We start from the raw sequence: 56027 nt of genomic DNA on the forward strand, positions 1-56027 counted from the left end.
AGCCACCACATCGCCGCCGTCAGCGGCCACCCGCCGGCCCGCGTCACGCCGGACACCGCCCTCGCCGACCTCGGCCTCGACTCGCTGATGGCCGTCCGCGTCCGTACGGCCGTGGAGCGCGAGTTCCGCATCGAGCTGCCCCTGCGCGACCTGCTCGGCGCCGCCACCGTCGCCGAGGCCGCCGCCCGCGTCGAGCGGGCCCTTCCCCAGTCGGCCGGTGGTGTGTGGCCGCGTCCCCTGCGCGCCACCGGCTCCCGTCCTCCCCTGTTCCTCGTGCACGCGGCCGGGGGACCGACCACCGTGTACCGCCCGCTCACCGAGCGACTCGGCGCCGACCAGCCGGTGTTCGGGCTCGACCGGGTCGAGCAGGCCGGCACGGTGGTGGACAAGGCACGGCGGTACGTCGAGGCCATCGCCGCCGCACACCCCGACGGGCCCGTCCTGCTGGGCGGCTGGTCCTTCGGCGGCTTCGTCGCCCAGGAGGCCGCCCGGCGGCTCGCCGAGGCGGGGCGGGACGTACGGCTGCTGGTGCTCATCGACTCCGTACGCCCGCTCGTCGCTCCCGGCCCGGCGCCGGCGGACCGTGTCCGGGCGCACTTCGAGGGCTTCGCTGCCCACGTGGCCGACGCCTACGGGGTCCGGCTGGAGCTGCCGTACGACGACCTCGTGGCCATGGACGACGAAGAGCACCGTATCGACGCCGTGCTGAAGGCGCTCAGCGCGGCCGCCGAGGTGCCGGCCGCCGCGTTGGAGCACCAGCGCGCCTCCTACCTGGACCTGAGGACCGGCGAGGCGCACCGCCCCGGCCGGTACGACGGCCGCGTGGTCCTCTACCGGGCGACCGACCCCGCCCCGCACACCGTGCGCGACCCCGCCTACGAGCGGGACGACGAGGCGCTGGGCTGGGACGAGGTGTGCCCGGAGCTGGAGGTCGTCCGGGTGGCCGGACACCATCTGGCGCTGCTCGACCCGCCGTACGTCGACGAGATCGCCGCCCACCTAGGGCCCGTCCTGAGTTCCCCGTCCCCCTGATCCGGAACCCCGAGGAGCCGCCATGCCCCGCCGCACCACCGGAGTCGACAGAGCCACCGGAGTATCCCGGCGCACCGCCGTCAAGGCCACGGCCGCCGCCGGTCTTGCCGTCCTGTTCGGCGCCGCCACCGGCACGACCCGCGCCCGGGCGGCCACCCGGCTGGGCCCGCGCACCCTGGACCTCGCCGTGCCCTCGGCCGCCCTGGGCCGCAGTGCGCCGGTGCGGCTGATCCTGCCGTCCGGCTTCGACGCGGCCGCCGGGCGGACGTACCCCGTGCTGTATCTGCTGCACGGCGCCCACGACGACTACACGTCCTGGACCCGGGAGACGGACATCGAGTCCTTCACCGAGGGCCGGGACTTGATCGTGGCGATGCCGGACGCGGGACCCACGGGCATCCCCAGCGCCTGGCGCGACGGCGTGGACTACGAGAAGTTCCAGGTCGAGGAGGTTCCGGCGCTGCTCGCGCGGGACTACCGGGCCTCCGGCGTACGGGCCGTCGCGGGCGTGTCGACGGGCGGCTACGGGGCGATGGCGCACGCGGCCCGGCACCCGGGCGCCTTCACCGCCGCCGCCTCCTACAGCGGTGTCCTGGACACCACCGCGCCCGGCGTGCCGACCATCGTGGACGCGATCGTCGCCCGCGAGGGCCTGTCCCCGGTCTCGCTGTGGGGCAACCCGCTCCTCAACCTGCTCACCTGGCAGGACTTCAACCCGCGCGCCCGCGCCGCCGGACTGCGCGGCACGGCCCTGTACGTCTCGCAGGGCAGCGGACTGGTCGGCGGCATCGGCGACTGGCTGCCCGAGGCGCTGGAGAGCGCCCTGTGGCCCTCGGCCCGCGGCTTCGCCGCCGCGCTCGCGCGCAAGGGCATCCCGGCCACCACTCATTTCTACCCGGGAGGGGGACACGACTGGGCGTACTGGAAGGGGGAGTTCGCCGCGTCGTGGCCGATCCTCGCCGGTGCTCTGGGCGTGCCGGAGTGATGTCCGCACCGTGGGGGCACGGAACGGAGCGGCGGGGACGTCCGTCCAACCCAGGACGTCCCACTCGTCCCACGGGCACCAGCGCGCGGGCGAGTCGCTTCCGGGCGAAAGGAGTGTCCCCGATGGCTGTCCCCACCCCGCACGAGGTGCCGGAGGCCCGCGGGGCCGTGCCCGTGCCGCCCGGGCTGGTGGAGCTGCTGCGCGCCCGGCTGGAGCATGTGGCCGACGAGGTGGAGGCGGAGGTCCGCAGCCGGGTCCCCGAGTACGCGAGGCCCGGAGACGGCACCCACCGCGAGCGGCTGCGGGACGGGGTGGTGCAGGCGCTCACCCTGTTCGTCGACCACATCGCCGACCCGCGCGACAACGGGGAGTCGATCGCGGCGACGTACTACGAACTCGGGCGCTATGTGGCCCTGGAGGGCCGCGGGCTGGAGCCGCTGCAGTCCGCGTTGCGCGTCGGCGGCATGCACGCCTGGCGGCTGATGGGCCGCACCGCGAAGGAGCTGGTGCTGGACTCGACGGTCGTGGCCGCGCTGGGCGAGCTCGCCTTCCGCACGGTGCACGAGGTCGCGGAGGCGGCCGCCGCCGGCTATGCGGAGGCCCGACTGAGCGGCACGGACGAGGTGGAGCGCCGCCGCAGACGGCTCCTTGGCCTGCTCCTCGGCGACGGCCCGGTGGCTCTGGAGGCCGTGCAGGACCTGGCGCACCGGGCCCGCTGGCCGGTACCGCGGCAGGTCGCCGTCGTCGCGCTCGCGGCCGCTTCCGAACAGCGCGAGGAGGAGCGGCCGTTGTCGATGGCGGGGGAGCTGGTGGACATGGAGTCCCGGCCGCCCCGCATGCTGGTGCCCGACCCCGACGGCTCGGGACGCTGGGCGGGCCGCGGTCTCGCGCTCGCGCTGCGTGGCCGGCCCGCCGCGATCGGCCCGACGGTTCCGCTCACCGAGGCCGCGCGGTCGCTGCGCTGGGCCACCCGGGCGCTTGGCCTGATGGGGCGTGGCGTCCTGCCCCGGCAGGGTGTGGTGCGGTGCGCCGACCACCTGTCGACCCTCCTGCTGCACGCCGACGAGCCGCTGCTCGCCGAACTCCGCGCCACCGCTCTGGCCCCGCTCGACGAGGTCTCGGCCGGGCAGCGCGCCCGGCTCGCCGAGACGCTGCTGGCCTGGCTGCTCAGCGGCAGCAACGTGCCCGACGTGGCCGCCCGGCTGCACGTCCACCCGCAGACGGTCCGCTACCGCCTGCGCCAACTGGACAAGCTGTTCGGCGACACCCTGCACGATCCGGGGACCCGCCTCGACCTCGTGCTCGCCCTGCGCGCGGAATCCATTCATTTGACTACTCATTGAGCTCATTGACTACTCATTGAGCGAAGAAAAAGCCGCGGCTTTTCTTTCTTCCGTCCATAACACCCGGCAGAGCCGGGCGAATACCTTCGGGGCCTCCTATCCCGCAGGCGCGTCATGCGCTCCCCCACATGGAGGACGGCCCATGCGTATTCGTTCGTGTCTCGCCGCGCTCTCGCTGCTCGGCGGGGTCTCGGTCGCCACCCTCACGGCGCCCTCGGCGTCGGCCGCACCCTGCTCGGACATCGAGGTCGTCGCTGCTCGCGGCACCTTCGAGCCGGGCACCCTCGGCTTCATCGTCGGCGATCCGGTGTACTCCGCACTCCAGAAGAAACTGACCGGCAAAAGCCTTTCCAGCTACAAGGTGAATTACCCGGCGGACCTTTCCCCCACCTCCGCCGCCCAGGGAAACGCGGACCTGGTGAATCACGTCAATGGGCAGGCATCCGCGTGCCCGAGCCAGCGGTTCATTCTCGTGGGCTATTCACAGGGCGCGAACGTCGTCGACAACTCGATCGGCATCAGCAGCGCCGGCGCGGTGGTCGGCAGCCCCATCGTGGCCACCCTGCCGGCCTCGGTCGAGCCGAAGGTCGCCGCGGTGCTGCTGTTCGGCAATCCGATCCGGGCCCTCGGCAAGAGCGTCACCGGCGTCTACCAGAGCCGCACGATCGACTTCTGCGCCAAGGGCGACCCGATCTGCGAGAGCGGCGGGAACGACGTGGGCGCGCACCTCGGCTACTCGGCCGACGCGGACGCGGCCGCCACGTTCGCGGCGGGCAAGGTCTGAGCCGTCGTACGGCACACGAAGGGCGGCCCGGGGAGGCTCGGCTTCCCGGGCCGTCCTTCCTGCGCGCACGGCTATCGCGGGCCCCCGGCGAACCGCGCGAGGCTGGTGGAGACCGGCTCGGGCCGGCCGTCGTTCTGCGTCGGCGCCGCGGTCAGCACGTCGAGGTGCTGGTAGCCGTCGGCGACCACGGGGTTCAGGTCGGCCGGGACGCGGCCGGCCAGCAGCCCGTCGCCCGCGAGGACGGTCAGGGTGGGGTTGGCGGTGAGCCCGTCCGGATGCACGACGAGCCGCTTGACCTGCGGTGAGGTGGCCAGCTCCAGATCGGTGACCAGCTTGGTCGGGAAGTACTGCTCGGTGAAGTCCAGCGGCTGCTCGGCCAGGCTCCGGGCCAGCTCCTGGATGTCGGTGACCTCCTTGCCCGCGTCGGTGAAGGGCGTGCCGTCGGCCGACCGGTACCCGGGGTCGTCGGCGGCGCCGACACGGTCGTAATTGCGCCAGGTGTACAGGGGCCCGGCGGGCCGGTCCGGGATGGCCTTGTACTCGGTGCCGAACAGCCCCGGCTGCTCCTGACCACCGTTGGCGACGGGGAAGTTCTTGTCGGCGACCGGCCCGCCGTCGAAGAACCCGACGCTGCTCTGCAGGAAGGCGAGCGGTACGGAGTGGTCGTCCAGCAGGGCGCCCAGTACGGCCTCGTTGGTGAGCCGGAAGTCCTTCACGCCGGGGGAGCCGGTGAGGAAGGCGGCGGTGTCCTTGGAGAACAGGAAGCGGTTGGTGGCCTCGATGTTGAGGTTGGACGGCAGATAGCGGGGCAGGTCGGCCTCGGCTCCGGGGTTCCGTACGGCGCCCATGCCGGCGATGGCGAGCAGCGTCATGGTCTCGGGGTTGAGCAGGACCGGCGCGGACAGCGACCGCGGCAGCACTCCGCTGTCGAGGCCGGCCTGTACGACGCCGTAACCGAGGCCGATGTCCGGCAGGTTGGTGTCGTCGGGGAGGCTGCCGCTGAGGTCGGCGAGCGAGGTGGAGACGGTGGTGTCGAGGGCGAAGTAGCCGGCGCACTGGTTGTACCCGGCGTCGGCCGTGGTCGCCGGGTCGCCGTCGAAGTCGGCGGTGGCGAAGTACCCGGTGACGACGCCGCCCAGCGAGTGCCCGCCGCACAGCACCTTGCGCCCCCGCAGCGCCTGGTCGGGCAACTCGGCGGTGAGCAGGTCGTACTGGTCCCGGACGGTCTGCTCGATGCCGAGCCGCGCCATCCACCCCAGCTTGTCGTTGTCGGCGTAGCCCTCGAAGGTCCGGCCGTCGACCTGCTTGCCCCGGTAGTAGTAGTCGACGGCCGTGTGCTGGTCGCCGGAGGCGATGCCGGTGCGGTCCTCAAGGCAGTTGGAGCGGCGGTCCAGCGCCCAGAACTCGATGTGCCGGCCCTGCGCGGCGGCCGCCGCCACCGTGTTGCGGGCGACGCTGTCGAACGCCCCGGCACCCTCCAGGATGCCCGGCTGGGCGACGAGGATCCGGTCCGCGTCGGCGGAGGCGGCCGGCCCGTCGGCGGCGCGGTAGCGCAGATACGACAGCCAGTCGCACGCGGCCGGGCGGGCCCCCGCCGCCTCGGGCAACGGCACCTTCACCCGCACCACGGACTCGCGCACCCCGGCGACCGCCGACCCCACCGCGACCGGCGTCTCGGCCCGCGTCCCGGTCCGGTTCTCGTCCGCCCGGGCACCGGGGGCCGCCGCCGTGAGCGTCCCCGCGGTCAACAGCACCGCCAGCGCGGCCGCGCGCCACGTCCTCTCCCTGCTGCTTTCCCTGCTGCGAATCGTGTCCATGCCACGGACGCTAGGTTCCGGGACCCGGCCCGCTCAGCCGGTGCTGACAGGAACTCAGATTTCCGGTACGGCCTTGTCACCGGCGGACAGTGCCGCGGCACGGCGCTACAGCTTGCGCAGGCTCAGCCGCTGCACCTTGTGGTCCGGGCCCTTGCGGAGGATCAGGGTGGCGCGGCCGCGGGTGGGGGCGATGTTCTCCACCAGGTTGGGCTTGTTGATGGTGCGCCAGAGGGTGCGGGCGTAGTCGAGGGCCTCGTCCTCGGAGACCTGGGTGTACTTGCGGAAGTAGGAGTTCGGGTTCTGGAAGGCGGTCTGGCGCAGCTTCTTGAAGCGGTTGAGGTACCAGCGCTCGATGTCCTCGGCGCTCGCGTCGACGTACACGCTGAAGTCGAAGTAGTCGGCGAGCCCGACCCGGGTGCGGCCGTCCTTGCCGGGGAGGGCGGGCTGGAGGACGTTGAGGCCCTCGACGATCAGGATGTCGGGCCGGCGGACCGTGAGCCGCTGGTCTGGGACGATGTCGTAGATCAGGTGGGAGTAGACGGGGGCGCTGACCTCGTCCTTGCCCGCCTTGATGTCGGCGACGAAGCGGGTGAGCGCGCGGCGGTCGTAGGACTCGGGGAAGCCTTTGCGCGACATCAGGCCGCGGGCCTGGAGCTCCTTGGTGGGCAGCAGGAAGCCGTCGGTGGTGACCAGCTCGACGTGCGGGTGCTCGGGCCAGCGGGAGAGCAGGGCCTGCAGAAGCCGGGCGACCGTGGACTTTCCGACGGCGACCGAGCCGGCGACGCCTATGACGAACGGGGTGCCGGACTGGGAGCCCTGTTCGCCGAGGAAGGTGTTCAGCGCGCCTCTGAGGCCGTCGGTGGCGCCGACGTAGAGGTTGAGCAGGCGGGACAGCGGGAGGTAGATGTCCCGCACCTCGTCGAGGTCGATGACGTCGCCGAGGCCGCGCAGCTTCTCGACCTCCTCCGCGGTGAGCGGCAGCGGGGTCTTGTCGCGCAGCGCGCTCCACTCCGAGCGGGTGAGGTCGACGTAGGGAGTCGCCTCCGGCCGCTGCCGGTGGGCGCTCCGGGGCATCGAGGAGACCGGAGAGATCACAGTCCATTGTTACGGCAGGACGAACGGACGGTGAGGTGGGATCCGTCACGCGGTCGCGTTCGGGAGAAACCCGGGCAAGTCGGGGAATGTCAGTGGCGTGCGTCACAGTTGTGGGGAGAGGTGGGCCGGGCCGGTCCACGAACGCCGAGGGGTGAGCAGGGCAACCAGGGGCGACTAGGGGTGACCCATGACGACGTATGCGATAGAGGCGGAAGGCCTGGTCAAGCGGTTCAAGGAGACCGAGGCGCTGGCCGGGGTCGATCTGGGGGCCCGCAAGGGCACGGTGCTGGGGCTGCTGGGCCCCAACGGCGCGGGGAAGACGACCGCGGTACGGATCTTCGCGACGCTGCTGCGGCCCGACGGGGGCAGGGCCCACGTGGCCGGTCACGACGTGGTGCGGGACGCCGGTGTCGTACGGGCCATGGTGGGGCTGACCGGGCAGTACGCGGCGGTGGACGAGAACCTGACCGGCACCGAGAACCTGCTGCTCATCGGGCGTCTGCTGGGGCTGCCCCGGCGGGCGGCGAAGGCGCGCGCGGCCGAGCTGCTTGAGCGCTTCCAGCTCGCGGACGCGGCCGGGCGGGCCACGAAGACGTACTCCGGCGGTATGCGCAGGCGCCTGGACCTCGCGGCCAGCCTGGTCGGCCGGCCCAGCATCCTCTTCCTCGACGAGCCCACCACCGGCCTTGACCCGCACAGCCGCGGGGAGCTGTGGGACCTGCTGCGGGGCCTGGTCGCGGACGGTGCGACGGCCCTGCTGACCACGCAGTATCTGAACGAGGCCGATGTGCTCGCCGACGACATCGTAGTGATCGACAAGGGCCGGGTGATCGCCGAGGGCACACCCGACCAACTGAAGTCGCAGGTCGGCGGGCAGGTGCTGGAGCTGCGTCCGGTGCTGGCCGAGGATCTTGTGCGGGTGCACGCGCTCGTGACCGAGGCGGCGGGCCCGCAGACCCAGATCGAGGGCGAGACGATCACCGCGCCGGTGAAGGACCCCGAGCTGATGCCGGCCGTCGTGCGCACGCTGGACCGGGAGGGCATCGCGGTGGGCGAGCTGGCGCTGCGCCGCTCCTCGCTGGACGAGGTGTTCCTGGCCCTGACCGGGCACCGGGCCGAGCCCGGCGAACCGGAGGGGGACGGTGGGGCGGCCGTACGGGACGGCGAGGGTGAGCTGGAGAGGGCGGTGAGCCGGTCATGACCGCCACGACCGCAACGACGATCACGGCGCCGATCACCAAGTCGGGGCGGGTGCGACCGCTGGACGGACTGCGGCAGACGTTCACGATGGCCTGGCGCAGTCTGGTGGCGGTGAAGCACAACCCTCTCGAACTGGTCGACTACAGCATCACGCCGATCATGTTCGTGTTCCTCTTCACGTATGTGCTGGGCGGGCAGATGGCCGGCTCGCCCGAGGCGTACCTGAAATACGCCCTGCCCGGGATCATCGTCCAGAACACCCTGTTCATGACGATGTACACGGCCATGGCCCTGAACACCGACCTCACCAAGGGCGTCTTCGACCGCCTGCGCAGCCTGCCGATCGCCCGCTCGGCCCCCCTCATCGGCCGCATCACGGCGGACCTCGCCAAGCACGTCTGGGCCCTGCTCCTGATGATCGGGCTCGGCCTGCTGCTCGGCTTCCGGATCACCGGCGGGCTGGACGGCTTCCTGCTCGGAACGCTGCTGGTGGTGCTCTTCGCGGCGGCCGTGTCGTGGTGCGCGGTGCTGATCGGGATGCTGGCCGGGGATGCGGAGAAGGTACAGGCCTTCGCCTTCACCCTCATCTTTCCGATCACCTTCACCAGCAGCGCGTTCGTTCGGGTGGAGACCATGCCCGGGTGGCTCCAGGCGTGGAGTGACGTCAACCCGGTCAGTCACCTGTCCGACGCGTTCCGGGGAATGCTGCTGGGCGGGCCGGTGGCGGAGCCGGTGATGTGGTCGTTGGTGTGGGCTGCGGGGATCGCGCTGGTGTTCTATCCGCTGGCCATGAGGGCTTACCGGGCAAAGACGTGAGGGGCGGCTGCCCGGGGGACGGCGCTGCGGGGCTCGTCCCCCGGGCCCGTGGCCGTTCAGTGACCGTGCGACCCGTCGTCGTGCCCGTCGTCCGAGGGTTCGTCGTGCCCGGAGGAGACGGCCGGCGACGCCTTCGGTGTCTGCGAGGCGCCGTCCGAGCCCGTCTCCCGGGGCTCGGCGCCGCTCTCCTCGTGGGGGTCGCTCTCGTGGGCGTCGCCGTCCTCGTGCCCGTCGTCACCGTGCGGGGTCGACTCCTGCGCATGGCCGTGGCTGTGGGCCATCGCCCCCTGGACCGCGGGCATCGTCACGCCCATCACCGCCGCGCCGGCCGCGCCGACCAGCAGGACGGCGCGCAGCGAGGAGACGAAGCCGCGGGCCGTGCGTCGCCGTACGTGCCACAGGGCCACCAGGCAGACGACCGCCTCGAAAGCTGTGGCGGTGATACCGACTCGCGTGATGTCCTCGGGCACCCCGGCGCCGGGACCCACCGGGAATCCCTCCGTCCGGCTGACCACCCAGGTGGCGATGACGCCCGCGTTGGCCACCAGACCGAGCACCATGACGACCCGGCCGGACGGCCGCAGGACGGCCACCGCCCAGCCGGTCTGGAGGGCGCCTACGGCGTAGAAGAAGATCCCGGCGGGCCACCACTGGGCATAGTGGTCCGTGGCCGACGCGAAGTGGATCGCGGCCGCACCCAGTGAGGAGAACGCCGCGACGACCCGGCCGGCGCCGATGTCCGCCAATATCCGTGATTCGGTTCGCCTTCTGTTACCCATACCTGAATTTCCGTCCGTTCTGCGTGAATTCATGGAGAGAGACGCGAATCGAGTTCGCGTCTAGATCCGCAGCACGGACAGAGCGGTCAGGGACGGTTTGGCAGGAGACCGGGACGGCGCTGTGGCGCACGGCGACAGAAGAGCACCGTGCGGGTCGCTCTGCACAGTGCCGGAGTCGGTCGCGGACGGGCTGGGGAGATGCGGCCCGCCATGGGAGGTCATCGGACAGGCGGTGTCGGCATGGCCGTCCCCGAACGGAGCCACGCCGGTTACCCGCGCCCCGGCGGAGGACTCGGCCGCGGTCGGTGTGCCGGGGTGGTCGCCGGAGTGGTCACCGGAGTGGTGAGCCATGGCCGCCAACGCTTCCTGGGGATGATGCGGCAGGTGCGTGGCCGCTCCGGTGAACCCGTGGGCCAGAGCGAGTACGGGCATGGCGACGAGCACCAGCCAGCGCACCACCGCCCCACCGCACATCGTGAGGACTCCCTTCGCTCCTCTCGGTGGCGGCCCACCGTATCCCACCCGGATTTCGATCACACAGGTGTCACATTCGGGTAGCGGTCGACACATCAAATGATCAACTGTGTGGTTCTCGCGCATAAGGTGCGCCGAAGCGCGAACGCATCCGTGTGAAGCGCCACAGAGCACTGAAGAGAAAGAGCACTCACCGTGAGACCGAGACCCACCGCCGTCCGCCGCACTGCCCTCGCCGCCTCCGCCGCCGCCCTCGCCCTGTTCGCCACCGCCTGTGGCGGCGACCAGGCCGACGACGCGGCCGAGGAGAAGGGCGGCGCGACCGCCTCCGCCTCCGCCGCCCCGGCCACCACCGCGGCCGCCAAGGCGCTGACCGCCGCGGAGTTGGAGAAGGCCGCGCTCACGCAGGCGGACGTCAAGAGCGGCAAGGTCGCCGAGAAGGTGCCGGCGCAGGACGACATCGCGCAGGACAAGGTGAAGGCGGACGACGAGGCCTGTGCTCCGCTCGCGTACCTCCAGTCCGGAACGTATGCCGGTGAGCCGGCGGCGACGGTGAAGCGGGCGTGGCAGGGCGAGGCGAAGAAGCCCGCCGCGGGCGCCAGTGCCGAGGACACCATGCTCGCCGCCATCGACCTGGAGAAGGTCGTCCTGACGCTGGCCTCCTACGAGGGCGGCGGCGCCGAGCAGGTGATGAAGGACCTGAACGCGGCCGCCGGGAAGTGCGCCGGTGGCTTCTCCTACACCGCGGGCGGCACGAAGAACGAGGTCCTGAAGGTGACCACGACGCAGGCGCCCGAGGGGGCGGACGAGGCGATCGCCCTGACGCTGTCCCTGTCCGCCGAGGAGGGCGTGAAGGCGCCGATGAAGAGCGTCGTCGTCCGCAAGGGCGCCACCGTCGCCTACGTCCCGGCCGTCAACCTCGCTTCGGCCGCCAGCGGCAAGGACTTCGACTTCCCGGCGGAGATTGTCGAGGCGCAACTCGGCAAGCTCGGTTGATCCGCGGATCCTTCTGATCAGTTCCCACCGGGGCCTTCGTACCCTGGTGGGAATTTCCGATTTCGGGTACGCGGCGCGAGGTTCGGGCCGGATCAGGGTGGCGCTTCGGCCGTAGGCTGCGCCTCATGTGCGGAATCGTGGGACAACAGGTCCAGGAACGACGTCGGTAGCAAACCCCGGTACTTCTCTCCCACCAGCCGCATGTCCGGTCGGCAGCCATCGCCAAAGGCGAGGCCAGGGGATCCTGTCCGTGCTGGAGGTGCGTGGCATCCCTGTACCTTCAGAAGGGGCCTGAGCGTTGGCCGCCGCGGGGCATTGCTCGGCCTGAGCGGGAGCCCTCCCGTGCCCACGGTCGCAGCTTCTCCGGGTTGCGGACCGCCCAGATCCGGGTGACGCGTCCGTTGGAGACGTCGAACGAGGCCACGGTCATGACGACACCGGCACGCTGGGCCACCAGGCCCGGCACGCCGTTGACCGAGCGCTCCAGGAGTTCGAGCCCCGGAGCCTTGTCGGCAATGGCGACCATGTACTGGGCGATGTGCGCGCCGCCCTCGATCGGGCGCAGGACTGTGCCGACCATGCCGCCGCCGTCGGCGGTCATCACGGCGGCCGGGTCGAGGAGACCGACGAGAGCTGCGATGTCCTTGGCCTCCCACGCCTCTTTGACGTGCCTCACCACGTCGGCCCGGCCGGTCGCCGTCATCGGAGCGCGCACGACGCTCACCCGCCGTCGGGCGGAGGCCGCCAGCTGCTTGCAGGCCGTAGGGGACCGGTCGAGAACGTCGGCTATCTCGGCGAACGGGTACCGGAACACGTCGTGCAGGACGAACGCCACCCGCTCCGCGGGCGTCATCGACTCCAGGACGACGAGGAAGGCCATGGCCACAGACTCGTCCAGGACGATCTGGTCGGCGGGGTCCGCAGGGCCGGTGGGGTCGGCGCCGCCCGCGTGGTTCCACTCGGTGTGGTCGGGCAGTGGCTCGGGCAGCCACGCGCCGACATAGCGTTCGCGGCGTGCCCGCGCCGATCCGAGCAGGTCCAGACAGATGCGGCTGGTCACCGTCGTCAGCCATGCACCGGGGGACAGGATTTCCTCCCGCCGGCTTCGTGACAGCCCGTACCAGCGTGCGTAGGCATCCTGTACGGCGTCCTCGGCCTCGGTCACCGAACCCAGCAACCGGTAAGCGACATTGATCAGTTGGCGTCGCTCGTCGGCTATGTCATCCGCGCTGGTCCCGACAGTCCCCATGCTTGCGACCGCCCCCTCGCCTTACCTTTCGCAGGCCCGTGTCGTCGGGCTGGTGAGACCTTATCGATCTACTGCCCCGAAGGGCGGAAGAGGGGACAGTGACATGGCCACTCAGGTGACGGCGACGGCGAACGCACAGCGCGGCTCCTCGTTCCTGCGGATCGCGATCGCGCTGCAGACCCTGACCATCTTCCTTCAGGCGGTCTCCGCCGGACTGCTGCTGACCTCGTCCTACGGAGAGACGCTGCACAGTGTCGGAGCCCGTGTGATGTACGGGGCGTCGATGCTGTACGTGCTCGCGGCGGTACTGGCGTGGAAGCCGGGCGGCGGCTCGCCCCGGCCTGTCTGGCACGCGTCGGGCTTCCTCGTACTCGCCTCGGTCCAGGTGGTGCTCGGCATCGCACACGTCCCGTCCGTCCATCTCCCCCTGGGTGTCTTGATGTTCGGTCTGAGTGTGCTGGCGCTGGCCCGGCGCTGAGGTCGGATCGGATTTCTCAGCCCCGCACATCCCGCCAAGCCTCCGGAATCCCCTCCGCCACATCGTGCGCCACCACCGGCGCCCCATCCGAGAAGGCGGCCGGGGTCGCATCGATCGACGGATGGGTCGGTCGAGGCGTCGGCACACGAGCTGGGTCCTGTCCGGACGGTGACCTACAAGGGCTTCGCTGGGACCAGCCGCTGTGCGTAAAGATCCTTGAAGCCCCTGTTGCCAGAGCCAGTGGGCTTCGTACCCCCGTGGGAATTTCCGAATTCGGGCACGCTGCGGCCCTTTCGGGCGCCGTTTCGGTCGTAGGCTGCCGCGCATGTGCGGAATCGTGGGATACGTGGGGTCGCAGTCGGCGCTCGAGATTGTCACGGCCGGGCTGAAGCGGCTGGAGTACCGGGGGTACGACTCGGCTGGGGTTGCCGTCCTGGCGGATGGCGGGCTGGCGGCCGCGAAGAAGGCGGGCAAGCTCGTCAATCTGGAGAAGGAGCTGACCGAGCGGCCCCTGCCGACGGGCACCACCGGGATCGGGCATACGCGGTGGGCCACGCATGGGGGACCGACCGATGCCAATGCCCATCCGCATCTCGACAACGCCGGGCGGGTCGCCGTCGTGCACAACGGGATCATCGAGAACTTCGCCGGGCTGCGGGCCGAGTTGGAGGAGCGGGAGCATGAGCTGGCCTCCGAGACCGACACCGAGGTTGTCGCTCACCTGCTGGCCGAGGAGTTCTCCGTCTGCGCCGATCTCGCCGAGGCCATGCGGCTGGTGTGCCGGCGGCTGGAGGGGGCCTTCACGCTGGTCGCGGTGCATGCGGACGAGCCCGACGTGGTGGTGGGGGCGCGGCGGAACTCGCCGCTCGTGGTGGGTGTCGGAGAGGGCGAGGCCTTTCTCGCCTCGGACGTCGCCGCGTTCATCGACCACACGCGGTCGGCGATCGAGCTGGGGCAGGACCAGGTCGTGGAGCTGCGGCGGGAAGGGGTGACCGTCACCGGGTTCGACGGGCGGCCGGCGGATGTGCGGTCGTATCGCGTGGACTGGGATGCCGCCGCCGCAGAGAAGGGCGGCTACGACTACTTCATGCTCAAGGAGATCGCCGAGCAGCCCAAGGCGGTCGCCGACACGTTGCTGGGGCGCATCGACGCCGCCGGCTCACTGACGCTCGACGAGGTCCGGATCAGCGCCTCCGAACTGAGGGAGGTCGACAAGGTCGTCATCGTCGCCTGCGGTACGGCCTTTCACGCCGGGCTGATCGCCAAGTACGCCATCGAGCACTGGACGCGGATTCCGTGCGAGGTGGAGCTGGCGAGCGAGTTCCGGTACCGGGATCCGATTCTCGATCAGCAGACCCTCGTCATCGCGATCTCCCAGTCCGGTGAGACCATGGACACGCTCATGGCGCTGCGGCACGCCCGTGAGCAGGGGGCCCGGGTGCTGGCGATCTGCAACACGAACGGGTCGACCATTCCGCGGGAGTCGGATGCGGTGCTGTACACGCATGCCGGGCCGGAGGTGGCGGTCGCCTCGACCAAGGCCTTCCTGACGCAGTTGGTCGCCTGCTATCTGGTCGCCCTCTATCTGGGGCAGGTGCGGGGCACCAAGTGGGGTGACGAGATCGGGGCGGTCATCCGGGATCTGTCGCGGATCTCGTGCGAGGTCGAGCGGGTGCTGGAGACCATGGAGCCGGTACGGGAGCTGGCGCGGAGCCTGGCCGGCAAGAACACGGTGCTCTTCCTCGGTCGGCATGTCGGGTATCCGGTTGCCCTTGAGGGCGCGCTCAAGCTCAAGGAACTCGCCTATATGCACGCCGAGGGGTTTGCGGCGGGGGAGCTGAAGCATGGGCCGATCGCTCTGATCGAGGACGATCTGCCGGTGGTTGTTGTGGTGCCTTCGCCTCGGGGGCGGTCCGTTCTGCACGACAAGATCGTGTCCAACATGCAGGAGATCCGGGCGCGGGGGGCGCGGACCATCGTGATCGCGGAGGAGGGGGATGAGGCGGTGGTGCTGTACGCGGATCACCTGATCCGGATTCCGGCCACGCCGACCCTGCTTCAGCCGCTTGTGGCCACGGTGCCGCTTCAGGTCTTCGCGTGCGAGCTGGCCACCGCCCGGGGGAACGAGGTGGATCAGCCGCGGAACCTCGCGAAGTCGGTGACGGTGGAGTAGTCGTCGCCCCTTACGCCGTCGAGGAAGGCTGCGAAGGCTCCGGCTGGGAAGGTGAGGGTTGCCCTGGCCGGGGTCTTTGAGTCGCGTACGGCGATGTGGGTGGGGGAGTTTGCGATCTCCACGCAGTTGTTGCCATCGTCCGGACCTGAGTAGGACGACTTTCGCCAGTTGTCCATGGGATGCCTCACAGCTCCTTCGCCAGGCGGTTGATGAAATCACGCGACCGTTCAGGGTCCAGTGATACCGCTTCTACCTTACGGAAACGCGTTCGAAAGACATTGAGCTGTGCTTCGGAGTCGATGAAGGCTGAGCCATGGGGTACGTCGCGTACCACCGTGTCGAGTTTGGGAACGGTGCCGCCTGCGTACGACATGGTGTCGGCGGCCCTGGAGAAGCCGTCCAGGTCGAAGGGGATCACGCGCAAGGTGATGTTGTCTGCTTCGGAGAGTTCCAGGAGCTTGGTGAGTTGAGCTCGGGAGGCCGCGCGGTCGCTGACCCTGATGCGCAGAGCCGACTCGTGGATCACCAACTTGTACGGGCGGGTGATTTGCTGACGCCTCATTCGGTGGCGGACGCGCAACTCAAGCTCATCGTGGGTAAGTTCGGGGACTCTCCCGGAGAAGACGGCGCGGGCGTACTCCTCGGTTTGCAGCAAGCCCGGAACGTAGAGGATCGCCACCTCATGCAGGGACGTGGCGTAGTGGTCCAGTTCGGCGAGATCCAGGAATGAAGTCGGCAGCAGGCCGCGGTACTCCTCCCACCAGCCGCGCGCTCGGTCCGTAGCCATGACGACCAGCGCGTTGACGAACTCCTCATCCGTGCATGCGTAGTGGGACGCGAGGCGACGCAGGCGCTGTTCGCTCACCCCCGTGGCTCCGGATTCGATTTGGCTGATCTGGACTCGATTCAAACCAAGGAGCCTCGCTGCCTCGACGGCGTTGAGTCCTGCCGCCTCGCGAAGCCTCCGTAGCTCCACCCCCAACCGCACCTGACGCGCAGTCGGTTCGCGCCTCTGGACCATCAGTTGCTCCTTGGTTCAACGCCGCTGCCAGTACGGCTCGTTCGGGGTCAGATTACGCGATCAACTTGCCTTGGATTACACGTAACCCATACCGTCAGTGATGCGACGTACACGCTGCGGAAGCGCACCGCTCCGTCCTGCCATGACGGCTGCGGCACTGCCACCGCAACTCCCCACCAACCCGAACGGAGTTCACCCATGCCCGAAACCGAACCCCTGGGAGTACACGCTCTACATCCCGAACGACGTCCGAGCCGTCACCGTCTCCCGCCGTACCCTCCGGCTCATCCTCACCATGCACGGCCTCATCAACCTCGCGGACACCGCCGAACTCCTCGCGACCGAACTGGTCGCCAACGCCGTACGCCATACCAAGGGGCCGGCGGCGCTGCGGGTGCGCTGGGCGGGTGGGGTGCTGAGGATCGGGGCGTGGGATGCGGATCCGGAACCGCCGGAGCCGCCAATGGAGTTGGAGCGGCTCGGGGAGGCGGAGGAGGGGCGGGGGCTGGCGCTGGTCCGGGCCTGTTCCGATCTGTGGGGCTGGCAGCCGCTGACCAGGAACGGCAACCGGGGCAAGTACGTCTGGTGCGAGCTGACCTCGGCAGCGTGAACGTTTACTCGCCGCTCGAAAGAGTGAACGTATCCGAACCGTCTGGATCTTCAGCCCATCACGCCATCAAGGTTGCACACATGGTCACATCAGCTCACGAGGGCATGCACCGCATCTTTCAGGAGCGGCCCGAGATCCTGGCTCCCGTCTTCGGGGTCCTGGGCGTCCCCTTATCCGCGAAGGCGACCGTGGATGCCGTCACCACCGACGTCACGGAGACGCGGCCGCTGGAACGTCGCATCGACACCGTGCTGCGCATCGGCCCGTCCGACGGCGAGGACTTTCTGCTCGCCGTCGAGGCACAGTCGGGCAAGGTCGAAGGCAAGGAGTGGAGTTGGGCGTACTACATCGGCTACCTCCAGGCGAAGTACAAGCTGCCCGTACTGCTTCTCGTCGTCTGTCAGAACAGGGCCACAGCCAAGTGGGCGGCCGGTCCCTTCGACTGCGGCACGCGCGGCTGGACGGCTCTGCGGACGTATCCACTGGTCGCCGGGCCGGACAACCTGCCGGTGATCACCGACGCCCGGACTGCGGCGAAGAACCTCCCGCTGGCAGTGCTCTCCGCCCTGGCACACGCCCGCAGCCGCGACGGCGACGCCATACTGGAGGCCATCAGCACAGCCCTTCAGGAACTCCTGGATACCGATCCTGCCACCGCCAAGTACTTCTTCGACTTCCTCGAAGTCACCTTGGGTAAGACTCCAGCCGGAGAGAAATGGAAGGCAATCATGTCGACGTTCGTCAGCTACTTCCCCGGTCGGGGGACGGTTCGTGAGACGGCCTACCTGGAGGGCAAGGTCGAAGACCGCGCCTTGATGATCCTGCGCGCGCTGGAGAAGCGCGGCATCGCCGTCCCCGAGGAGATGCGGGAGCGCGTCACCTCGTGCACTGACCTCGACACCCTCACTGCCTGGTTCGACCGTTCCTTGACGGTCGCGACGGCCGAGGACCTGTTCGCCGAGGACCCGGGTCTTCCGGGTGCCGGTTCTGAAGAGGCCTGAGCATTGGCCGATCGGCAAGAGGGGCAGCCGGACGACTCGCCGGAGCTGTTCAACCTCCTCCGGCTTGCTACGGCCTGCCTCGCACTGGGCATCTTCCCGGACGAGGTCGATGAGGTGGCTGGTGGCTACCGGTCAGGGCTGCACGACCTCAGACGGCAGGGGCTTCTCCGCCTTGAGGACCTGACTCAGGTCTACTCAAGAGATCCGGAGCATGTCGAGCGCTGGGCCGCCGGCTTTGCCGCGGGGTATCTCTCGGCATGGGCCGCGGCGGTACTGCGTGTCCTGGACAGGCGCGATGTCGTCGACATCCACGTCCTCCGGGCTCTCGACCTGCGTCCCGACGTGGATCTGCTCACCCGCTTCCTGAACCGGGCCGCGGGGCGCCGGGTGGATCGTGGAGTGCCCGGGTGAGCATCGTCGGGGTCGGTGTCGACAACAGCGACCCCGCGTTCACTCACTCCTCCGCACATCCCGCCAAGCCCCCGCAATCCCCTCCGCCACATCATGCGCCCCCACCGGCGCCCCATCCGCCGCGAACCTCGCCGACAGCCCGTGCAGATACGCCGCCACGCTCGCCGCGTCCACCGGCGAAAGGCCCGCCGCCAGCAGGGATCCCGCGAGCCCCGACAGCACGTCCCCGCTGCCCGCCGTCGCCAGCCACCCCGTTCCCGTCGGATTCACCCGCACGGCGCCCGCGCCCCCGGCCTGTGCCACCAGCGTCGTCGAACCCTTCAACAGCACCGCCGCCGCATACCGCCCCGCCAACTCCCGCACCGAGGCCAGCCGCGCCCCCTCGACCTCCTCCCGGGAGACACCGAGCAGCGCCGCCGCCTCCCCGGCGTGTGGGGTCATCAGGGTCGGTGCCGTACGGCCGCGTACCGCATCCGCGTTCGCCAGCCGCAGGCCGTCCGCGTCGAGCAGCACCGGTACGTCCGTCGCCAGCACCTCCGCCACCGTCGCCGCGTCGTCCCCGGCGCCCGGGCCGACCACCCAGGCCTGCACGCGGCCCGCCTTCTTCGGTCCCCGGTCCGACACCAGCGTCTCGGGGAACCGGGCGATCACCGCGTCCCCGGCCGGGCCTACGTACCGTACGGCTCCCGCGCCGCCTCGCAGCGCCCCCGCGACCGCGAGTACCGCCGCGCCCGGGTACCGCCCCGACCCCGCCGCGATACCCACGACCCCTCGCCGGTACTTGTCCGTCTCCGCGGCCGGCAGCGGCAACAGCGCCGCCACGTCCGCGTGTTGGAGCGCTTCCAACTCCACCGCGTCCGCCGGCAGCGCCAGTCCGATGTCCACCAGGCGCACCACACCGGCGTACTCCCGCGCCGGATCGATCAGCAACCCCGGCTTGTGCGTGCCGAAGGTGACCGTCAGGTCCGCCCGCACCGCCGCGCCGCGCACCTCGCCCGTGTCGACGTCCACGCCGCTCGGGAGGTCCACGGCGACGACCGCGGCCCTGGAGCGGGCGGCCGCGTCCGCCAAGGGTGCCGCCTCCGGCCGCAGGCCGCCCTTGCCGCCGATGCCGACGATGCCGTCCACGATCAGGTCCGCGCGCTCGATCGGCTCTTCGGCGGCGCCCGCAGAAGTCGTACGGCCGCCCGCGCGGCGTAGTGCCGCCAGGCCCCCGGCGTGTGCCCGCTCCGGTGACAGCAGTACCGCCGTGACTCCGGCTCCGCGCCTCGCCAGCCGGGCGCCGGCGTACAGGGCGTCGCCGCCGTTGTCGCCGCTGCCGATCAGCAGCACGACCCGGCTGCCGTACACCCGGCCCAGCAGATCCGCGCAGGCCGCGGCGAGTCCGGCCGCCGCCCGCTGCATCAGCGCGCCGTCCGGGAGCCGTGCCATCAGCTCCCGTTCTGCCGCCCTTACCGTCTCCACGCTGTACGCAGTCCGCATGCGTTCGAGTCTCCCGTACGTCGCCGAGCGCGTCGCATCCATTGACGCTTTGCCGTGCCTTTGCCAAACTCCCGGCCCCCACAGGATGAATCGATTCAGTCGAATTGGTTCGACGAGAGGACCCCCCATGGGACGAAGAGCCTCCTTCCTCGCCACCGTCGGTACCACCGCCCTCCTCACCGCCGTCGGCACCCTGACCGTGCCCGTGCCGCAGGCCGCTGCCGCCGCCTGCGGCGAAGGCTCGTACCAGGCCGAAGCCGTTCTCAACGGCAGCACCTGGACCGCCCGGCGCGGCAGCAGCACCGTCTACACGGGCAGCGACATGCGGGCCGCCGTGCAGGCCGCCGTCGGCAGTCTGACCTCCGGGCGTACCGCCAAGGAGCGGGTGGTGGTGCGGGGTTCGGGGTCGATGTCCGCCGGGTCGCGCATCTCCCTGCCCAGCTTCACCGTGCTCGACGTCTGCGGCACCATCAACGTCACCGGCAGCGGCTCCGGCGACCAGGCGCCCGTCTACTCGCGCGGCACCCGCGACGTCGAGGTCCAGCATCTGAACGTCACCGGCGCCCCGCTGTACGGGATCTTCATGCGCAACGTCCAGAACGTCGTCCTCGGGCAGATCGACATGCGGCTCTCCCGCGGCCTCGGCGTGCGGATCGACAACCGCGGGAACACCAGCGAGTGGACGCGCAACGTCCGGATCGACAGCGTCCACGTCTCCGGCGCCTCCAGCCACGCCGTGGAGACGTACGGCGTCGACGGCATCACCATCGGGACCGTGACCGCGCGCAACGTCGGCGAGTCGGGGCTGCTGCTCAACCAGACCATCAACGCCACCGTCGGCAAGGTGGACGCGGAGAACGCGGGGACGGGCACGGGGTACGCCGCCTTCCGCATGGCCAACCGCAACGGGCGGGTCGGGAGTTCCTACCCGGTCAACATCCGGGTCGGTGAGGTCGTCGCGCGCGGGGGCGGGCGCGGGGTGTTCTGTGTGTCGGAGAGCGGCGGGGCCGTCATCGACCGGGTCTCGCTGTCCAACACCGGCAACAACTCGGTCCTGATCGAGAACTGCTACAACGTCAACCTCGCCGCCCAGAGCGGCACCATCACCGGCGGTGGCGAGCTTCGGCTGGCGGCTCGCTCCGAGTTTCCGAACAACCGGGACATCACCGTGCAGAACCTGACCGTGACCAACTCGGCCATCAGGGAGAGCCCCTGCGGTGAGAACACGACCTTCCGGAACATCACGCGGGTGAACACCAGTCAGTCGATCTGCTGACGCGAGCCCGGACCGCACGCGTGGCGGAGGCTCAGCCCTCCGCCACCACCACCGCCGACGCCACCCCGGCGTCATGGCTCAGCGAGACATGCCAGGACCGTACGCCCAGTTCGGCCGCCCGCGCCGCCACCGTCCCCGTCACCCGCAGACGCGGCCGGCCGCTGTCCTCGACGTAGACCTCGGCGTCCGTCCAGAGCAGACCCGCCGGTGCGCCGAGCGCCTTGGCCAGGGCCTCCTTCGCCGCGAAACGGGCCGCGAGCGAGGCGACGCCCCGGCGCTCGCCGCCGGGCAGCAGCAACTCGCTCTCCACGAAGAGCCGTTCGGCCAGCCCGGGTGTGCGTTGCAGCGCCGCCTCGAATCTGTCGATCTCGGCCACGTCGATGCCGACCCCGATGATGCTCATGCCGAGCACCCTATGGGGCCCCGGAAAGTGGTTCGCAATGGTCCTCGAATGAGTGACCGCGCCGCGCGGCGCCCCCGCGCGGGCGGGCCCTCACGCTTCCCTGTGCGCATGATCAGCAGTCGTATCGCAGGCCGGAGCGTCGCCGTGCTGCTCGCCGGGGCGGTCCTGCTGCCCCTCGGCAGCGCCTCGGCGGACTCCGGGGAACCCGTGGACCCCGTGCCCCCGGCCGTAGATCCCGTGCCCTCGGCCGTAGATCCCGTGCCCTCGGCCGTGGATCCCGCGCCCCCGGCCGAGGACCTAGCGTCCCCGGCCGTAGATCCCGTGCCCCCGGCCGAGGACCCCGCACCCCCGACCGACGGACCGCAGTCCGCCGGACTCGTGCCGGGGGTTCCTCTGAACCTGCTTCCGCTCTCGCAGATGGACACCCCCGACCAGGCGCTGGCGCCGAAGGTGTACACGCCCAGCGAGACGGAGGAGGCCGTCGAGCCGCGGGACGCGCCGAAGGAGTCGTACGACGTCGTGGAGTACGTCGATCCCCTGGACTCCTTCGGGGACGTGACGTGCAGCGAGGAGACGGGGGTCCGGCAGCGGGAGGTCGAGCGGTGGCTGAAGCTGCCGGTGGACGGGGAGCAGTCCGCCGCCGACTGCCGGGCCATCCGCGCCTTTCAGAAGAAGCACCGGATCAAGCCCGCCATCGGTTACGCCGGGCCCACGACGTGGGCCACCATGCAACTGGTCTCCGCCCGCGACAACCCCAACGCCGGCAAGAAGTGCCCGGTGCGGACGTACCGGGTCGCCTGTGTCGACCTCGACCGGCAGCTCGTCTGGGTGCAGAACGGCAAGGACGTCGTGTTCGGGCCGGTGCCCATCCGCAGCGGACGGGAGGGGTACGGGACGCGGAACGGCTGGCACAAGGTCTACTGGCGGCACAAGAACCACGTGTCGACGCTGTACAAGAGCCCCATGCCGTACTCCCAGTTCTTCAGCGGGGGCCAGGCCTTCCACGGCGTCTACAGCAGCATCTTCACCCCGGTCGGCTCGCACGGCTGCGTCAATATGGGCCTGAAGGACGCCCGGAAGCTGTGGAAGGTGCTGAAGACGGGCGACCGGGTGTACGTGTGGGGGCACCGCCTGGAGAAGTAGCGCGCACGCCGCCCGCGGTCGTGGCTCCTGCGCGGCGGCGCTGTCGGACCCCTCTGAGACACTGGGGGCGCGATGACAGAGACAACAGCCCTGCGGACCGCGCCGCTGCGAGCCCGCGCCGAGATCGATCTGGCCGCCCTGCGGGCCAATGTGCGCACCCTGCGCGCCCTCGCGCCGGGCGCGGCCTTCATGGCCGTCGTGAAGTCGGAGGCGTACGGCCACGGGGCGGTGCCGTGCGCCCGCGCGGCCGTCGAGGCGGGCGCGACCTGGCTGGGCACGGCCACACCCGAGGAGGCCCTCGCGCTGCGCGCCGCCGGCGGGTTCGACGACGTCCGGATCATGTGCTGGCTGTGGACGCCGGGCGGGCCCTGGCGGGAGGCCGTCGAGGCCGGCCTGGACGTGTCGGTCGGCGGGATGTGGGCGCTGCGCGAGGTCACCGAGGCCGCCCGGCAGGCCGGCACCCCCGCGCGCGTGCAGCTCAAGGCCGACACCGGGCTCGGGCGGGGCGGCTGCCAGCCGGGCGAGGACTGGGCCGGGCTGGTGCGGGAGGCCCTGCGCGCCGAGGCCGACGGGCTGCTGCGGATCACCGGGCTCTGGTCGCACTTCGCCTGCGCCGACGAGCCGGGGCATCCGTCCATCGCCGCCCAGCTGTCCCGCTTCCGGGAGATGGTCGCGTACGCCGAGGCACGGGGCGCGCGACCCGAGGTGCGGCACCTGGCCAACTCGCCCGCCACGCTCACCCTCCCCGAGAGCCACTTCGACCTCGTCCGCCCAGGGATCGCCATGTACGGCATCTCGCCCAGCCCCGAGCTGGGCAGCCCGGCCGACTTCGGCCTGCGGCCCGTGATGACGCTCTCGGCGTCCCTCGCGCTGGTCAAGCAGGTGCCGGGCGGCCATGGCGTCAGCTACGGCCACGGCTATGTCACCCCGGGCGAGACCACCCTCGGCCTCGTCCCCCTCGGCTACGCCGACGGCATCCCGCGGCACGCATCGGGGGCCGGCCCCGTGCTGGTCGGCGGCAAGTGGCGGACGGTCGCCGGGCGGATCGCGATGGACCAGTTCGTCGTCGACCTGGGCGGGGACGAGCCGGAGCCCGGTGCCGAGGCCGTGCTGTTCGGGCCCGGCGACCGCGGTGAGCCCACCGCCGAGGACTGGGCGCAGGCGGCGGGGACCATCGCGTACGAAATCGTCACCCGGATCGGAACGCGCGTTCCGCGCGTCTATAGAAACGTGGACGTGGACGCGGGCGTGGATGCGGCCATGTGACGGGCACGCGTGACGTGTCGACGCGATGGGTCGATGTGATGCGTCTTCGTGATGCGGCTATGTGACGCGGGCAATGTGATGCGTCTGTCCGAATGCGGTTATGTGAATGAGGAACGAGACGGGTAACCCGTAGCGGGGCGCGGCCCCGCACCATCGGCACACCGGGATCACCCAGCGAAGAGGAGCGGTACGTGAGCGAGAGCAGCGTGGAGGCCGTCGCGGCCGTCGCCTCCGCCACGGGGGCGGCCGCGAACTGGCGCAGGGCGACCGGTATCGCCGGTGCGGCGATAGGCGTGATCGCGGCGGGCGCGGCCGCGGGCGTCGCCATAGAGCGGATGACGGTGGGCCGCGGCATGCGGCAGAAGGCCCGCCTCGCCCTGGACTCGGCGGGCCCGTACGGCTCGCTGCGCGGCACCCCCGGCAAGGCGTACTCCGACGACGGCACCGAGCTGTACTACGAGGTCGACGACATCGACCCCGAGGCCGCGCCCGCCCTCACCCCGCGCCGGCGACGGCTCTTCGGGCGCAAGGCCCCGGCCCCCGTCACCGTCGTCTTCAGCCATGGCTACTGCCTGAGCCAGGACTCCTGGCACTTCCAGCGCGCCGCGCTCCGGGGCGTCGTGCGCACCGTGCACTGGGACCAGCGCAGCCACGGCCGCTCCGGGCGGGGCGTCGCCCAGACGGAGGAAGGCAAGCACGTCGACATCGAGCAGCTCGGGCGCGATCTGAAGGCCGTCATCGACGCGGCCGCGCCCGAGGGGCCGCTCGTGCTGGTCGGTCACTCCATGGGCGGTATGACGGTCATGGCGCTGGCCGACCAGTATCCCGAGCTGATCCGCGACCGGGTCGTCGCCACCGCCTTCGTCGGTACGTCGTCCGGGAAGCTCGGCGAGGTCAACTTCGGGCTGCCCGTCGCGGGGGTGAACGCGGTGCGGCGGGTGCTGCCGGGCGTGCTCAAGGTGCTGGGCCAGCGGGCCGAGCTGGTGGAGAAGGGGCGCCGGGCCACCGCCGACCTGTTCGCCGGGATCATCAAGCGGTACTCGTTCTCGTCCCGGGACGTCGACCCGGCCGTCGCCCGGTTCGCCGAGCGGATGATCGAGGGCACGCCGATCGACGTGGTCGCCGAGTTCTACCCGGCCTTCGCCGACCACGACAAGACCGAGGCGCTTGCGCTTTTCGAGGACATGCCGGTGCTCGTCCTGGCCGGCGTGGGCGACCTCGTCACCCCCAGCGAGCACAGCGAGGCCATCGCCGACCTGCTGCCGGACGCCGAGCTGGTGCTGGTGCCGGACGCCGGGCACCTGGTGATGCTGGAGCACCCGGAAGTGGTCACCGACCGTCTGGCCGACCTGCTCACCCGCGCGGGTGCCGTGCCCGCAGGGGCTACGGTTATTGGCTATGGAAGCAGCACCGCACAACCCGGGTGACCCCATGACCGTCGACCTGACCATCACCTCTCCCGAACAGATGCGGGAGCTCGGCCGCCGTCTCGCCAAGCTGCTGCGCGCCGGCGACCTCGTGATGCTCAGCGGGGAGCTCGGCGCCGGCAAGACGACGCTGACGCGCGGGCTCGGCGAGGGGCTGGGGGTGCGGGGCGCGGTCACCTCCCCGACCTTCGTGATCGCCCGCGTGCACCCGTCCCTCGGCGACGGCCCGCCGCTCGTCCACGTCGACGCCTACCGGCTGTCCGGCGGCCTGGACGAGATGGAGGACCTGGACCTCGATGTCTCGCTGCCCGAGTCGGTGATCGTCGTGGAGTGGGGCGAGGGCAAGGTCGAGGAGCTGACGGAGGAGCGGCTCCAGGTCGTGATCCACCGGGCGGTCGGGGACACGACGGACGAGGTACGGCATGTGACGGTGACCGGCCTCGGGGAGCGCTGGGCGACGGCGGACCTGAGCGTGCTGTCGGCCTGAGCCGGACGAACATCTCCGTCTGAGGCAGTGCTGGGACGAGCATCCCCGCCTGAGCTGGACGAGCATCCCCGCCTGAGTCGGGCGAACATCCTCGCCTGAGCCGGACCAGCATCCCCGCCTGAGGTCGGCGAGCATTCCGACAAGGCGTCGGCAAGATGTTGCGTTCGCGGTCTTGCGCGTGGTCACATGGTACCCAGTCCGTAGTTAGGTGTACCTAACTACGTCCGCCCCCGGCTCCCAGGAGGCGTCCATGTCGGCATCGGAGAACCCGGAGAACTCGGAGAACTCGGAGAACCCGGCGAACACCGCCCCGCAGCGGCCCCAGGCGGTCGCCGGGGTGTCCATGCGTGATCTGCTGGCGGCCGGCGCCGCCGCGAACGTGATCTCCACCCCGCCACGCGCGCCGGAGACCGCGCAGCCGCTGCACAGGCAGCGCGAGGCCGCGTAGCGCTCCGCGGGACGTGCCGCGATGGGCCGCCGTTCGACCGCGGCGCCGTCGTGGCTGGTCGCGCCGACGCGGCGGAGCCGCACATCGACACAGCCCCGCGCCTCTTCAGGGCGTTGCTGAGCCGTCTATTCAGCGGATCACCACGACCGACCGGCCGATCGTCGCGAAGTCCCACATCGCGTCGCCGTCCGGGCGGGACTCGCGGATGCCGCCCGTGCGCATGCTCGGGGCGGGGTTCGGCGTCGCGCCCTTGGCGGGGGCGCTGAAGCCGACGGTGACACCGTCCACGGTGGCGAAGCGGACGACGTGCTCGACGGGCATGCCGTCGGTGCCGGTGACCGCGTTGGAGCGGGAGGTGACCGCGTACGCGCCGGGCGGCGGGTCCACCGATCCGGGGGTGACGCGGAACGTCCGCTTGACCTCGCCGGCCTCGTCGACCAGCCACACCCGGTCGTCGTCCACGGAGTACACGACCCGCTGCCCGGTGCCGGACCCGGCCGGCAGCGCGTCGGGGTCCTTGCGGTCGCGCGGCGCCTTGGACGCACTCACCTCGGACGAGCGGTCGGCGCGCTGCCTGGCCAGGTCGGCCGGGACGGTCGCCGAGGCCTGGAAGGCGAGGAAGCCGACGGTCGCGAGGGCGGCCGTGGTCAGCCCCACCACAAAACCGGAGCTGCTGCCTGCCACCGTCGCCCACCTCAGCGTTCGCGTCATGTGCCGTGATCGTCGAATGTCGTGATCAAGGCCGACCGTAGCAGCCGCCGGACGCCCGACCGGGGCGGCGCTTCCCGGGGCGCGGGCGCCGTAGGCTGTTTGCGTGCTCTTGCTCGCTCTGGATACCGCCACCCCCGCCGTCACCGTCGCGCTGCACGACGGCACGGACGTCATCGCCTCGTCGACCCAGGTGGACGCGCGCCGTCACGGCGAGCTGCTGCTGCCGGCCGTCGACCGCGTCCTCACCGAGGCCGGTGTGAAGCTCGACGCCGTCACCGGCATCGTCGTAGGCATCGGACCCGGCCCCTACACCGGGCTGCGCGTCGGCCTGATGACCGCCGACACCTTCGCCCTCGCCCTCGGCGTCCCCGTGCACGGCCTGTGCACGCTGGACGCACTCGCCTACGCAGCCGACATCGAGAAGGGCCCGTTCGTCGTGGCGACCGACGCCCGGCGCAAGGAGGTCTACTGGGCGCGGTACGCCGACTCCCGCACCCGGCTGACCGACCCGGCCGTCGACCGGCCCGCCGACATCGCCGACCAGGTCGCCGGAGTGCCGGCCGTGGGCGCGGGCGCGCTGCTCTACCCCGACGCCTTCCCGCACGCCCACGAGCCCGAGCATGTGTCGGCGGCGGCGCTCGCGGGGCTGGCCGCCGAGAAGCTGGCCGCCGGCGCGGAACTCCCCGCGCCCCGGCCGCTGTACCTGCGCCGCCCCGACGCCCAGGTCCCCAAGAACTACAAGGTGGTCACCCCCAAGTGACACAGGTGCAAGCGGTGCTGCGCGAGCTGCGCTGGTGGGACATCGACGCCGTGCTGGAGCTGGAGAAAGACCTCTTCCCCGAGGACGCCTGGTCCCGGGGCATGTTCTGGTCCGAGCTGGCCCACTCCCGGGGGCCCGAGGCGACCCGCCGCTATGTCGTGGCCGAGGACGGCGGGCGGATCGTCGGCTACGCCGGCCTCGCCGCCTCGGGAGACCTGGCCGACATCCAGACCATCGCCGTCGCCCGCGACCACTGGGGCACCGGACTCGGCGGCCGGCTCCTGACCGAACTGCTGCGCGCCGCCACCGACTTCGAGTGCGCCGAAGTGATGCTGGAGTGCCGCGTGGACAACGTCCGCGCGCAGAAGCTGTACGAGCGCTTCGGCTTCGAGGCCATCGGCTTCCGGCGCGGCTACTACCAGCCGGGGAACGTGGACGCCCTGGTGATGCGACTGACCGCCCCTGAGAACTCCGTACAAGGAACCGAGATCAATGGCTGACTCGCGGGACGTTCCCCTCGTCCTCGGTATCGAGACCTCCTGTGACGAGACCGGCGTCGGCATCGTCCGCGGCACCACGCTGCTCGCCGACGCCGTCGCCTCCAGCGTCGACGAGCACGCCCGCTTCGGCGGTGTGGTGCCGGAGGTCGCCTCCCGGGCGCACCTGGAGGCGATGGTGCCGACCATCGAACGCGCGCTGAAGGAGGCCGGGGTGAGCGCCCGCGACCTCGACGGCATCGCGGTGACCGCCGGTCCGGGCCTCGCGGGCGCGCTGCTGGTCGGCGTGTCGGCGGCGAAGGCATACGCCTACGCGCTGGGCAAGCCGCTCTACGGCGTCAACCACCTCGCCTCCCACATCTGCGTGGACCAGCTCGAACACGGCGCGCTGCCAGAGCCGACGATGGCGCTGCTGGTGAGCGGCGGCCACTCCTCGCTCCTGCTCTCGTCGGACATCACCTCCGACGTCCGTCCGATGGGCGCGACCATCGACGACGCGGCGGGCGAGGCCTTCGACAAGATCGCCCGGGTGCTGAACCTGGGCTTCCCCGGCGGTCCGGTCATCGACCGGTACGCGAAGGAGGGCGACGCGGAGGCGATCGCGTTCCCGCGCGGGCTGACGGGGCCGCGCGATCCGGCGTACGACTTCTCCTTCTCCGGCCTGAAGACGGCGGTGGCCCGCTGGATCGAGGCCAAGCGGGCGGCGGGGGAGGAAGTGCCGGTGCGTGACGTGGCGGCTTCCTTCCAGGAGGCGGTCGTGGATGTGCTGACCCGCAAGGCGGTGCGCGCCTGCAAGGACGAGGGCGTCGACCACCTGATGATCGGCGGCGGCGTGGCGGCGAACTCCCGGCTGCGGGAGCTGGCGCGGCACCGCTGCGAGGCGGCCGGCATCCAACTCCGAGTGCCGCGGCCCAAGCTGTGCACGGACAACGGGGCGATGGTGGCGGCGCTGGGCGCGGAGATGGTGGCGCGGGGCCGGTCGGCGTCTGGCTGGGACCTGTCGGCGGACTCCTCACTGCCGGTGACGGACCCTCATGTGCCGGGCAACCACGACCATGTGCACGAGGTCAGCAAGGAGAACCTGTACTCGTGACGGTCGCGTTGATGTGGGAGGCGCGGGCGGTTCCCGGACGGGGGGAGGAACTGCTCGCGTGGGCCCGGGCGCAGGAGCTGGCGGTACGGCCGCTGCGGCGGGAGACGTTGCGGGCGCCGCAGGACCGGGTGCTCGTCATCACGTGGTGGGACGCAGGGCTCGACGCCGAGCTGCCGGAGCTTCCCGAGCCGGAGGGGGAGTTGGTGACCCGGGCGGTGCATCGGTGGCGGTTCGAGTCGGTGGGGCTCGAGCCGGCGGACGAGGTGTGAGTCGAGGACGTCACCTCGACACCTCCGCCTCGCACCGCAGCTTCCGGTCCGGCCCCAGCTCCCGTACCGGCCCGGTGAGGTTCAGCCGTGCCGTATGCCGTACGTCCGCACTGGACGTCCCCAGCCGCAGCTCCAGAACCCCCGGTTCCACGATCCGGCGCCCCGACCGGTCGGTGAACCCCGACAGGTCCGCGTGGAAGCGGAAGGTCACCCGCCGCGCCTCGCCCGCCTCCAGCTCCACCCGCTGGTAGCCGATCAACCGCACATCGGGCCGGGTCACCGACGCCACCGGATCGTGCAGATAGAGCTGCACGACCTCCGCCCCGGCCCGATCACCCGTGTTCCGGACCGTCACCGACACGTCGTACGACCCGTCCGTGCCGATCTCCGCCGCCGGAGCCGTGGGGTTCTCCCACGCGAACGACGTGTACGACCCCCCGTGCCCGAACGCGTACAACGGCGTCGGATCCAGATTGCTGACCTCCCCCGCCAGCCCCAACGGCGGCTGCAGATACGTCCACGGCTGCCCCCCGGCCACCCGCGGCACACTCACCGGCAACCGCCCCGACGGGTTCACGCGGCCCGACAGCACTCCCGCCACCGCCGGGCCGCCCTCCTCCCCGGGGAAGAACGCCTGGACCACCGCCGCGAGCCGCCCGTGCCAGCGGCCCAGGGCGTAGGGGCGGCCGGTGAGCAGGACCAGCACCACCGGGACGCCGGTCGCCACCAGCGCGTCCAGCAGCTCCGCCTGGACGCCGGGCAGCCGCAGATCCGTCACGTCGCAGCCCTCGCCCGACGTCCCCCGGCCGAACAGCCCCGCCCGGTCGCCCAGTACCGCCAGGCACACGTCCGCCTCCGACGTGCGGGCCACCGCCTCCTCGAAGCCGGCCGTGTCCGGGTCCGAGACTCCGCAGCCCTCGGCGAAGGTCACCTTGGCGTCGGGGAGTTCGACGCGCAGCGACTCCAGGACCGTGGGGATCTCGATGCCCATCGGTACCTCGGGGTGGTGCGTGAGGACGTGGGACGGGAAGGAGTAGCAGCCGAGCATGGCCAGGGCGTCCGCCGCGCGGGGGCCGACGACCGCGATACGGGTGTCGGGGGGCAGGGGCAGGACGCCGTCCGGGTTGTCCAGCAGGACCACGGACTCCTCGGCCAGGCGGCGGGCCAGCGCGCGGTTCGCGGGGGAGTCCAGGTCGATGGGCGTGGTCGGCGGCTCCGGAGTCCAGTTCTCGTCCAGCAGGCCCAGCTCGCACTTCTGGAGCAGGACCCTGCGGGCCGCGCGGTCCACCAGCTCCTCCGGTACCTCACCTGCCCGTACCGCCTCCAGCAGCGGCTCTCCGTAGCACTTCAGCGTCGGCAGCTCCACGTCGAGACCGGCGGCCAGCGCCGCGTGCGCGGCCTCGGCGGGGGTGCCGGCGACGCGGTGCAGGGTCTGCAGGAAGTCGACGCCGAAGTAGTCGGCCACGACCGTTCCCGTGAAGCCCCACTGCTCGCGCAGGAGTTCGGTGAGCAGGGCCGGGTCGGCGGAGGCCGGCACGCCGTCCGTCTCGTTGTACGCCGCCATCACCGACCGCGCCCCGCCCTCGCGCAGCGCCATCTCGAACGGCGGGAGCGTGATGTCCGCGAACTCCCGTACGCCCGCCCGCACCGGCGCGAGGTTGCGTGCGCCCGCCGACGACGCGTATCCGGCGAAGTGCTTGAGGGTGGCGACGACTCCGGCCGACTCCAGGCCCCGGACGTAGGCCGTGGCGATCGTGCCGGTCAGGTACGGGTCCTCGCCGACGGTCTCCTCGACCCGGCCCCAGCGCGGATCGCGTACGACGTCCAGGACCGGTGCCAGGCCCTGGTGGACGCCGACCGAGCGCAGGTCCTCGCCGATGCGGCGGGCCATCTCCTCGACCAGCGGGGGATCGAAGGTGGCCCCCCACGCCAGTGGGACCGGGTAGGCCGTGGCCTGCCAGGCCGTGAAGCCGGCCAGGCACTCCTCGTGGGCCACCGCGGGGATGCCGAAGCGGCCCGCCTCGGTGATGCGGCGCTGGGCGCGGGCCAGTGCGCGCGCGCCCAGCGCCGGGTCCACGGGGGCGGTGCCGAAGGAACGGGTGAGCTGACCCAGACCGTGGGTGATCAGCTCGGCGAAGTCGTAGTCGGCGGTCATGTCGTGCTGGTGCGGGGCGACTCCCTCACCGTCCGTGGCGGCGCCCACCCACACGCCGTACAACTGGGCGGTCTTCTCCTGAAGGGTCATCCGGGAGAGGAGGTCGTCGACGCGGGCGGCGGCGGGCAGGGCGGGGTCGCGCCAGGGGGCGGTGGTCATGAAACTCCTGTCGGGGCGATGGCCCACTCGCGAATGTTTCGTTGTTCACCTCGAATGTTCCGGGAACCTAGGGCCGGTGAGAAGGGTTCGTCAAGAGGTCGCGCAGGGATACGATCGCCGCCATGACAGCCCGTGAGCCCGCTGAAACCCGGACGCCAAAGTCGGAAACCCGGACGACACAGTCGGAGAACCGGTCGGCGACGTCGCAGACCCGCACGACCGCCACGACGGCGGCGCCGACGACCGGCCGGTCCGCGCAGACCGCGACCCTCGCCGAGATCGCCCGCGAGGCCGGCGTCTCCGCGCCGACTGTTTCGAAGGTCCTCAACGGACGCGCCGACGTCGCCCCGGCCACCCGCGCCCGCGTCGAGGAGCTGCTGCGCGCCCACGGCTACCGCCGACGGCGTGCCGAGGCCAGCCGCTCGCCGCTGATCGACCTGGTCTTCCACGAGCTGGAGAGCGCGTGGGCGATGGAGGTCATCCGGGGGGTGGAGAACGTCGCCCGGGACGCCGGGCTGAGCGTGGTGCTCAGCGAGAGCGCGGGACGGCTGACCCCGGGGCGGACCTGGGCCGACCAGGTCGCCGCCCGCCGCCCGCACGGCGTGGTCCTCGTCCTCTCCGGCCTCGACGAGTCCCAGCGCGCCCTGCTGACCAGCCGGTCGATCCCGTTCGTGGTCATGGACCCGGCGGGCGACCCGGGCGCCGACGTGCCGTCCATCGGCGCGACCAACTGGCAGGGCGGGCTCGCCGCCACCCGGCACCTGGTCGAGCTGGGCCACCGCAGGATCGGCGCGATCACCGGACCGTCCCGGATGATGTGCAGCCGCGCCCGCGTCGACGGCTACCGCGCCGCCCTGGAGACCGCCGGGCTCCCCGTCGACTCCGACCTCGTGCGGCCCGGCGACTTCCACCACGAGACCGGCTACCGGCAGGGCCTGGAGCTGCTGCGCCGCCCGGACCGGCCCACCGCCGTCTTCGCCGGCAACGACCTGCAGGCGCTCGGGCTGTACGAGGCCGCGCGCGAGCTGGGGCTGCGGATCCCGGAGGACCTGAGCGTGGTCGGCTTCGACGATCTGCCGGTCGCGCGCTGGGTGGGGCCGCCGCTGACGACCGTACGGCAGCCGCTGACGGAGATGGCGGAGGCGGCGGCGAAGCTGGTCCTGGACCTGGCGCGGGAGGAGGGGACACCGGCGGCCACACGGGTGGAGCTGGCCACGAGCCTGGTGGTGCGCAGCAGCACGGCGGAGCCTCCGGCGGTTTAGCGGGGTGCCGCGCACTGCCACCGAAGCTGATCGGTTGTTAGGCCGAAACTTTCGAACCCTCGTGCTGTCCCTGGGCTGAGAAGTCTGAGATTTTCCGAAGAAAAGCCGTTCCGGTGTTCCTGCCCGTAATAATTCGGACTTACGTTCCTTCCCGTGACGGGACGAGACGAGAACGGGGACGAGGGCAGACGGACGGGCCGGCGGTCGGCAGCGCTGAAGACCGCCGGCCTCGTCCTGGCGGGCGCCCTGGTGCTGGGCGTGGGCGCGGCCGGCTGGGCCTTATGGCATCTGAACGCCAACATCAAGAGCGTCGACATCGACAACGCGCTCGGCGACGACCGCCCCCCGAAGGAGGTCCCGGCCCCGTCGCCGTCGGCCTCCTCGTCCCCGCTGCCCACTCAGTCCCTGAACATCCTGGTCCTGGGCTCCGACTCGCGCAGCGGCGAGGAGAACCAGGAGCTCGGCGGCGGCAGCAGCACCGGCGCCCGCTCGGACACGGCGATGGTGGTCCACGTCGACGCCGGCCGCACCGGGGCGACGATCGTCAGCATCCCGCGCGACACCCTCGTCACCCGCCCGTCCTGCCCGCTGCCGTCGGGCGGTTCGACACGGGTGGCGTACGGCACGATGTTCAACAGCGCGTACGCCGTCGGCGGCCCGGTCTGCGCGGTGAAGACGGTCGAGTCGCTCACGGACATCCGCATGGACCACTACCTCGAGATCGACTTCTCGGGCTTCGCGAAGCTGGTGGACGCGCTGGGCGGCGTCACCGTCACGACGGACGAGGACATCGACGACGAGGACAGCCACCTCCGCCTCGCGGCCGGCACCCACCACCTGGACGGCGAGCAGGCCCTGGCCCTGGCCCGCACCCGGCACGGCATAGGCGACGGCAGCGACCTCGGCCGCATAGGCCTGCAACACAGGCTGGTGAAGGCCCTGCTGGACCAGATCTCCGCCACCAGCCTCCTCACCGACCCCGCCCGGCTCTACCGCGTGGCCGACGCGGTGACGAGCAGCCTCACCACCGACACGGGCCTGGACTCCCTGAGCGAGCTGATGTCGCTCGGACAGAGCCTGCAGGGCCTGTCGTCGGACACGGCGAAGACGGTGACCATGCCGGTGCTGCCGGCCCCGTCGGACCGCAACCGGGTGGTGGCCCAGGAGCCCGAGGCGCGGGAGCTGTGGGAGTCACTGCGCTGACGGGCAGGTCGGCGCCGACCGGAGAGAACTCTCCGAAGGAATTCGAAGAAATCCGGGGAGCGTGTCGATGCGGGTGTCTCCCGTTCGACGCAGGGGTGAGAGGCCGGGAAGGACCGGTCACCGAACCCGAGGAGTCACCATGCCGCGCTACCTCTCCATGATCCGTGTCGACGAGTCCGCCGCCGCCAAGGGACCCAGCGACGAGCTGATGCAGCGGATGGGCGAGCTGATCGAGGAGATGACGAAGGCGGGCGTCCTGCTCGACACCGCCGGGCTGACCCCGACCGCCCAGGGCACCCGGGTGCACTACGAGGGCGGACGGATTTCCGTGACCGACGGGCCGTTCACCGAGGCCAAGGAGGTCATCGGCGGATACGCGCTCATGCAGTGCAAGGACCGGGCCGAGGCGATCGAGTGGACCAAGCGGTTCCTGAAGATCCACGAGGAGCACTGGACCATGACCTGCGAGCTGCGGGAGGTCGTGGAGGGCTGAGCGGCCTTCTTTGGCACCGTCGCCGCACGGGGTGTCTGATGGTGGGCTGTGGAACCGCAGCCCCAGCCCGCCGCAGACCCCGGCCGCGCCGCCCTGGCCGCCACCGTCGAGACCGTCTTCCGCATCGAGTCCCCGCGCGTCATCGCCACCGTCACCCGCATGGTCCGCGACGTCGGCATCGCCGAGGAACTCGCACAGGACGCGCTGGTCGCAGCCCTGGAGCAGTGGCCGCGCGACGGCGTCCCGGACAACCCCGGCGCCTGGCTCATGGCCGCCGCCAAGCACCGTGCCGTGGACCTGATCCGCCGCCGCGAGAACTACGCCCGCAAGCTCGCCGAGATCGGCCGCGACCTGGAGACGACGGCACCCCCTGAGGAGCCCTCCGACCCCGACGACATCGACGACGACCTGCTCCGCCTGGTCTTCACCACCTGCCACCCGGTGCTCTCGCCGCAGGCCCGCATCGCGCTCACCCTGCGCCTGCTCGGCGGCCTGAGCACACCGGAGATCGCCCGTGCGTTCCTGGTGCCGGAGGCGACCGTCGCCCAGCGCATCGTCCGCGCCAAGCGCACGCTCGCCGCCAGGAACGTCGCCTTCGAGGTCCCGTACGGCCCCGACCGCGAGGCCCGCCTCGGCTCGGTCCTCGACGTCATCTACCTGATCTTCAACGAGGGTTACGCCGCCACGGCCGGCGACGACCTGCTGCGCCCGGCCCTGTGCGAGGACGCGCTGCGCCTGGCCCGCGTGCTGTCGGGACTGATGCCGAAGGAGCCGGAGGTGCACGGCCTGACGGCCCTGCTGGAGTTCCAGGCCTCCCGCACGGCGGCCCGCACCGGCCCGTCCGGCGAACCGGTCCTCCTCAAGGACCAGAACCGCAGCCGCTGGAACCGCATGCTCATCGCCCGCGGCATCACGGCCCTGTCCCGCGCCGACGCCACGGCCACGGGCGCCCCCGGCCCGTACGCCCTCCAGGCCGCGATCGCCGCCTGCCACGCGCACGCGTACACGTACGAGGAGACCGACTGGAAGGCCATCGCGACGCTGTACGGCCTCCTGGCCGCCCGGTCCCCCTCCCCGGTGGTCGAGCTGAACCGCGCGGTCGCCGTGTCGATGGCCGAGGGCCCGGGGCCGGCCCTGGAGATCGTCGACGCGATCGCCGCCGAACCGGCCCTGCGGGACTACCACTTGCTGCCGAGCGTGCGCGGCGACCTGCTGCTGCGCCTCGGCCGTACGGCGCAGGCGCGCGCGGAGTTCGAGCGGGCGGCGGCGCTGACCCGCAACGAGCGGGAGCGGGAGCTGCTGCTGAAGCGGGCGGCGGCGGCCGAGGGGGCGTGACTACGCGGGCCGCCCGACCAGCATCGTCGGCGCCCCCGCCACCCGGGTCAGAAACACCGTCGCCGAGCCCGGCCCCTGCGGCTTGACCTTCCTGCGCAGCTCCTCCGGCTCGACGGCGGAGCCCCGTTTCTTGACGGTGAGGACACCCACCTCCCGCTCCCGCAGCAGCGCCTTCAGCTTCTTGACGTTGAAGGGGAGTTGGTCGGTGATCTCGTAGGCCGTCGCGTACTCCGTCGCCCGCAGCTCGTCCGCCGTGACGTACGCGATCGTCGCGTCGATCAGCCCGCCGTCCAGCCGGTCGGCGACCTCGGCGACCAGATGGGCGCGGATGACGGCGCCGTCGGGCTCGTACAAGTACCGCCCGACGGGCCGGACCTGCGGGTCGGGGAGGCCGCGCGAGAGCAGTGAGCGCGGGCCAGGCAGCAGGGTGGCCCGCACCGCGCCGGGATCGGTGCCGAACCACAGCACCGCCTCCTTCACGTCCCCGCCGTCCGAGATCCACTCGGCCTCGGCGTCGTCCGGGATCGCCTCGTGGGGGATCCCGGGCGCGATCTTCAGCGCGGCGCGCGGCGCCTTGCGGGCGGCCTCCACGGCCCACGACAGCGGCGGCGAGTACGCCTCGGGATCGAAGATCCTGCCGCGGCCGCCCCGCCGGGCGGGATCGACGAACACGGCGTCGCAGCCGGCGGTGTCCACCTCGGTGACATCCGCCTCCCGCACCTCGACGAGGTCGGCGAGCCCGAGGCCCGCCATGTTCGCCCGCGCCACCGCCGCGGTCACCGGATCCCGGTCCACCGCCAGCACCCGGATCCCGGCCCGCGCCAACGCGATCGCGTCGCCCCCGATCCCGCAGCACAGGTCGGCGACCGAGGTGACGCCCAGATCCCGCAGGCGCTCCGCCCGGTACGTCGCGACACTCGCCCGCGTCGACTGCTCCACCCCGTGCGGCGTGAAGAACATCCGCCCCGCGTCCGCCGCCCCGAACTTCGCCGCCGCCCGCTGCCGCAGCCGCGCCTGCCCGAGCGCCGCCGACACCAGCTCGGCGGGGTGCTCGCGGCGCAGCCTGGTGGCGACGGCCAGCTCGTCGGCGGGGTCGGTGTCCCGGACGGCGTCGAGGAGGGCGCGGCCCTCGGGGGTGCGGAGGGAGGTCAGGGAGCCGAGGTCGTCGTTCACCGGGTCATTGTCGGCCAGTCGGTGGATGGTTCGCCTGCTGCGGCGGTGTCGGCCCGGCTTCGGGGCGGTGGCCTGCCAGGATCCGGCTCCATGCGACTAGTAGTACAAAATGACAAAATGATCGGAAATGGGGCGGCGGCAGTGCGGTATCGCCGGCGCACCGTCCTGCGTGCGCGCGTTCACGGCGTCCTCACCGTGCTCGCCGTCGCGGCCATCGCCTCCGGCTGCGCGCAGGGCGGAGTGGCCGGCTCCGGGCCCGGCGGCGCGACCGAGGCCGAGGGCCCCACCCCCGGCCGTCACCCCCTCAAGGCACCGCCCCCGGGCGTCACCCCGGAACCACCGGCCAGGAAGTTCCGCTCCGCCCACGAGGCCCGCGCCGCCCGGATCGCCGCCGCCAGACGCTGGCGCCTGGACGGCGTACCGCTCACACCCCCGCCACCCCCGGCCAAGAAGCCGCAGATCACCACCCGCAAGGGCTTCGAGGTCGCCGGCCACCGGGAACTCGGCCTGCCCCCCGTCTTCACGACCATCCCGACCAGACAGCGGGTCGTCTTCCTCACCATCGACGACGGCGCCGAGAAGGACCCGGCGTTCCTGCGGATGATGGACGACCTGCAGGTGCCCTACACCGCCTTCCTCAGCAACTACCTGATCAAGGAGGACTACGGCTACTTCGGGCGGATGCAGCGCGGCGGCGTGGTCCTGAACAACCACACCCTCCACCACCCCTACCTCCCGGCCCTGTCCTACCGCCGCCAGCAGATCGAGATCTGCGGCATGCAGGAGGTCATCGAGGAGCGCTACGGCAAACGCCCGCTGCTGTTCCGCCCGCCCTTCGGCAACTACAACCGGGACACCCTGCGTGCCGCGAAGTCCTGCGGCATCAAGTACGTCCCGCTGTGGAACGAGGAGGTCTTCGTCGACCGCTGGGACTACCGCGAGTGGGACCGGAAGATCCGACCGGGTGACATCGTGCTCACTCATTTCCGGGGCCGGGACGACTGGAAGGGCACAATGCCCGACATGATCCGCCGGTTCCTGAACAAGGTGACGGCCGAGGGGTACGCGGTGGCCCGGCTGGAGGACTACCTGTGAGGTCGGCGCCCGGGGCGCGGGCGCTGGCGGCCACGGCCCTGGCGTCCGCCCTGCTCGCCGGGTGCGCCGGTCCGCCCGACCCGCGCGGCGGACCGGGCGGGCATGCGGCGCGCTCGGCGAAGAACCCGACGCACACCTCCCAGCCGTACCGCCACTGGGGCCTGACCGACCCGCTGCCCGCGCCGCCGTCCCCGCCGGCCCGCAGGCCGGCGCGCCCGGCCGGCACTCCGCTGCCGGTCGTGCACCGCGTCCCCACCCGCGACAAGGTCGTCTTCCTCACCTACGACGACGGCGCCGAGAAGGACCCCCGCTTCGTCGACATGGTCCGAGAGCTACGGCTGCCCGTCAGCATGTTCCTCACGGACAGCGTCGTCGGCCCGGGCTACGGCCACTTCGCGCGGCTGCGCGCGGTCGGCGCGTCGATCCAGAACCACACCCTCGACCACGCCGCCCTGCGCGGTCTGCCGTACGCCGGCCAGCGCGCCGAGATCTGCGGCCAGCAGAGCAAACTCCGCGCCCGTTTCGGCGTACGCCCCCGCCTCTTCCGCCCGCCCTACGGCACGTACGACACCACCACGCTCCGCGCCGCGGCCCACTGCGGCGTGACGGCGGTCGTGCTGTGGCGGGCGGCGGTGGAGGGCGACGGCGAACTGACGTACGCGAAGGGCCCCCGCCGACTGCGCGCCGGCGACATCATCTCCGTCCCGTCGAGCGAGCCGACCGGACTGAGCCTGCGGGAGCGGACGACGAGGTTGCTTCGGGAGATCCAGGGGCGGGGGCTGACGGTGGGCCGGTTGGAGGATTACGTCTGAGGGGAATTTCCGGCGCGGGCCGGCTCGGCGAGCGCAGCGGACGCGCAGTGAATTAGCAGTCCGCTTGACCGAGTGCTAATCGCGGTCATAGTCTCGGCTCTGGCACTCGGCAGATGAGAGTGCCAACCACGCGACGGGCAGGTCCGGCACCCGCGACGACGGATCGACCTGGTCGCCACCTCAGACAGTTAACCCCGTGAGATCTCCGAAGGGGGAGGTCGGATCGTGACGACCGCCAGCTCCAAGGTTGCCATCAAGCCGCTCGAGGACCGCATCGTGGTCCAGCCGCTGGACGCCGAGCAGACCACGGCCTCTGGCCTGGTCATCCCGGACACCGCCAAGGAGAAGCCCCAGGAGGGCGTCGTCCTGGCCGTGGGCCCGGGCCGCTTCGAGAACGGCGAGCGCCTGCCGCTCGACGTCAAGACCGGCGACATCGTGCTGTACAGCAAGTACGGCGGCACCGAGGTGAAGTACAACGGCGAGGAGTACCTCGTCCTCTCGGCTCGCGACGTGCTCGCGATCATCGAGAAGTAAGACCACCTCAGAGTTTTTGAGCTGCGCCCCTGGCCCCCGCGACCAGTCAAAGAAGCCGGGCGCCCGGGGCGCAGTGTCTTTTTGAACCCACAGATTCCGAGAGGGCTCCCGCTGTCATGGCGAAGATCCTGAAGTTCGACGAGGACGCCCGTCGCGCCCTCGAGCGCGGCGTCAACAAGCTGGCCGACACGGTCAAGGTGACGATCGGCCCCAAGGGCCGCAACGTCGTCATCGACAAGAAGTTCGGCGCGCCCACCATCACCAACGACGGCGTCACCATCGCCCGCGAGGTCGAGGTCGAGGACCCGTACGAGAACCTCGGCGCCCAGCTGGTGAAGGAGGTGGCGACCAAGACCAACGACATCGCGGGTGACGGTACGACCACCGCCACCGTGCTCGCCCAGGCGCTGGTCCGCGAGGGCCTGAAGAACGTCGCCGCGGGCGCCTCCCCGGCCGCGCTCAAGAAGGGCATCGACGCCGCCGTCGCGGCCGTCTCCGAGGACCTGCTGGCCTCCGCCCGCCCGATCGACGAGAAGTCCGACATCGCCGCCGTGGCCGCGCTGTCCGCCCAGGACCAGCAGGTCGGCGAGCTGATCGCCGAGGCGATGGACAAGGTCGGCAAGGACGGTGTCATCACCGTCGAGGAGTCCAACACCTTCGGTCTGGAGCTGGACTTCACCGAGGGCATGGCCTTCGACAAGGGCTACCTGTCGCCGTACATGGTGTCCGACCAGGAGCGTATGGAAGCCGTCCTCGACGACCCGTACATCCTCATCAACCAGGGCAAGATCTCCTCCATCCAGGACCTGCTGCCGCTGCTCGAGAAGGTCATCCAGGCCGGCTCCTCCAAGCCGCTGCTGATCATCGCCGAGGACGTCGAGGGCGAGGCCCTGTCGACCCTGGTCGTCAACAAGATCCGCGGCACCTTCAACGCGGTCGCGGTCAAGGCCCCCGGCTTCGGCGACCGCCGCAAGGCGATGCTGCAGGACATGGCGGTCCTCACCGGCGCCACGGTCATCTCCGAGGAGGTCGGCCTCAAGCTCGACCAGGCCGGTCTGGACGTGCTGGGCACCGCCCGCCGCGTCACGGTCACCAAGGACGACACGACCATCGTCGACGGCGCCGGCAAGGCCGACGACGTCCAGGGCCGCGTCGCCCAGATCAAGGCCGAGATCGAGAACACCGACTCCGACTGGGACCGGGAGAAGCTCCAGGAGCGCCTGGCGAAGCTGGCCGGCGGCGTGTGCGTGATCAAGGTCGGCGCCGCCACCGAGGTGGAGCTGAAGGAGAAGAAGCACCGTCTGGAGGACGCCATCTCCGCGACCCGCGCCGCGGTCGAGGAGGGCATCGTCTCCGGTGGTGGCTCCGCGCTCGTCCACGCGGTGAAGGTCCTGGAGGGCAACCTCGGCAAGTCCGGCGACGAGGCCACGGGTGTCGCGGTCGTCCGCCGCGCCGCCGTCGAGCCGCTGCGCTGGATCGCCGAGAACGCCGGCCTCGAGGGCTACGTGATCGTCTCCAAGGTGGCCGAGCTCGACAAGGGCAACGGCTACAACGCCGCGACCGGCGAGTACGGCGACCTGGTCAAGGCCGGCGTCATCGACCCGGTCAAGGTCACCCGCTCCGCCCTGGAGAACGCCGCCTCCATCGCCTCCCTGCTGCTCACGACCGAGACCCTGGTCGTCGAGAAGAAGGAAGAGGAGGAGCCGGCGGCCGCCGGTGGCCACGGCCACGGGCACGCCCACTGACGTACGTCAGCACTGAGGCCCGGCACCCTTGGGGTGCCGGGCCTTCGCCGTTGCCGCCGGGCTACCGCTCCAGCCCCTCCAGGGCCCCGAGCTGAGCCATCAGCCCGAGCCGGTCGTACTGCCACCACCCCTCGGCGATCTTCCCCTCCGGGATGAACCGATGGATGGTCGTCCCGGTCATGGAGACCTTCTTGCCGGTGGCGGCGATCCCGAGGAAGTCGCCCTTGTGCGTCCCGTTCCACGTCCACCGGGTGCACACCCGGTCACCCTGGGCGACCTGGTCCTCGATCGTGAACGAGAAGTCGAACGCGCTGCGCCACATCTCGGCCTCGCGCCTGATCGCGTCCATGCCGATGGCGTCCTGCGGGTTGGACGGATCGTGGTCGTGGTAGTCCTCCACGAGCAGATCGTTGAGCGGCGGCAGCTCGCCCTTGCCGCCCAGCGTCTCGAAGAACCTGCGCGCGGAGGCGTCGTACAACTGCTCGTCCCGCATCACGTCCAGGTCCGTGAACGTCGGTGTCTCGTCGCAGAGCGCGACCATCTCCTGGAAGATCCGGTCGGTCTCGGGGAGATGGGAGTTGCGCATCGCCTCCTCGTACGACGGGAACTCCACGATCTCGATGAAGTGCGACGCGTCGGACCGATCGCTCCCGATGATGTCGTGCGTCGCCGTCCGCTTCCCCTTGGTCTGCTCGACCCACCTGTCCATCAGCCGGTTCATCTCGTCGAAACGGCTGGTCCTGCAATCGATGAGCTGCACGAAGGTCATGGGGCACCTCCCGACGCCCGAGTCCGATACGACCGACATGCAAGATTTTATGGCGTTCGGACTGCTTGTTCCTCCGCTCGGCTCACTGCGGCCCGTACTTCCGCCCCGTCCTCGAGCTGATCCCACCGAGCATCCCCCGAGGCATCAACTTCGCCGCCCCCAGCAGCACCTTGTACCGAGGGTCCGGAATCGACACCACCTTCCCCCGCGCCAGATCCCCGAGCGCCGCCGCCACCAGCTTGTCGGCGTCCAGCCACATCCACCCCGGAATGTTGTCCGTCCCCATCCCGGCCCGCTCATGGAACTCGGTCCGCACGAACCCGGGGCACAGCGCCATCAGCCGCACCCCGCTCCCGGCCAGATCCCGCGCCGCCCCCTGCGTGAACTGCACGACCCACGCCTTGGACGCGCCGTACGTCCCGCGCGGCACGAAGGCGGCGACCGACGCCACGTTGACGACACCCCCGCGCCCCCGCTCCCGCATCGCCTCCACAGCCGCCGACGTCAGGCGCAGCACCGCCTCGCAGTGCACCTTGAGCATCTTCAGCTCGTCGGCCATGGAGACATCGAGATAACGGCCCTTGTTGCCGAAGCCGGCGTTGTTGATCAGCAGGTCGACGGGGTTCCGGCGCTCGCCCAGGCGGGCGGCGACCGACTCGATGCCGGTGTCCTGAGCGAGGTCCGCGGTCAGCACCTCGGCCTCGATGCCGTGCCGGTCGTGCAGCTCGGTCGCCTGCTCGCGCAGCCGCTTGGTGTCCCGGGCCACCAGGACGAGGTCGTGCCCGTCGGCGGCCAGCCGCCGTGCGAACGCGGCGCCGATCCCCGCGGTCGATCCCGTAATCAATGCCGTTGTCATGGCGCAAGATTAGTGACCCGGACCGGATGCTTCCGCTCCCCGCTCAGCCGTGCCGGTGCCCCGACGCCCGCTGCCCCTTGTCGACCACCACGAACTGGCCCATCATTCCTTCGTCCTCGTGGTACAGCAGATGACAGTGATACATGTACGGCGACTCCGGATCCGCGGGCCCGGTGAAGTGCAGCGCCAGCTTCACGGTCGTCCCGTGCGGCACGAACACCGTGTCCTTCGGACCGCGCAGCGCGGCCGGCGGCGCCTGACCGTCCACCTCCAGCACCCGGAACTGCACATCGTGCACATGGAAGTTGTGCGGCATGCCGTTGCCGTTGCGGACCGTCCACACCTCCGTCGTCCCCCGCGTGACCGTCTCGTCGACGCGGCCCATGTCCATCGCCCGCCCGTTGATACCGGACCGCTTCAGATCGAAGTGCCGCCCACGCACCGCATCCGTGCCGTCCGGCGTCTCCGACTCGCCCAGCGCGGCCGGTATCGCGGGTGAAGGGCGCAGCGCTTCGGCCGCCCGCAGCTCCAGCACGTCGAAGGAGTCGTCGCCGCCGCCGAACCGCCGCTGCCAGCCGTCCCCGTAGTTGTCCTGCGGGAAGCTGCGCAGCATCACGCGCTCACCCGCCCGCATCTGCACGACGATCTCGGCGCGCTCACCCGGTGACAGTTGGACACGGTCCATGGACTCCGGCCGCTCCAGCAGACCCCCGTCCGTGGCTATCAGGGAGAAGGCGCGGTCGTCCGGGAAACCGAAGGCGTACGTCCGTGCGGTCGAGGCGTTGAGCAGCCGCAGCCGTATGAGCTCGTCGCCGACCTCCCGGTAGGGGCGCAGCGTGCCGTTGACCATCGTCCGGTCGCCGAGGAAACCCACGTTCTGCATCATCCTGCGGCCGCCGTCGAGCTTCGCGCCGTCGAAGCGCACGTCCTGCACGATGACGGGAAGGTCGTCGACGCCGTACCGCTTCGGCAGGGCGAGTTCCCCGGACTTCTCGTCGTCGAGGATGAACATGCCGGCCAGGCCCTTGCGCACATGCCGTTCGGTCGCACCGTGCGGGTGCGGATGGTACCAGAGCGTCGCGGCCGGCTGGTCCACGGTCCAGTGCGGGGTCCAGGTGCCGCCGGCGGCGATCATCTGGTGCGGGCCGCCGTCCACCCGCGCGGGCAGGTGCATGCCGTGCCAGTGCACGCCGGATGCCTCGTCCAGTCCGTTCGCTATGCGCACGCGGACCTTCTCGCCGCGCGTCGCACGGAGCGTCGGGCCGAGATAGGAGCCGTTGAACCCCCATGTCGGGGTCTTCACCCCGTCCTCGAACTCCGTCTCACCCGCGCGCATCCGCAGGTCGAAGACGCGCGTGCCGTCCTCGTCGACGGTCGACTCGGCCAGCGGCGGTATCGCCAGGGCGTTGTCGAACGACGCCTTGCCGACCGTGCTGACGTCGGCGCCGGTCCACAGCCAGGCGAACAGGCCGCCGACGGCCAGCGCGACGACGGTGACGACGGAGCCGAGAACGATGAGGACACGCTTGACGCGAGACATGCTTCGAGCGTCCTCGCCCGCCGCCCGCCGAACATCCGGGTCGTCCCCCGGCCCACCCCGAGCCAACCCCCGCCGCTCTCACGGGGTTTCCCCCTAGGAGCCGTGCGGCGCCCGGCCGGCCGGCCTCGGGGCCGGAGCTGTCGTACCGTCAGGCGCCGTGCTGCGCCACATACTTCCGCGCCGTCTCCAGCGACTCGGGGTGCAGCGCCTCGCCCGCCGCCAGCAACCGCGGCAGCAGCTCGCGGTGCGTCGTCACCGCCCGGAACTGAAGCGCCACCGTGACGTCGTGGTCCGGCCGGTGGATGATCTCCAGCGCGTCCCCCGCCTTGATCTCGCCCGGCTCGATCACCCGCAGATACGCGCCCGGCGCACCCTTCGCCGTGAACCGCTTCACCCACTGCTTCTCACCCACATGGCCCTGGAAGGTGAGACAGGGAATCCGGCCGGACGTCACCTCCACAACCACCGCCGAGCCGATCCGCCAGCGCTCGCCGATCAGCGCGCCGGAGACGTCCAGCCCGGATGTCGTGAGGTTCTCGCCGAAGCCGCCGTTCGCCAGCGGGCGCCCCAGCTCGCGCTCCCAGTCGTCGAGGTCCTCCCGCGCCACCGCGTACACGGCCTGGTCGTCCCCGCCGTGATGGCGCAGGCTACACACCTCGTCCCCGGCCACGCCGCTCCCACCGGTCCCCTTGGGCCCGGGCGCCGCCAGCCGCACCGGCCCCTCCACCGGCTGCTTGTCGATGCCGGTCACGCCCTCCGGGTGGTCCGTGTACGGCACATGCTTACGGCGGCCCAGGTTCACAGACAGAAGCTTCATGAAGGCACGGTAGGCGACCAGCAGTCAAAGCGTCCATGCGTTATCCCGCGGCATACCCAAGGCTCCCTTATGCTCTAGCTGTGATCGAGGCCCGTCATCTCCGCGTGCTGCGCGCCGTCGCCGCCACCGGCTCCTTCTCCGCGGCGGGGCGCGAGCTGGGCTGCACCCAGCCCGCCGTGAGCCAGCAGATGAAGGCCCTGGAGGCGTCCGTCGGCACACCCCTGCTGGTCCGCAGCGGGCGCGAGATGCGGCTGACTCAGGCCGGCGAGGCCCTGGTGCGGCACGCCGCCGGAATCCTGGCCGGACTCACCGCCGCCGAAGAGGAGGTCGCCGCCATCGCCGGCCTGCGCGCCGGACGCGTACGCCTCGTCTCCTTCCCCAGTGGCAGCTCCGCCCTCGTCCCGACCGCCCTCGCCGCCCTGCGCGCCGCGCACCCCGGCACCCGCGTCTCCCTGGAGGAGGCCGAGCCGCCGAAGTCCGTCGAGCTGCTGCGCGAGGGCGACTGCGATGTGGCGCTCGCCTTCCGGTACGAGGGCGCCGCCCAGGAGGGGGAGTGGGACGACCTCGTCGTCCGTCCCCTGCTGACGGACCGTCTCGTCGGACTCGTACCGGAACGGCACCGGCTCGCGCGCGCGGGGTCCGTCGCCATCGGGGAGCTCGCGGCCGAGCCGTGGATCGCCGGGTGCCCGCGCTGCCGGGGACAGTTGGTCGAGGTGTGCGAGGGCGCCGGCTTCACCCCCCGTATCGACTTCGCCACCGACGACTATCCGGCGGTCGTCGGCCTGGTGGGCGCCGGCCTGGGCGTGGCGGTCCTGCCCCAGCTCGCCGTCGAGTCCGTACGGCCACGGGGCGCGCGCATGCTGACGCTGGAACCGGCCGTCCGCCGGGAGATCGTCGCGCTCACCCTGCCCGACCTCGCGCAGGTCCCGGCCGTCGCGGCGACGCTGGAGCAACTGGCACGGGCCGCCGCCCGCTAAGGCAGAAGGAAGGGCACGCGCGCGCGTGCCCTGATTGCAGAAACGTTCCTTCAGGTGTTCGGACCGGCCTCGCCGCTGGTCGTCGATGCCGACACCAGCCGGTTGCGTGCCCGCCCCATGAGCTCCTCGCGCTCGTCCTCGGTCAAGCCGCCCCAGACGCCGTACGGTTCGCGTACCGCCAGCGCGTGCGCCGCGCACTGCGCGCGCACGGGGCACCTCATGCAGACCTCCTTGGCCGAGTTCTCTCGAGCGCTCCGAGCCGCACCGCGCTCGCCCTCCGGATGAAAGAAGAGCGAGCTGTCCACCCCGCGGCAGGCAGCCAGCAGCTGCCAGTCCCACAGGTCCGCGTTCGGTCCGGGAAGGCGGGAGAAATCTGCCATTGCGTGACCCCTTGCAGCCGTTCTGGGCGGATACGGTGTCTACGACCGTACATCTACGATCTAAGGAGATGAAAATATGACTCATTGCGAATCTAGCCCCAAACGCCAAGAAACAGGAAGAAAAAGGGCTGAATGGGGCACGGGTTGTGATGAAACATTGAGGGTCCGCCGTGCATGTCTGCCCCGTGTCCGTCCCCTCACGTAGAGTGCCGAAGACGGCACATGCCCCCGTAACTCTTTCGAGTGACCGTCGTTGAGAGGGCGGAGGCGGTTGAAGCAACAAGCGCTCGGGCACGCGTCCGAGACGGTCGACCGCACAGGTGACGATTTCGTACCAGCCTGGAGGCTCAAGGTGACGTGCATCAGCTGCGGAGGGCGGCCATGACATCCGTCCTCGTCTGCGACGACTCCCCGCTTGCCCGAGAGGCGCTTCGCCGCGCGGTCGCGACCGTGCCCGGCGTCGAGCGCGTGACGACGGCGGCCAACGGCGAGGAAGTCCTCCGCCGCTGGGGCGCCGACCGCTCGGACCTGATCCTGATGGACGTACGCATGCCCGGACTGGGCGGCGTCGAGACCGTGCGGCGGCTGCTGTCCGCCGACCCCGGTGCGCGCATCATCATGCTCACGGTCGCCGAGGACCTGGACGGGGTCGCTCTCGCGGTGGCCGCCGGTGCGCGTGGGTATCTGCACAAGGACGCGTCGCGCGCGGAGTTGCGGGCGACCGTCACGCAGGCCCTCGCCGATCCGACCTGGCGGCTCGCCCCGCGGCGGCTGCGGTCCGCCGAGATGGGCGCGGCGCCGACGCTCACGGCGCGCGAGATCCAGGTGCTCGAGGGCATGAGCCACGGGCGCTCGAACGCCGAGATCGGGCGTGAGCTGTTTCTCTCCGAGGACACGGTCAAGACGCATGCGCGGCGGCTGTTCAAGAAGCTCGGTGCTTCGGACCGGGCGCATGCGGTGGCGCTCGGGTTCCGGTGGGGTCTGGTTCGTTAAGCGCCCCACCGTGGGTGTCGTGTTGTGTCGTCCGGCGGCCGAGGGTTTGTCGTGGCTGGTCGCGCCCACGCGGCGGTAGCCGCAGATCGATGCTGCCCCGCGCCCCTTAAGGGGCGCGGCTGCGGGGCCGGTCAATCGGGCCTGACGGTGCCCGCTGCTCGTTTCGGCGCGGATGCCGCATCCTTGAGGTGTGGAGTCTCTCGGGGACGAGTCGGTCGAGCGGAAGGGGAGGGCGCAGGGGATGAGTTCCGGCGCACCTGCTCATAACGCTTCGGTGCACAACATCGGGCGCGATGCCACGGACCGTACGGGCGCAGGGCACCATGGACCGATGCGCGACGACGAGGCGGCCAAAGCCGCAGGGGCGATCGGTGCACTCGTCCATCGCGCCGTGGACGGCGACGAGCAGGCCACGCACGATCTGCTCGCGCATGTCCACCCCCTGGCCCTGCGCTACTGCCGCACGAGACTGTCCCGCCTTCCTGGCGACGCCCGCCACTTCGTCGAGGACCTCGCCCAGGAGGTCTGCGTCGCCGTCCTGCTCGCGCTGCCGCGCTACCGGGACACCGGGCGCCCCTTCGAGGCGTTCGTCTTCGCCATCGCCGCGCACAAGGTCGCGGACCTGCAGCGGGCGGCGATGCGGCACCCCGGATCCACGGCCGTGCCCTCGGACGAGATGCCCGAGCGCCCGGACGACTCCCTCGGCCCGGAGGAGCGGGCACTGCTCAGCAGCGACGCCGAGTGGGCCAAGAAGCTGCTGGCCAACCTGCCCGAGAACCAGCGGGAGCTGCTGCTGCTGAGGATCGCGGTCGGCTTGACGGCCGAGGAGACGGGACAGATGTTGGGAATGTCACCCGGAGCGGTCCGGGTGGCCCAGCACAGGGCGCTGAGCAGGCTGCGCGCACTGGCCGAGCAGTAGCGCTCCCTTGTGTGCGCCCCTGAATGAACAGGCTTCTCCTCGGTTCCGTACGAACATACGAAGCCCGCAGCCGTACCGAACCGTGGAATGTGACACCCGTGCTTCCCGTTAGCATGGACATCCGCACCGATCAAGGCCATTTGGGGAAGGTGTCATGACTGCCAACGTCGACGGAGTGCCCGGCAAATTCGCAACCCTCGGGCTGACCTACGACGACGTGCTGCTGCTGCCGGGCCCGTCGGACATGGCACCCGACGAGATCGACACCGCCTCGTACGTCTCCAAGAACGTGCGGGTCAACATCCCGCTGCTGTCCGCCGCCATGGACAAGGTCACCGAGTCGCGCATGGCGATCGCGATGGCCCGCCAGGGCGGCGTCGGCGTACTGCACCGCAATCTCTCCATCGAGGACCAGGCCAACCAGGTCGACCTGGTGAAGCGCTCCGAGTCCGGCATGGTGGCCAACCCGATCACCATCCACCCGGACGCCACGCTCGCCGAGGCCGACGCGATGTGCGGCAAGTTCCGCATCAGCGGCATCCCGGTCACCGACCCCGCGGGCAAGCTGCTCGGCATCGTCACCAACCGTGACATGGCCTTCGAGAGCGACCGCAGCCGCCGGGTGCGCGAGGTCATGACGCCGATGCCGCTGGTCACCGGCAAGGTCGGCATCTCCGGCGTCGAGGCCATGGAGCTGCTGCGCAAGCACAAGATCGAGAAGCTGCCGCTGGTCGACGACCAGGGCATCCTCAAGGGCCTGATCACGGTCAAGGACTTCGTCAAGGCGGAGAAGTACCCGAACGCCGCCAAGGACGCCGAGGGCCGCCTGCTCGTCGGCGCCGCGGTGGGCGTCGCCGGTGACGCCTTCGAGCGCGCCCAGGCGCTCATCGAGGCCGGCGTCGACTTCATCGTCGTGGACACCGCGCACGGCCACTCCCGCCTGGTCGGCGACATGGTCGCCAAGATCAAGTCCAACTCGTCCGGCGTCGACGTCATCGGCGGCAACATCGCCACGAAGGACGGCGCCCAGGCGCTCATCGACTCCGGCGTGGACGGCATCAAGGTCGGCGTCGGCCCCGGCTCCATCTGTACGACCCGGGTCGTGGCCGGCATCGGCGTGCCGCAGGTCACCGCCATCTACGAGGCATCGCTCGCCGCCAGGACGGCCGGCATCCCGGTCATCGGCGACGGCGGCCTGCAGTACTCCGGCGACATCGCCAAGGCCCTGGTCGCGGGCGCCGACACCGTGATGCTGGGCTCGCTGCTCGCGGGCTGCGAGGAGTCCCCGGGCGAGCTGCTGTTCATCAACGGCAAGCAGTTCAAGTCGTACCGCGGCATGGGCTCGCTCGGCGCCATGCAGACCCGCGGTGACCGCAAGTCGTTCTCCAAGGACCGCTACTTCCAGGAGGGCGTCGCCTCCGACGAGCAGCTCGTCCCCGAGGGCATCGAGGGCCAGGTGCCCTATCGTGGCCCGCTGCACTCGGTCGTCCACCAGCTCGTCGGCGGCCTGCGCCAGTCGATGTTCTACGTCGGCGGCAGGACGGTTCCCGACCTCCAGGACAAGGGCCGCTTCGTACGGATCACGTCGGCGGGCCTGAAGGAGAGCCACCCGCACGACATCCAGATGACGGTCGAGGCGCCGAACTACAGCCGTAGCAAGTAGGCACCAGGCTTCCCGAGGGCGGCCCCGGAACCTCCAGGGCCGCCCTTGTCGTACCCGTCGGCGATACTGGAAGACGCTGCAACGCATCAGGGAAAGGCCACAGACGTGACTGAGATCGAGATCGGGCGCGGCAAGCGCGGCCGCCGGGCGTACGCCTTCGACGACATCGCCGTCGTCCCCAGCCGCCGTACGCGGGACCCGAAGGAGGTCTCCATCGCCTGGCAGATCGACGCCTACCGCTTCGAGCTGCCCTTCCTGGCCGCCCCCATGGACTCGGTCGTCTCCCCGGCCACCGCGATCCGCATCGGCGAGCTCGGCGGCCTCGGCGTGCTGAACCTCGAGGGCCTGTGGACGCGGTACGAGGACCCGCAGCCGCTGCTCGACGAGATCGCCGAGCTGCCCACCGAGGCCGCCACGCGCCGCCTCCAGGAGATCTACGCCGCTCCGATCAAGGAGGAGCTGATCGGCGCGCGCATCAAGGAGGTGCGCGACTCGGGCGTGGTCACGGCCGCCGCGCTCTCCCCGCAGCGCACGGCGCAGTTCTCCAAGGCGGTCGTCGACGCGGGTGTGGACATCTTCGTCATCCGCGGCACCACGGTCTCGGCGGAGCACGTCTCGTCCTCGCACGAGCCGCTGAACCTGAAGCAGTTCATCTACGAACTCGACGTCCCGGTGATCGTCGGCGGCTGCGCCACGTACACGGCGGCCCTGCACCTGATGCGGACCGGTGCCGCGGGCGTGCTCGTCGGCTTCGGCGGCGGCGCGGCGCACACCACGCGCAACGTGCTGGGCATCCGGGTCCCGATGGCCACGGCGGTCGCGGACGTGGCCGCCGCCCGCCGCGACTACATGGACGAGTCCGGCGGCCGGTATGTGCATGTGATCGCGGACGGTGGCGTGGGCTGGTCCGGCGACCTCCCCAAGGCGATCGCCTGCGGTGCGGACGCCGTGATGATGGGCTCGCCGCTCGCACGTGCCACGGACGCGCCGGGCAAGGGCTACCACTGGGGCATGGAGGCGGTGAACGAGGAGCTGCCGCGCGGCAAGAAGGTGCACCTGGGGACGGTCGGCACGGTCGAGGAGGTGCTGACGGGGCCGTCGCACACACCGGACGGCTCGATGAACTTCTTCGGGGCGCTGCGGCGGGCCATGGCGACGACCGGGTACAGCGAGCTGAAGGAGTTCCAGCGGGTGGAGGTCGCGGTGGCGGACTCGCAGCACACGCGGTAGCCGGTACGGCTACGCCAGATACGTCAGGGAAGGGCCGGTCACTCCGGGTGGGGTGACCGGCCCTTTTGTGTGCCCAAGTGGGGCTGGGTGGGGGCGCGTTGCGGGGGAGGGGGCGCGTGGTTGTGTTTGGGGCGAATGTGGGCTGAACGGGCGAAGGGGGGCGGTAGTGTCGGTGATCGGCGCCCCAAGCTCTCTGGGGCGCCCCCTTCCAAGGAGATGTTCCGGACCCCGGCCCTCGGGGCCCGGCCCGAGCTCCAAACGGACCGCCTACCGGGCATATGGGCGGCATCGTGGAAGGGGGCGCGCCCATGGGCCGTCACCGCAAGCCCACCCGCTGGGATCGCACTTGGCTTCGGCTGGTGAAGTTCCGGAGGAGGTGCATCTTGTGGATTTACGGCCGCTGAGCGGCCACCCCTAAGAGACGTAGGGGTGGACACTCTGCTTAACGGCTAGGAGCCCGCTGCAGTGCCCTCTGCGGTGGGCTCCACCTTTTCAGTGGCGAGCGGCCACCCCTATGAGAACTAGGGGTGGACACTCCGTGAATCGCCCGGGAGCCTCCGCAGTACTGCATTACCGGCTGCATTGGCCCCACCTGCTTCCCACGGTACCGGCGCCGAATGCTCCACGCCACCAACCCCGGCATTTCACGCACCCCACGCGCCCCCCTTCACAACCGATGCGCCGCCCCCGTAGGCGCAGCCCCCCGCGTATCCAGCAAAAGCTGCGCCTTAACCGACAGCCCCTGCAAGTCATACGTCCGATGCTGCTGAAGCAGAATCGTCAGGTCGGCCTCCGCCACGGCCTCGTACAGTGCGTCCGCGCGCGGTACCGGACGGTCCAGGACGTTCCACGACGGGACGTACGGGTCGTGGTAGCTGATGGAGGCGCCCAGTTGCAGCAGGCGGACCGCGACCTCCTCGGCGGGTGTGGACTGCTGGTCGGCGAGGTCGGGCTTGTAGGTGACGCCGAGCAGCAGCACGCGCGCGCCCCGGGCCGACTTGCCGTGCTCGTTGAGGAGGGTGGCGGCGCGCTGGATGACGTAGCGCGGCATCTGGCTGTTGACCTGCTGGGCCAGTTCGACCATGCGCAGGGTGCGGCCGGCGGGGCCGGTGAGGTCCTGGGGGACGGCGTGGCCGCCGACGCCGGGGCCGGGGCGGAAGGCGTGGAAGCCGAACGGCTTGGTCTCGGCGCAGCGGATGACGTCCCACAGGTCGACGCCCAAGTCGTGGCAGAGGACGGCCATTTCGTTGACGAGGGCGATGTTGACGTGCCGGAAGTTGGTCTCCAGGACCTGTACGGTCTCCGCCTCGCGCGGGCCACGCGCGCGTACCACCTTGTCGGTGAGCCGGCCGTAGAAGGCGGCCGCCGACTCGGTGCACGCGGATGTGAGGCCGCCGATCACCTTGGGGGTGTTGGCGGGCGTGAAGTGGCGGTTGCCGGGGTCGACGCGGCTGGGGGAGTAGGCCAGGTGGAAGTCGCGGCCGGCGCGCATCCCGGAGCCCGCTTCGAGCAGCGGGCACAGGACGTTCTCGGTGGTGCCCGGGGGGACGGGCGACTCCAGGATGACGGTGGTGTGCTGGCGGAGCTGTGCGGCCAGGGTGCGGGCGGCGGTCTCCAACTGGCTGAGGTCGAGCCCGCCGTCCGCGCCGCGTGGGGTGGGCGGGCAGATGACGGCCGTGCGCACGCGGCCGAGTTCCGCCGGGTTGGTGGCGTGCCGGAAGCCCCCCGAGAGCATCCGGCGCAGTTCGGCGGGGCTGAGGGAGCCGGACTCGGGACCGGTCCGGTAGCCGAGCGTGGGGATGCCGGCGGCGACGGCGGCCTTGGCCAGGGGCAGGCCGTACGGGCCTAGTCCGATGACGGCGAGATCTGCGGGCATGGCGTGGGCCGTCCTTCCCAGTAACCGAAGCGGGGCAGGTGCGCAACCCCTGTGGACAGGACGAGGGAGCGCAATGTCAGACTAGGAGTAAATATGACCGATTTGCGGGATTGAATGATCGCGTTTCCTTGAGTGTTGTCCACAGGCTGGGGGTACGTGGTGGCTGAAGTCGGGCGACGCGGTCAGAATTTGGGCATGGGGGGTTCGAACCGGGCTTCGCCCGACGGGTGCGGCCTGACCGACCGATGAGCGGGAGGCAGCGGTGAGGACAGCGACACTGGGGCCGGCGGAGCGCGCCGAGTCACTGGCGGCAATGGCCGAGCGCGAGCTGGACCTACTGGTCGTGGGCGGCGGTGTCGTGGGCGCGGGCACGGCGCTCGACGCGGCGACGCGCGGACTGTCCACCGGCCTGGTCGAGGCCCGCGACTGGGCCTCGGGCACGTCCAGCAGGTCCAGCAAGCTGATCCACGGCGGCCTGCGCTATCTGGAGATGCTCGACTTCGTCCTCGTACGGGAAGCCCTCAAGGAGCGCGGACTGCTGCTGGAGCGGCTGGCTCCGCATCTGGTGAAGCCGGTGCCGTTCCTGTATCCGCTTCAGCACAAGGGCTGGGAGCGCCTGTACGCCGGTTCCGGCGTCGCGCTCTACGACGCCATGTCGATGGCCCGCGGCCATGGGCGGGGCCTGCCCGTGCACCGCCACCTGACCCGCCGTCACGCCCTGCGCGTCGCCCCCGCGCTGAGGAAGGACGCGCTGGTCGGGGCGTTGCAGTACTACGACGCCCAGATGGACGACGCACGCTATGTGGCCACGCTCGTGCGCACGGCGGCGGCCTACGGCGCGAAGGTCGCCAACCGCGCGCGGGTGACGGCGTTCGTGCGCGAGGGCGAGCGTGTCGTCGGGGCCCGCGTGCAGGACGTCGAGGCGGGCGGGGAGTACGAGGTCCGCGCCAAGCAGATCGTCAACGCGACCGGGGTGTGGACCGACGACACCCAGTCGATGGTGGGGGAGCGCGGGCAGTTCCACGTGCGCGCCTCCAAGGGCATCCACCTGGTCGTGCCCAAGGACCGCATCCACTCCTCGACCGGGCTGATCCTGCGCACCGAGAAGTCCGTGCTGTTCGTCATCCCCTGGGGCCGGCACTGGATCATCGGCACCACCGACACCGACTGGGACCTCGACAAGGCCCACCCGGCCGCGTCCAGCGCGGACATCGACTACCTGCTGGAACACGTGAACTCGGTGCTCGCGGTGCCGCTGAGCCGGGACGACGTGGAGGGTGTGTACGCGGGACTGCGGCCGCTGCTCGCCGGGGAGTCGGACGCGACCAGCAAGCTCTCGCGCGAGCACACCGTGGCGCACCCCGTGCCGGGGCTCGTCGTCGTGGCCGGCGGCAAGTACACGACGTACCGGGTGATGGCCAAGGACGCGGTGGACGCGGCGGTGCACGGGCTCGACATGCGGGTCGCCGAGTGCGTGACGGAGGACATCCCGCTGCTGGGGGCGGAGGGGTACCGGGCGCTGTGGAACGCGCGGGCGCGGATCGCGGCGCGGACGGGGCTTCATGTGGTCCGCGTGGAGCATCTGCTGAACCGGTACGGGGCGCTCGCGGAGGAGGTGCTCGAACTCATCACCGCGAACCCCGCGCTGGGCGAGCCCCTGCACTCCGCCGACGACTATCTGCGCGCCGAGGTCGTCTACGCCGCCTCGCACGAGGGGGCGCGCCATTTGGACGACGTGCTGACGCGGCGCACCCGCATCTCGATCGAGACGTTCGACCGGGGCACGCGGTGCGCGCATGAGGCGGCCGAGCTGATGGCGCCGGTGCTGGGCTGGGACCAGGACCACATCGAGCGCGAGATCGAGCACTACCGGAAGCGGGTGGAGGCCGAGCGGGAGTCGCAGCGGCAGCCGGACGACCTGACAGCGGACGCGGCGCGGTTGGGGGCGCCGGACATCGTGCCGTTGTAGGGCTGGGGCGTCGCGGGTGCTGCGCCGTTGCGGGTGCTGGGCGGTCGCAGGTGCTGCGCCGCCGTAGGCCGAAGACCCCGACCGGGCTGTATTTGCCGCCGCAGGTCTTCGCCGTCGCAGGTCATTGCCGCCGTAGGTCTTTGCCGTCATGGGCTGGCGTCGTCGTGTGCCCTGCGTCGTCGTGCGCCTGCGCAGCTGCAGCGGGCGAACGTCACCCGAACGGGTGGCTGGAGTTGGGATCTCCGCTCGAACCTCGGCCGTTCTACCTGGTGCGAGGGCAGAACTCGGCGGCGAGCAGCCGGGGTTCGAGGCCGGGATCTGCAATCGCCGTCGTGTTCACCCGGAAGGTCAGGACGCGACGACCGCCGACGGTGGCCGCGGAGCGCACGTAGCTGCCGGAGATGCGCCCGTTGTGCCCCCATACGACGGTGCCGCAGCGCAGTTTCACGGGGAAGAGTCCCATGCCGTACGAGCCGTGTGCGGCACGGGTGTCGAGCATCTCGCGCAGCCAGTGCGAGGGCAGCAGACGGCCGCCGAGCAGGGCGG

Annotated in this window: 55 protein-coding genes (2 of these 55 cut by a window edge); 36 read left to right on the forward strand and 19 right to left on the reverse strand. The window is 71.1% G+C overall.

From position 1 onward, the window contains the following. The 4 genes from ACP4J3_RS07730 to ACP4J3_RS07745 all read left to right on the forward strand — a co-directional run. Positions 1-1032, forward strand: the end of a protein-coding gene (locus ACP4J3_RS07730) for a beta-ketoacyl synthase N-terminal-like domain-containing protein (protein WP_426531744.1). It extends 3069 nt beyond the left edge of the window; only the last 1032 of its 4101 coding nucleotides appear in the window; the start codon falls outside the window, past its left edge; the stop codon is at positions 1030-1032. A 22-nt stretch (positions 1033-1054) separates the two neighbouring features. Then, on the forward strand, positions 1055-2017 hold the full coding sequence (locus ACP4J3_RS07735) for an alpha/beta hydrolase (protein ID WP_426531746.1): 963 nt from the start codon (positions 1055-1057) through the stop codon (positions 2015-2017). Between the two features lie 122 nt (positions 2018-2139). Beyond that, the gene (locus ACP4J3_RS07740; protein ID WP_426531748.1) at positions 2140-3360 is read left to right on the forward strand and encodes a PucR family transcriptional regulator; all 1221 of its coding nucleotides are present in this window, start codon (positions 2140-2142) and stop codon (positions 3358-3360) included. A 142-nt stretch (positions 3361-3502) separates the two neighbouring features. Next, positions 3503-4144 (forward strand): cutinase family protein, encoded by a 642-nt coding sequence (locus ACP4J3_RS07745; protein WP_426531750.1) that lies wholly within the window; start codon positions 3503-3505, stop codon positions 4142-4144. Positions 4145-4215: 71 nt separating this feature from the next. Here the strand turns inward: ACP4J3_RS07745 and ACP4J3_RS07750 are convergent, their stop codons facing one another. Both ACP4J3_RS07750 and coaA read right to left on the reverse strand, forming a co-directional pair. Next, positions 4216-5898, reverse strand: a complete 1683-nt coding sequence (locus ACP4J3_RS07750) for a hypothetical protein (RefSeq protein ID WP_426531925.1) — start codon at positions 5896-5898, stop codon at positions 4216-4218. Between the two features lie 168 nt (positions 5899-6066). Further along, positions 6067-7035, reverse strand: a complete 969-nt coding sequence (coaA, locus tag ACP4J3_RS07755) for a type I pantothenate kinase (RefSeq protein WP_426531752.1) — start codon at positions 7033-7035, stop codon at positions 6067-6069. 208 nt (positions 7036-7243) lie between these two features. On the opposite strand from coaA, the gene ACP4J3_RS07760 reads away from it, so the two are divergent. Together ACP4J3_RS07760 and ACP4J3_RS07765 are read left to right on the forward strand one after the other, a co-directional pair. Continuing rightward, on the forward strand, positions 7244-8257 hold the full coding sequence (locus ACP4J3_RS07760) for an ATP-binding cassette domain-containing protein (RefSeq protein WP_426531754.1): 1014 nt from the start codon (positions 7244-7246) through the stop codon (positions 8255-8257). After that, positions 8254-9072, forward strand: a complete 819-nt coding sequence (locus tag ACP4J3_RS07765; protein ID WP_426531756.1) for an ABC transporter permease — start codon at positions 8254-8256, stop codon at positions 9070-9072. Before ACP4J3_RS07760 ends, ACP4J3_RS07765 begins: the two co-directional genes overlap by 4 nt. A 56-nt stretch (positions 9073-9128) precedes the next feature. Here ACP4J3_RS07765 and ACP4J3_RS07770 read toward each other — a convergent pair whose 3' ends face one another. Next, on the reverse strand, positions 9129-9818 hold the full coding sequence (locus ACP4J3_RS07770) for a hypothetical protein (RefSeq protein ID WP_426531758.1): 690 nt from the start codon (positions 9816-9818) through the stop codon (positions 9129-9131). 93 nt (positions 9819-9911) lie between these two features. Beyond that, entirely contained in the window at positions 9912-10325 is a 414-nt protein-coding gene (locus ACP4J3_RS07775; RefSeq protein WP_426531760.1) for a hypothetical protein, read from the reverse strand. A gap of 195 nt (positions 10326-10520) precedes the next feature. Here ACP4J3_RS07775 and ACP4J3_RS07780 point away from each other — a divergent pair, with 195 nt between their 5' ends. Further along, complete coding sequence (locus ACP4J3_RS07780) at positions 10521-11321, forward strand: hypothetical protein (protein ID WP_426531762.1); 801 nt, start codon at positions 10521-10523, stop codon at positions 11319-11321. 280 nt (positions 11322-11601) lie between these two features. On the opposite strand, the gene sigJ is transcribed toward ACP4J3_RS07780, so the two are convergent. Next, positions 11602-12570, reverse strand: a complete 969-nt coding sequence (gene sigJ / locus ACP4J3_RS07785; RefSeq protein WP_426531764.1) for an RNA polymerase sigma factor SigJ — start codon at positions 12568-12570, stop codon at positions 11602-11604. Between the two features lie 103 nt (positions 12571-12673). Between sigJ and ACP4J3_RS07790 the strand changes: the two genes are divergently transcribed. Next, positions 12674-13048 (forward strand): hypothetical protein, encoded by a 375-nt coding sequence (locus ACP4J3_RS07790; protein WP_426531766.1) that lies wholly within the window; start codon positions 12674-12676, stop codon positions 13046-13048. A 325-nt stretch (positions 13049-13373) separates the two neighbouring features. Further along, positions 13374-15221 carry a glutamine--fructose-6-phosphate transaminase (isomerizing) gene (gene glmS, locus ACP4J3_RS07795; protein WP_426531768.1) on the forward strand — a complete coding sequence of 616 codons (1848 nt, stop codon included), beginning with the start codon at positions 13374-13376 and terminating at the stop codon, positions 15219-15221. Here the strand turns inward: glmS and ACP4J3_RS07800 are convergent. Both ACP4J3_RS07800 and ACP4J3_RS07805 read right to left on the reverse strand, forming a co-directional pair. After that, on the reverse strand, positions 15182-15397 hold the full coding sequence (locus ACP4J3_RS07800) for a DUF397 domain-containing protein (RefSeq protein WP_426531770.1): 216 nt from the start codon (positions 15395-15397) through the stop codon (positions 15182-15184). The genes glmS and ACP4J3_RS07800 overlap by 40 nt on opposite strands. Before the next feature lie 8 nt (positions 15398-15405). Further along, positions 15406-16242 (reverse strand): helix-turn-helix domain-containing protein, encoded by an 837-nt coding sequence (locus ACP4J3_RS07805; RefSeq protein ID WP_426531772.1) that lies wholly within the window; start codon positions 16240-16242, stop codon positions 15406-15408. 142 nt (positions 16243-16384) lie between these two features. Between ACP4J3_RS07805 and ACP4J3_RS07810 the strand changes: the two genes are divergently transcribed. From ACP4J3_RS07810 to ACP4J3_RS07820, 3 genes are all read left to right on the forward strand, one after another. Further along, on the forward strand, positions 16385-16852 hold the full coding sequence (locus ACP4J3_RS07810) for an ATP-binding protein (RefSeq protein ID WP_426531774.1): 468 nt from the start codon (positions 16385-16387) through the stop codon (positions 16850-16852). An 80-nt stretch (positions 16853-16932) separates the two neighbouring features. Further along, positions 16933-17853, forward strand: coding sequence for a hypothetical protein (locus ACP4J3_RS07815; RefSeq protein WP_426531776.1), 921 nt, complete (start codon positions 16933-16935; stop codon positions 17851-17853). A gap of 3 nt (positions 17854-17856) precedes the next feature. After that, a complete protein-coding gene (locus ACP4J3_RS07820) occupies positions 17857-18264 on the forward strand; it encodes a hypothetical protein (protein ID WP_426531778.1) in 408 nt (135 codons plus the stop codon). Between the two features lie 39 nt (positions 18265-18303). Here ACP4J3_RS07820 and ACP4J3_RS07825 read toward each other — a convergent pair whose 3' ends face one another. Next, positions 18304-19746, reverse strand: coding sequence for an NAD(P)H-hydrate dehydratase (locus ACP4J3_RS07825; RefSeq protein WP_426531780.1), 1443 nt, complete (start codon positions 19744-19746; stop codon positions 18304-18306). Positions 19747-19873: 127 nt separating this feature from the next. Here ACP4J3_RS07825 and ACP4J3_RS07830 point away from each other — a divergent pair, with 127 nt between their 5' ends. Beyond that, positions 19874-21022 (forward strand): hypothetical protein, encoded by a 1149-nt coding sequence (locus tag ACP4J3_RS07830; RefSeq protein ID WP_426531782.1) that lies wholly within the window; start codon positions 19874-19876, stop codon positions 21020-21022. Between the two features lie 31 nt (positions 21023-21053). Here ACP4J3_RS07830 and ACP4J3_RS07835 read toward each other — a convergent pair whose 3' ends face one another. Continuing rightward, positions 21054-21425, reverse strand: a complete 372-nt coding sequence (locus tag ACP4J3_RS07835) for a holo-ACP synthase (protein ID WP_426531784.1) — start codon at positions 21423-21425, stop codon at positions 21054-21056. A gap of 108 nt (positions 21426-21533) precedes the next feature. Between ACP4J3_RS07835 and ACP4J3_RS07840 the strand changes: the two genes are divergently transcribed. The 5 genes from ACP4J3_RS07840 (at position 21534) to ACP4J3_RS07860 (ending at position 26196) form a co-directional block, all read left to right on the forward strand. Further along, entirely contained in the window at positions 21534-22568 is a 1035-nt protein-coding gene (locus tag ACP4J3_RS07840; RefSeq protein ID WP_426531786.1) for a L,D-transpeptidase family protein, read from the forward strand. Between the two features lie 72 nt (positions 22569-22640). Then, complete coding sequence (gene alr, locus ACP4J3_RS07845; RefSeq protein WP_426531788.1) at positions 22641-23834, forward strand: alanine racemase; 1194 nt, start codon at positions 22641-22643, stop codon at positions 23832-23834. 191 nt (positions 23835-24025) lie between these two features. Continuing rightward, positions 24026-25261 carry an alpha/beta fold hydrolase gene (locus ACP4J3_RS07850; RefSeq protein WP_426531790.1) on the forward strand — a complete coding sequence of 412 codons (1236 nt, stop codon included), beginning with the start codon at positions 24026-24028 and terminating at the stop codon, positions 25259-25261. Next, positions 25227-25748: a tRNA (adenosine(37)-N6)-threonylcarbamoyltransferase complex ATPase subunit type 1 TsaE gene (gene tsaE, locus ACP4J3_RS07855; protein WP_426531792.1), complete on the forward strand. Its 522-nt coding sequence runs from the start codon at positions 25227-25229 to the stop codon at positions 25746-25748. Before ACP4J3_RS07850 ends, tsaE begins: the two co-directional genes overlap by 35 nt. Before the next feature lie 250 nt (positions 25749-25998). Next, positions 25999-26196, forward strand: coding sequence for a hypothetical protein (locus ACP4J3_RS07860; protein WP_426531794.1), 198 nt, complete (start codon positions 25999-26001; stop codon positions 26194-26196). 129 nt (positions 26197-26325) lie between these two features. Here the strand turns inward: ACP4J3_RS07860 and ACP4J3_RS07865 are convergent, their stop codons facing one another. Continuing rightward, positions 26326-26880, reverse strand: a complete 555-nt coding sequence (locus ACP4J3_RS07865; protein ID WP_426531927.1) for a hypothetical protein — start codon at positions 26878-26880, stop codon at positions 26326-26328. A 130-nt stretch (positions 26881-27010) separates the two neighbouring features. On the opposite strand from ACP4J3_RS07865, the gene tsaB reads away from it, so the two are divergent. Genes tsaB through ACP4J3_RS07885 form a run of 4 tightly spaced genes read left to right on the forward strand, consistent with a single transcriptional unit; the run spans position 27011 to position 29526 of the window. Then, on the forward strand, positions 27011-27667 hold the full coding sequence (gene tsaB, locus ACP4J3_RS07870) for a tRNA (adenosine(37)-N6)-threonylcarbamoyltransferase complex dimerization subunit type 1 TsaB (protein WP_426531796.1): 657 nt from the start codon (positions 27011-27013) through the stop codon (positions 27665-27667). 5 nt (positions 27668-27672) lie between these two features. Continuing rightward, positions 27673-28167 (forward strand): ribosomal protein S18-alanine N-acetyltransferase, encoded by a 495-nt coding sequence (gene rimI / locus ACP4J3_RS07875; RefSeq protein ID WP_426531929.1) that lies wholly within the window; start codon positions 27673-27675, stop codon positions 28165-28167. Next, the gene (tsaD, locus tag ACP4J3_RS07880; protein ID WP_426531798.1) at positions 28160-29257 is read left to right on the forward strand and encodes a tRNA (adenosine(37)-N6)-threonylcarbamoyltransferase complex transferase subunit TsaD; all 1098 of its coding nucleotides are present in this window, start codon (positions 28160-28162) and stop codon (positions 29255-29257) included. Before rimI ends, tsaD begins: the two co-directional genes overlap by 8 nt. Further along, positions 29254-29526, forward strand: a complete 273-nt coding sequence (locus ACP4J3_RS07885; RefSeq protein WP_426531800.1) for a hypothetical protein — start codon at positions 29254-29256, stop codon at positions 29524-29526. The genes tsaD and ACP4J3_RS07885 overlap by 4 nt, the downstream gene beginning before the upstream one ends. A gap of 10 nt (positions 29527-29536) precedes the next feature. On the opposite strand, the gene ACP4J3_RS07890 is transcribed toward ACP4J3_RS07885, so the two are convergent. Then, positions 29537-31840 carry a glycoside hydrolase family 3 N-terminal domain-containing protein gene (locus ACP4J3_RS07890; RefSeq protein WP_426531802.1) on the reverse strand — a complete coding sequence of 768 codons (2304 nt, stop codon included), beginning with the start codon at positions 31838-31840 and terminating at the stop codon, positions 29537-29539. Positions 31841-31962: 122 nt separating this feature from the next. Between ACP4J3_RS07890 and ACP4J3_RS07895 the strand changes: the two genes are divergently transcribed. The 4 genes from ACP4J3_RS07895 (at position 31963) to ACP4J3_RS07910 (ending at position 36133) form a co-directional block, all read left to right on the forward strand. After that, positions 31963-33102 (forward strand): LacI family DNA-binding transcriptional regulator, encoded by a 1140-nt coding sequence (locus ACP4J3_RS07895; RefSeq protein ID WP_426531804.1) that lies wholly within the window; start codon positions 31963-31965, stop codon positions 33100-33102. 153 nt (positions 33103-33255) lie between these two features. Next, on the forward strand, positions 33256-34305 hold the full coding sequence (locus tag ACP4J3_RS07900; RefSeq protein ID WP_426531806.1) for an LCP family protein: 1050 nt from the start codon (positions 33256-33258) through the stop codon (positions 34303-34305). Between the two features lie 139 nt (positions 34306-34444). Beyond that, the gene (locus ACP4J3_RS07905) at positions 34445-34798 is read left to right on the forward strand and encodes a YciI family protein (RefSeq protein ID WP_426531808.1); all 354 of its coding nucleotides are present in this window, start codon (positions 34445-34447) and stop codon (positions 34796-34798) included. A gap of 48 nt (positions 34799-34846) precedes the next feature. Continuing rightward, positions 34847-36133 (forward strand): RNA polymerase sigma factor, encoded by a 1287-nt coding sequence (locus tag ACP4J3_RS07910; RefSeq protein ID WP_426531810.1) that lies wholly within the window; start codon positions 34847-34849, stop codon positions 36131-36133. On the opposite strand, the gene ACP4J3_RS07915 is transcribed toward ACP4J3_RS07910, so the two are convergent. Then, entirely contained in the window at positions 36134-37306 is a 1173-nt protein-coding gene (locus ACP4J3_RS07915) for a class I SAM-dependent methyltransferase (protein ID WP_426531812.1), read from the reverse strand. Between the two features lie 90 nt (positions 37307-37396). On the opposite strand from ACP4J3_RS07915, the gene ACP4J3_RS07920 reads away from it, so the two are divergent. The 4 genes from ACP4J3_RS07920 to groL all read left to right on the forward strand — a co-directional run bounded on the left by ACP4J3_RS07920 (position 37397) and on the right by groL (position 41492). Further along, a complete protein-coding gene (locus tag ACP4J3_RS07920; RefSeq protein ID WP_426531814.1) occupies positions 37397-38401 on the forward strand; it encodes a polysaccharide deacetylase family protein in 1005 nt (334 codons plus the stop codon). Next, entirely contained in the window at positions 38398-39213 is an 816-nt protein-coding gene (locus ACP4J3_RS07925) for a polysaccharide deacetylase family protein (RefSeq protein WP_426531816.1), read from the forward strand. Before ACP4J3_RS07920 ends, ACP4J3_RS07925 begins: the two co-directional genes overlap by 4 nt. A gap of 225 nt (positions 39214-39438) precedes the next feature. Further along, a complete protein-coding gene (groES, locus tag ACP4J3_RS07930) occupies positions 39439-39747 on the forward strand; it encodes a co-chaperone GroES (RefSeq protein WP_055493212.1) in 309 nt (102 codons plus the stop codon). Positions 39748-39863: 116 nt separating this feature from the next. Continuing rightward, a complete protein-coding gene (groL, locus tag ACP4J3_RS07935) occupies positions 39864-41492 on the forward strand; it encodes a chaperonin GroEL (RefSeq protein WP_426531819.1) in 1629 nt (542 codons plus the stop codon). A 61-nt stretch (positions 41493-41553) separates the two neighbouring features. Here the strand turns inward: groL and ACP4J3_RS07940 are convergent, their stop codons facing one another. The 4 genes from ACP4J3_RS07940 to ACP4J3_RS07955 all read right to left on the reverse strand — a co-directional run bounded on the left by ACP4J3_RS07940 (position 41554) and on the right by ACP4J3_RS07955 (position 45474). Then, positions 41554-42261 (reverse strand): ester cyclase, encoded by a 708-nt coding sequence (locus ACP4J3_RS07940; RefSeq protein ID WP_426531821.1) that lies wholly within the window; start codon positions 42259-42261, stop codon positions 41554-41556. Positions 42262-42343: 82 nt separating this feature from the next. Continuing rightward, on the reverse strand, positions 42344-43117 hold the full coding sequence (locus ACP4J3_RS07945) for an SDR family NAD(P)-dependent oxidoreductase (protein WP_426531823.1): 774 nt from the start codon (positions 43115-43117) through the stop codon (positions 42344-42346). Positions 43118-43160: 43 nt separating this feature from the next. Continuing rightward, on the reverse strand, positions 43161-44657 hold the full coding sequence (locus ACP4J3_RS07950) for a multicopper oxidase family protein (protein WP_426531825.1): 1497 nt from the start codon (positions 44655-44657) through the stop codon (positions 43161-43163). Positions 44658-44805: 148 nt separating this feature from the next. Beyond that, the gene (locus ACP4J3_RS07955; protein ID WP_426531827.1) at positions 44806-45474 is read right to left on the reverse strand and encodes an MOSC domain-containing protein; all 669 of its coding nucleotides are present in this window, start codon (positions 45472-45474) and stop codon (positions 44806-44808) included. 80 nt (positions 45475-45554) lie between these two features. Between ACP4J3_RS07955 and ACP4J3_RS07960 the strand changes: the two genes are divergently transcribed. Continuing rightward, the gene (locus ACP4J3_RS07960) at positions 45555-46451 is read left to right on the forward strand and encodes a LysR family transcriptional regulator (protein ID WP_426531829.1); all 897 of its coding nucleotides are present in this window, start codon (positions 45555-45557) and stop codon (positions 46449-46451) included. A gap of 50 nt (positions 46452-46501) precedes the next feature. On the opposite strand, the gene ACP4J3_RS07965 is transcribed toward ACP4J3_RS07960, so the two are convergent. Continuing rightward, complete coding sequence (locus ACP4J3_RS07965; protein WP_194041875.1) at positions 46502-46831, reverse strand: WhiB family transcriptional regulator; 330 nt, start codon at positions 46829-46831, stop codon at positions 46502-46504. A gap of 381 nt (positions 46832-47212) precedes the next feature. Between ACP4J3_RS07965 and ACP4J3_RS07970 the strand changes: the two genes are divergently transcribed. From ACP4J3_RS07970 to ACP4J3_RS07985, 4 genes are all read left to right on the forward strand, one after another. Then, positions 47213-47824, forward strand: coding sequence for a response regulator transcription factor (locus tag ACP4J3_RS07970; protein ID WP_003948568.1), 612 nt, complete (start codon positions 47213-47215; stop codon positions 47822-47824). 331 nt (positions 47825-48155) lie between these two features. After that, positions 48156-48743, forward strand: a complete 588-nt coding sequence (locus ACP4J3_RS07975; RefSeq protein ID WP_190072542.1) for a sigma-70 family RNA polymerase sigma factor — start codon at positions 48156-48158, stop codon at positions 48741-48743. Between the two features lie 154 nt (positions 48744-48897). Beyond that, positions 48898-50406 carry an IMP dehydrogenase gene (gene guaB, locus ACP4J3_RS07980; RefSeq protein WP_426531832.1) on the forward strand — a complete coding sequence of 503 codons (1509 nt, stop codon included), beginning with the start codon at positions 48898-48900 and terminating at the stop codon, positions 50404-50406. A 105-nt stretch (positions 50407-50511) separates the two neighbouring features. Then, positions 50512-51636 carry a GuaB3 family IMP dehydrogenase-related protein gene (locus ACP4J3_RS07985; RefSeq protein ID WP_426531834.1) on the forward strand — a complete coding sequence of 375 codons (1125 nt, stop codon included), beginning with the start codon at positions 50512-50514 and terminating at the stop codon, positions 51634-51636. A gap of 667 nt (positions 51637-52303) precedes the next feature. Here the strand turns inward: ACP4J3_RS07985 and ACP4J3_RS07990 are convergent. Continuing rightward, positions 52304-53512, reverse strand: coding sequence for a nucleotide sugar dehydrogenase (locus ACP4J3_RS07990; RefSeq protein WP_426531836.1), 1209 nt, complete (start codon positions 53510-53512; stop codon positions 52304-52306). Between the two features lie 262 nt (positions 53513-53774). On the opposite strand from ACP4J3_RS07990, the gene ACP4J3_RS07995 reads away from it, so the two are divergent. Next, positions 53775-55481 (forward strand): glycerol-3-phosphate dehydrogenase/oxidase, encoded by a 1707-nt coding sequence (locus tag ACP4J3_RS07995; RefSeq protein WP_426531838.1) that lies wholly within the window; start codon positions 53775-53777, stop codon positions 55479-55481. A 262-nt stretch (positions 55482-55743) separates the two neighbouring features. Here ACP4J3_RS07995 and ACP4J3_RS08000 read toward each other — a convergent pair whose 3' ends face one another. After that, positions 55744-56027: the 3' end of a serine hydrolase domain-containing protein gene (locus tag ACP4J3_RS08000; protein WP_426531931.1), read on the reverse strand. Its footprint extends 802 nt past the window's final position; 284 of the gene's 1086 nt are visible here — the last part of the coding sequence; the start codon falls outside the window, past its right edge — the gene reads right to left on this strand; the stop codon is at positions 55744-55746.

It is taken from the genome of Streptomyces sp. UG1 (genome assembly GCF_049974585.1).
Classification (GTDB): Bacteria; Actinomycetota; Actinomycetes; order Streptomycetales; family Streptomycetaceae; genus Streptomyces.

Bases quoted from the DNA above. Each gene is read 5' to 3' on its own strand.
- ACP4J3_RS07735 (WP_426531746.1), top strand. From the start codon at position 1,055: ATGCCCCGCCGCACCACCGGAGTCGACAGAGCCACCGGAGTATCCCGG.
- ACP4J3_RS07740 (WP_426531748.1), top strand. From the start codon at position 2,140: ATGGCTGTCCCCACCCCGCACGAGGTGCCGGAGGCCCGCGGGGCCGTG.
- ACP4J3_RS07745 (WP_426531750.1), top strand. From the start codon at position 3,503: ATGCGTATTCGTTCGTGTCTCGCCGCGCTCTCGCTGCTCGGCGGGGTC.
- coaA (WP_426531752.1), bottom strand. From the start codon at position 7,035: ATGCCCCGGAGCGCCCACCGGCAGCGGCCGGAGGCGACTCCCTACGTC.
- ACP4J3_RS07760 (WP_426531754.1), top strand. From the start codon at position 7,244: ATGACGACGTATGCGATAGAGGCGGAAGGCCTGGTCAAGCGGTTCAAG.
- ACP4J3_RS07765 (WP_426531756.1), top strand. From the start codon at position 8,254: ATGACCGCCACGACCGCAACGACGATCACGGCGCCGATCACCAAGTCG.
- ACP4J3_RS07775 (WP_426531760.1), bottom strand. From the start codon at position 10,325: ATGTGCGGTGGGGCGGTGGTGCGCTGGCTGGTGCTCGTCGCCATGCCC.
- sigJ (WP_426531764.1), bottom strand. From the start codon at position 12,570: ATGGGGACTGTCGGGACCAGCGCGGATGACATAGCCGACGAGCGACGC.
- ACP4J3_RS07790 (WP_426531766.1), top strand. From the start codon at position 12,674: ATGGCCACTCAGGTGACGGCGACGGCGAACGCACAGCGCGGCTCCTCG.
- glmS (WP_426531768.1), top strand. From the start codon at position 13,374: ATGTGCGGAATCGTGGGATACGTGGGGTCGCAGTCGGCGCTCGAGATT.
- ACP4J3_RS07800 (WP_426531770.1), bottom strand. From the start codon at position 15,397: ATGGACAACTGGCGAAAGTCGTCCTACTCAGGTCCGGACGATGGCAAC.
- ACP4J3_RS07805 (WP_426531772.1), bottom strand. From the start codon at position 16,242: ATGGTCCAGAGGCGCGAACCGACTGCGCGTCAGGTGCGGTTGGGGGTG.
- ACP4J3_RS07810 (WP_426531774.1), top strand. From the start codon at position 16,385: ATGACGGCTGCGGCACTGCCACCGCAACTCCCCACCAACCCGAACGGA.
- ACP4J3_RS07815 (WP_426531776.1), top strand. From the start codon at position 16,933: ATGGTCACATCAGCTCACGAGGGCATGCACCGCATCTTTCAGGAGCGG.
- ACP4J3_RS07825 (WP_426531780.1), bottom strand. From the start codon at position 19,746: ATGCGGACTGCGTACAGCGTGGAGACGGTAAGGGCGGCAGAACGGGAG.
- ACP4J3_RS07830 (WP_426531782.1), top strand. From the start codon at position 19,874: ATGGGACGAAGAGCCTCCTTCCTCGCCACCGTCGGTACCACCGCCCTC.
- ACP4J3_RS07835 (WP_426531784.1), bottom strand. From the start codon at position 21,425: ATGAGCATCATCGGGGTCGGCATCGACGTGGCCGAGATCGACAGATTC.
- ACP4J3_RS07840 (WP_426531786.1), top strand. From the start codon at position 21,534: ATGATCAGCAGTCGTATCGCAGGCCGGAGCGTCGCCGTGCTGCTCGCC.
- alr (WP_426531788.1), top strand. From the start codon at position 22,641: ATGACAGAGACAACAGCCCTGCGGACCGCGCCGCTGCGAGCCCGCGCC.
- ACP4J3_RS07860 (WP_426531794.1), top strand. From the start codon at position 25,999: ATGTCGGCATCGGAGAACCCGGAGAACTCGGAGAACTCGGAGAACCCG.
- tsaD (WP_426531798.1), top strand. From the start codon at position 28,160: ATGGCTGACTCGCGGGACGTTCCCCTCGTCCTCGGTATCGAGACCTCC.
- ACP4J3_RS07890 (WP_426531802.1), bottom strand. From the start codon at position 31,840: ATGACCACCGCCCCCTGGCGCGACCCCGCCCTGCCCGCCGCCGCCCGC.
- ACP4J3_RS07895 (WP_426531804.1), top strand. From the start codon at position 31,963: ATGACAGCCCGTGAGCCCGCTGAAACCCGGACGCCAAAGTCGGAAACC.
- ACP4J3_RS07905 (WP_426531808.1), top strand. From the start codon at position 34,445: ATGCCGCGCTACCTCTCCATGATCCGTGTCGACGAGTCCGCCGCCGCC.
- ACP4J3_RS07920 (WP_426531814.1), top strand. From the start codon at position 37,397: ATGCGACTAGTAGTACAAAATGACAAAATGATCGGAAATGGGGCGGCG.
- groL (WP_426531819.1), top strand. From the start codon at position 39,864: ATGGCGAAGATCCTGAAGTTCGACGAGGACGCCCGTCGCGCCCTCGAG.
- ACP4J3_RS07940 (WP_426531821.1), bottom strand. From the start codon at position 42,261: ATGACCTTCGTGCAGCTCATCGATTGCAGGACCAGCCGTTTCGACGAG.
- ACP4J3_RS07945 (WP_426531823.1), bottom strand. From the start codon at position 43,117: ATGACAACGGCATTGATTACGGGATCGACCGCGGGGATCGGCGCCGCG.
- ACP4J3_RS07950 (WP_426531825.1), bottom strand. From the start codon at position 44,657: ATGTCTCGCGTCAAGCGTGTCCTCATCGTTCTCGGCTCCGTCGTCACC.
- ACP4J3_RS07955 (WP_426531827.1), bottom strand. From the start codon at position 45,474: ATGAAGCTTCTGTCTGTGAACCTGGGCCGCCGTAAGCATGTGCCGTAC.
- ACP4J3_RS07965 (WP_194041875.1), bottom strand. From the start codon at position 46,831: ATGGCAGATTTCTCCCGCCTTCCCGGACCGAACGCGGACCTGTGGGAC.
- ACP4J3_RS07970 (WP_003948568.1), top strand. From the start codon at position 47,213: ATGACATCCGTCCTCGTCTGCGACGACTCCCCGCTTGCCCGAGAGGCG.
- ACP4J3_RS07975 (WP_190072542.1), top strand. From the start codon at position 48,156: ATGCGCGACGACGAGGCGGCCAAAGCCGCAGGGGCGATCGGTGCACTC.
- guaB (WP_426531832.1), top strand. From the start codon at position 48,898: ATGACTGCCAACGTCGACGGAGTGCCCGGCAAATTCGCAACCCTCGGG.
- ACP4J3_RS07990 (WP_426531836.1), bottom strand. From the start codon at position 53,512: ATGCCCGCAGATCTCGCCGTCATCGGACTAGGCCCGTACGGCCTGCCC.